The organism is Sanguibacter antarcticus (assembly GCF_002564005.1).
Taxonomy (GTDB): Bacteria; Actinomycetota; Actinomycetes; order Actinomycetales; family Cellulomonadaceae; genus Sanguibacter; species Sanguibacter antarcticus.
Map to the genome: position 1 here is coordinate 345,298 of NZ_PDJG01000001.1, position 57,671 is coordinate 402,968.

Sequence of the window (57,671 nt, forward strand, 5' to 3'; positions counted from 1 at the left end):
GAGAAGAGGCGCTCGCGTCGGCGGAGCTCGGCGCGGAGGCCGTCGAGGGCTCGCTCGACGATCCCGGGATCGAGGTCGGTGACCTGACCGACCACGTGGGGAAGGTCGACGCAGGCTCCGAAGCTCGCACCGCCCTTGTAGTCGACGAGGGCGATGGCCAGGTCGTCGGGCCCGCTGCGGAGCGCGAGGGCCAGCAAGAAGGTCCGGAGGAGCTCCGACTTCCCGGCCCCGGTGGTCCCCGCGACCAGGGCGTGCGGGCCGTCGGCCAGGAGGTCGAGAACCGCAGGGCGGCCGTCCGAGGCGATCCCGATTGTCGCGCGCACCTGGTGCCGTTCGCTGCCCGTCCATCGCTGCACGACGGCCTCGACGAGCGGGCTGCTCTCAGACGCGCCCAGAAGGTCCGAGAGGTCGAGGCCTGCACCGCCGGACGCTCGACCGTCGACGTCACCGAGGACGAGACCGAGGACAGAGGCGAGGCTGTCGACGAACGGCGCGGAGGCAGGCAGCGTCGAGCCGGTCAGCGAACGCGTCGTGCCGCCTCGCGCGCCCTGGTCGTCCGTGTGTATCCACCGGTCGGTGCTCGCGAGAGCGCAGACCCGACGGGCGTACTCGTCCAACCAGCGAGGCCCGACACCCTCGAAGGGGGTGTGCTCGGTCCCGTGCCCCGGCGCGGTCCACGTGACCGACAGCGGTGTCACCGTCGCGACAGCCGAGCACCAGGACGGCACGGTCTCGTTGCCCTCACCGACGACGACGAGCACGGCGCGCTCGCCGTGAGCGGCGTGCCAGGCACCGAGCAGGGCGTTGAGCTCGGGCGTCCGGTCGGCGTCGACGACGAGGAGAGTCCCGGGCCCGGTGGGCAGCGGCTGGTCGCAGGACGCGGGCCCCGAGGTGCTGCCGGGGATCCACCGCGCCCACGCCCAGGCGACCGTCCGCCCTGGGGAGGTCAGCACGACGATGCGTCTCGCGCGGCCGGTCGCGTGGAGCGCCACGAGCGTCCGGGCGACGTGGGCGACGACCGCAGCGCGAGGCCCGACGACGGCGAGGCAGCCGGCGTCGAGGTCGCCCGGCAGCACCGGCCGGTCGCTGGTCTCGTCGGGCTGGTTGTCGCCGAGCCACGGGGAGCGGGGCCGGGAGCTGTCCCGCGCGAGGAGGTCCTGGCGTGGGACGGCGGCGCTGGCGAGGGCTGCCGTGAGCAGGTCCACCGGTCGCAGGCCCGCACGAGGGCACGGCCGTGCACCGGGGTCGTCGTCGCGGGCCGGCGGTGAGCTCGGCGCCGGCTGCCCAGATCCTGTCGGTCGTGCTCGGCGCCGCCGCGCGAGGAGGGGGCCGAGCACCATGAGCGGACCGATGACGGCCATGACCGCGAAGACGGGGTTCTGCAGCGCGACGGCGAGAGCGACGGACGCGACAGCCGGGAGGAGTGCGGTCGAGAGCATCGCTGCCGTCGACCGGATCGCGGGGTCGTGGACCGGTGCGCGGCCGGCCGCGTCGTCGCGGAGGTTGCGGACCAGGGCACCGAAGGTGGCGTCCGCGAGCCGTGGCCGCACGCGGAGCTGTGTCCGGCTCGTCGTACCGGCGCTGTCGGTCACCTCGAGCGTGACGCCTGGCTTCCACGTCGCCCAGCGATGGAGCCGTGCACGACGCAGGCGCCGGGTGCGTCCGTTGCGCTGCACGAGCCGTGCCTGGGCGGAACGCTCGGGGCGGACACTGACACGGAGCCGGCTGCGGCGGACGGTCCGGGCCTGGACGCGCACGCCAGGGAGTCCCCCCGCGATCGGCTCCCAGACGGCACCGGCAGCCACGGGGTGCACGAACCCGGTCCGCGGGCCGGCGAGGTGCGCCAGATGGAGCGGAGACTCGAGCGCGCTCGAGACGAGGTCGGGTGCGGCCGGGGTGGTCCGGAGCAGTGCACCGGCGACGAGCGGTGGCTGGCCGACGACATGGTGGTCGTCGAGCGCGTGGTCTCCGACGTAGAGCTGCGCTCTGGCGAGCTCGTGGCGGCCGGTCACCCTGGCCACGGAGCTCCGGAGCGAGCCGAGCGGGAGGCCGCGTCGCAGGTGGACGTCCTGGCCAGGACGGATGGTCACGGGGACACCGGGCGAGTCGTCGGAAGGAACAAGAGGAGCGGGCACGTGCCGAGCGTGCACCGAGCCAGGCCCGGACGGTACGCGGGTCAGCGGTCGTGCGGGACGGGCACGCTCGTCCACAGGACGACGTCCAGCTCTTCTCGGTGCTCACTCCACGGCGAGCGCTTCGACCGGCGAGGTGCGCGCGGCGCTGCGGGCCGGGAGGACCGAGGCGAGCAGGCCTGCCGCGAGCGCGACCGCGACGATGCTCGTGAGCTGCAGCCACGGGACGGACAGGTGGATGTCCGCGAACGATCCGAGCACCACCGCCGCACCCATCCACCCGTACCCCAGGCCGAGGACGACGCCTGCGACGGCGCCCACCCCGGCGATGAGCATCCCCTCGATCGCCAGGGTGCTGCGCAGCTGGCGCCTGCTCAGACCGATGGCTCGTAGCGTGGCCGACTCTCGACGGCGTTCGAGGACCGACAGCGACAGCGTGTTCGCGACCCCGACGAAGGCGATGAGCACGGCGATCCCCAGGAGCCCGACCGTGACCGCGAGGATCGCGTCGATGAGCTGCTGGATGGTGGCTCGCTCGAGGGCGGCACCGGAGATCGTCACTGCGTCTTCGGACAGGGTCTCGCGGACGGTGTCGATCGTCGTGGCGGCTTCGTCGATGTCCGAGAGCCGCACCCAGGCTTGGGTGATCCCGGCTGCGGCGTCGACCTGGGCGAGGGCAGCTGGTGTGACGATGAGCTCGAGCAGAGGCAGCTCGGTGATCGTCGTGCTGAGAACGACCGTCCCGCTCGGTCCGGTGAGCTCGAGCACCGCGTCCGCAGGCATGTCGTAGGCGTCAGCAAGGTCTTGCGAGAGCAGGACGACGTCGTCGGTCAGACCGTCGAACCATCCGGGCGAGCGCACAGCGGCTCGTGCGTCGTCGGGATCGACCCCACGCAGGGTCCCGGTGCCGAGGACGGTCTGCCCGTCCCAGCTGATCGTGACCTCGGTGCTCACGAGGGGGGTCACGTGCGCGACGCCGTCTACCGCCGCGAGCTGGTCGAGCAGCTCGGTGCTGAGCGGGGTGGGCGTCCGCCCGCCCGGAGCGTCAGAGGCGACAGAGAGGTCCACGGGAAAGGTGTCGTCGAGCGTCCCGTCGAGCGAGGACCGGGTGGTCGCTGCGGCGACGGACATCATGGCGACGAGCGTGACACCGATGAGGAGCGCTGTGCTCGTCGCCGTCGTGCGCCGTGGGTTGCGTGCGGTGTTCGCGGCCGCGAGCTGGGCGCTCGCACCGCGCCGGGAGAGCGGGCGCCCGACGACCCGGACCACGGCTGGTACCCAGTACACGGCGCACAGCAGGATCGCCACGAAGGAGAGGCATCCGCCGAGCACACTGGCGAAGAGCGCGACCTCGGCGGCGTGGTCGGTGAGGAGGACCGCTCCGACGCAGGCCGTGAGACCGCCGACGAGCGCGACGAGGCAGACCACGAGACGGGCCTGTCCTGCGGCTCCGTCGGTGCTCGGAGACTCTGCGGGCCGCAGGGCCGCGAGGGGCGCCACCCGTGTCGCGGCACGTGCCGGCACGAGGCTCGCGAGGATCGTCACGACCGTGCCGACGACGAGCGGCACGAGGACGGAGGCCGCCGTGATCGTGATCGTCGGCGGGACGGGGACCGCGAGCTCGGCGCCGCGGAGCATCATGACCGCGACCTGGACGAGGACGGACCCGAGCGCGACGCCGACCACCGAGGCCACGACGCCGAGGGTCGCGGCCTCGAGCACCACGGACCGGTGCACCTGGGCTTTCGTCGCACCGACGCAGCGCAGGAGCGCGAGCGTGCGGGTGCGCTGGGCGACGAGCACCTGGAACGTGTTGGCGATGACGAGCGCCGCGACGAGCAGCGCGATCGCGGCGAAGGCCAAGATGGTCCCCGTGAAGATGTCTGCGCCGGCGGTGAGCGAGGAGACGGTGCGGGCAGCGGCCTCGTCCTTCGTCAGGACGTCGTAACCCGTGGGGGCGGCCGCTGCGAGCGTCGCACCGACCTCTGGGAGGTCGGCCCCGGCATCGAGGGCCACCACGGCTCCGGTGAAGAAAGGCAGAGCCTCGTCGGGCAACCCGTCGAGGAGGCTCTCCTCCGTCATCACCGCGGCACCACCCTCCATGGCGAACGCGCCGTCCGGGTCGTCGAGGAGCCCGACCACGACCATGGTGATCATCGACTCGAGATCCAGACCAGCCCCGGGTGGCCCCGCGATGAAGGTGGCGCGCGCCCGGCCGACCTCGTCCCCCACACCGACGTGGAGACGCTCGGCGGTGGCCTCCGGCAGCGCGACCTCACCGAGAGCGGCCGGCATTCTGCCGCTCGTGGCGACGAGAGGCTGGAGCGCCGGGTCGCTGCCCGTCGGGATCACAGGAAGGCTCGCCCGACGGTCCCGGTGCGCGAACGTCGTGAACGTCCGTCCCACGCCGTCGAGGGCCGCGATGCCGTCGAGGCTGCGGAGTGCGTCGATGTCGTCCGACGAGAGACCACCCAGGCCAGACCTCGGCTCGCCGTCGTCCACGAGCACGAGGTCGGCGTCACCGTAGCCGGCCGCGACCGAGTCGAAACCCGCCCGCTTGAGGACGTCGCCAGCAAGGAGGGTCGCTGCCACGAACGCGGTCCCGATGACGATCGCGATCCCAGCGGCAGCCAGCCGCCCGACGCTCTGTCGCATCTGCGCGAAGGTGAGCGCGAGCATCAGCCCACCACCGGCGTGGTGCGCGCGTCGGCCGTCGACTCGAACGCCCGGAGCGCGTCGAGCCCAGCGAGCACCGACTCCGGGGTCGGGCTGTCGATCTCGCCCGCGATCCGACCGTCAGCGATGAGGATGACCCTGTCCGCGTAGGCCGCGGCCGCGGGATCGTGCGTCACCATGATCACCGTGCGACCTAGCTCACGGACCGAGCGGCGCAAGAAGCTCAGCACCTCGGCGCCTGACCGGGAGTCGAGGTTGCCCGTCGGCTCGTCGGCGAAGACGACGTCCGGACGCGCGATGAGCGCCCGTGCGATAGCGACGCGCTGCTGCTGCCCTCCAGAGAGCTCCGCCGGCCGGTGCGAGAGCCGGTCACCGAGGCTGAGCGTGCTCACCAGGGTCTCGAGCCACGCCGTGACGTCAGCGTCTACCGCGACGCCCGCGAGGGTGAGCGGCAGGAGGATGTTCTGCTCCGCCGTGAACATCGGCAGAAGATTGAACGACTGGAAGACGAAACCGACACGGTCCCGGCGCAACGCCGTGAGCTGGTCGTCCGTCAACGCGGTCACGTCGGTGTCACCGATGAAGGCCCGGCCCGACGACGCGGTGTCCAGGCCCGCCAGCAGGTGCATGAGCGTCGACTTACCCGAGCCGGACGGTCCCATGATCGCCGTGAAGTGCCCCGCCGCGAAGTCCACGTCGACCGCGTCGAGAGCCGTGACCGTCCCCTCGCCCTTCCCGTAGCGCCTCGTCAGCGCACGAGCCCGTACGGCAGGCACCCCACCTGAGGGAGCCGGTGACAAGGACTGGTACACGGTCGTATCCATGGGAAGGCTCCAAGATCTCGGCGCAGGTCAGGCGCGGTGCCGGGCGTCTCCGGCACGCTTCCCACGCTAGCGACGACCGTCCGGCCGCCGCGTCACGCCACAGGAGGGCGGCGCCAGCGCCACGTCATCCCGCAGGGGGAGCCCTGTGCCCCGGCATCACTCCCCAGGACGGACCAGGCCCGTCTCGTACGCCGTCACCACGGCCTGCACGCGGTCGCGCGCCCCGAGCTTCGACAGGATCCGCCCCACGTGCGTCTTGACCGTCGCCTCCGCGACGAACAGGTCGCTCGCGACCTCGTGGTTCGACCGCCCACGGGCCATGAGGACGAGCACCTCGCGCTCGCGGTCCGTGAGGCTGTCGAGCGCGCAAGCCTGACCGGAGTCGACGAGCTGCTCGTGCGGCAGCGGGGTCACGAGCCGGTCGAGGAGCCGACGGGTCGTCGACGGGGCGATGACGGCATCCCCGGAGTGCACGGTTCGGATGGCCGCGAGCATCTCCTCGGGCGGTGCGTCCTTGAGCAGGAACCCGCTCGCTCCTGCGCGGATGGCGGTGAGGGCGTACTCGTCGAGGTCGAACGTCGTGAGGACGATGATGCGCGGTATCGCCTCGGTCCTGGTCGCGGACCAGATCTCGGTGAGCTGCGCCGTCGCCGCGAGCCCGTCGAGGTTCGGCATGCGGACGTCCATGAGCACGACGTCGACCGGGTGGTCCGTGAGCAGACGCACGGCCTGCGCCCCGTCGCCTGCCTCGACGACGACGTGGAGGTCGGCCTGAGAGTCGATGACCATGCGGAAGCCTGCGCGCAGCAGCTGTTGGTCGTCGACGATCGCGACGCGGATCGGCGCCGCGACCTGCTCGGCCGGCCACCGAGCGGCTGCCGTCGGCGTGGTGGACGGCTCAGCAGGCATCGTCGTGCTCCTTGGGCTTGGGCTTGGGCTTGGGCTTGGGCTTGGGCTGTCGCGGACCGTGGGGCGGGGCGTCATGGTCGCGGGGCGGGCAGCGGCAGCTCAAGGATCACACGGAAGCCGCCGCCGGGACGCGGCCCGGCGGCGAAGGTGCCGCCGAACATCGCGGCACGCTCGCGCATGCCGACCAGCCCGTGCCCGGGGGTGTCGGTCGCTGCGGACGCGCCGCGTCCGTCGTCGTCGACCTCGAGACGGACGCTCGTGCGGCCCCACGTGAGGAGCACGGTGACCGCAGGGTCTGGTCCCGCGTGCTTGAGGACGTTCGTCAGCGCTTCTTGGCACACGCGGTAGAGGGTGAGCCCGGTGCCGGGCGGGAGGGTGCGGGGCGTTCCCATCCGGACGAGAGAGGCCCGCGACCCGGACGTGCGCACCTGGGCGACGAGCGTCTCGATGTCCTCGGCAGCGGGCTGGGGCAGCAGCCCGGCGGCCCCGGTTCGCGTCGTGGACCCCTGACCCTCGCCGGTGTCCGTGTGCAGGACGCCGAGGAGCCGGCGCATGTCCGCGAGAGCGGCCCGCCCGGTCTCGGCGATCGTCCCGAGGGTCCGGGCTGCTGTCTCGAGGTCTGCTGCGGCGGCGTAGCGGCCGCCGTCGGCCTGCGCGATGATCACCGAGAGGGAGTGAGCGACGATGTCGTGCATCTCGCGGGCGATGCGGGCCCGCTCGGCAGCGGTGGCGAGCAGCGCGTGCTGGTCGCGTTCGATCTCGAGGCGCAGCGCGCGGTCGCGCAAGGCGTGGATCGTGTCCCGGCGGGCTCGCAGGACGAGCTCGAACGCCCAGGTCGCGAGGAAGATCGCGCCGACGAAGACGAGCGTGAAGAATGCCGCCCCGAGAGGGGGCCGCCCACCAGGTGGCCCGACGAAGACGCCGAGTCCGGCGCAGCCGACGAGTCCGGCGACGATGGCGGTCCGGTGCGCCCAGCGCGGGCCGTAGACCGTGATGGAGAAGAGCGCGACGAGAACAGAGAGGTCGACCGGAACGAGGAGGGGCACGCCGAGGAGCTGGTGCAGGAGGACGGCGCCGTACACGAGCACGACCGACAGCACCGGCCTGGTCCGACGGACGGCGAGGGGGCCGACGACGAGGAGCGAGAGCACGATCAGAGCCCCGGTGCCGCCCACCGTTCCCGTCCAGACGGGGCCGTCGCCCGCGACCACGAGCGACGCTGGGACGCCCACGAGGGCGAGGGCCGAGGCGGCGACGATGTCGACCGTGCTGCGGTGGTCGTCCGACCATCTCGCGAGCGCGTCGTCCCTGTTCATCGCTCGAGCCTAGGCACGCTGCGGCGCTCTGGCGTCCACCGGCAGGCGGACCCGGCGGACTGCGCGTCCTCCCGCAGGTGGGCGTGTCGGGCCGGTGTCGGCCAGCGCGGCGGTACATGTGACCAACACGGTCGTGGCCTGGTAAGCGGTGAGGTCGTTCCATGACCTAGCATGGGCGAATGACTCACGTACTTCTGGCAGAGGACGACCCGGCTATTGCCGAACCTTTGGCACGTGCCCTCTCACGGGAGGGATACAACGTTGTCGTGCAAGGAACAGGTCAAGGCGCGATCGACAACGCGTCTGGTGCTGACCTCATCGTCCTGGACCTCGGTCTTCCGGACATGGACGGACTTGAGGTCGCTCGCGCGATCCGCGGGCTCGGCCTCACCACCCCCGTCCTCGTGCTCACTGCGCGCGCAGACGAGGTCGACCTCGTCGTCGGCCTCGACGCCGGAGCAGACGACTACGTGACGAAGCCCTTCCGGCTCGCTGAGCTCCTCGCACGTGTCCGGGCTCTGCTCCGGCGCACCCACGGAGATCCCGGCGACGTCGAAGAGCTCCAGGCGCAGGACGTCAAGGTCGACGTCGCCGCTCACCGTGCGTTCCAGGGTGACCGCGAGCTCCACCTGACGACGAAGGAGTTCGAGCTCTTGCGCGTGCTCGTCCAGGGTGCGGGCACCGTCGTCGTGCGCGACATGCTCATGCGAGAGGTCTGGGGGTCCGAGCCGATCGGCTCGACCAAGACTCTCGACATGCACGTCTCGTGGTTGCGCCGCAAGCTGGGCGACGACGCGAACTCTCCCCGCTACATCACGACGGTGCGGGGCCTCGGCTTCCGTTTCGAGTCCGGCGAGAACTGACGCGACGCAGTCGCTGCCCGTCCTGGGCGCTTCTGACGCGCCGGAAAGGGTGAGCGATGCGACGCAGAGTCCTTCTTGCGACCGTCTCGGCGGTCGCCGTCGCGGTGATCCTCCTCGGTCTGCCGCTGGGCATCCTCGGTGGCACGCTCGTGCACGACAACGAGGTACGCGACCTCCAGACGCGCACCTCTGAGCTGGGCCGTTTCGTCGAGGGCCGGATCGACCGTGACGAAGCGATCGACGAAGAGCTCCTCGAACGCTTCGTCGGCGGCGACGACGGGCGGCTCGTCGCGTACGTCCTCGTCATCGCGCCGGACGGTCAGCAGACGACCGCGGGAGAGCAGATCGAGGGCCGCGTCGTGGAGCGGCCCATCCGCACCCAGTCGAACGCGATCGTCCTCATCTCCGTCTCGTACTGGGACCTCTACCTGCGCAGCGCGCAGATCATCGTGCTCGTCATCGCGGCGGCCGTGCTCGCGTTCGGTGCCGGCATCGTCATGGCCGTGTGGCAGGCGAACCGCCTGGCTGCACCGCTCGTGTACCTCGCCGCGTCGGCAGAGCAGCTCGGGTCCGGACAGGTCCGGCCCCGGGTCGAGCCGTCTGGTGTCGAGGAGATCGACCTCGTCGCAGCCGAGCTGGCACGCTCGTCCGACCGGATGGCAGGGCGGCTCGCAGCAGAGCGGCAGTTCGCCTCCGACGCGTCGCACCAGCTGCGCACACCTCTCACCGCGCTGTCCATGCGCCTCGAAGAGATCGGTCTCGCTGCCGGGGACAACGACGAGGTGAAGGAGGAGGCGCGGATCTCTCTCGAGCAGGTCGAGCGGCTCGTCCGGGTCGTCGACGACCTCTTGCACCGGTCACGGAGCTCCGGCGGGACCACCGAGGCCGTGCACCTGCTCGAGGTCGTCCAGCAGCAAGAAGAAGAGTGGGGCCCGACGTTCGAGCAGAACGGTCGCGCGCTCGTCCTCGACGTCGCGGCCGGGGTGCACGTGCTCGCGACGCCCGGTGCGCTCGCGCAGGTGCTGGCGACCCTCATCGAGAACTCGCTCAAGCACGGTGCGGGCACCACGACGGTGCGGGCCAAGAAGTCGGGCCCGAGCGGTGCGATGGTCATCCAGGTGAGCGACGAAGGGCCCGGCGTCCCCGACGACCTGGCGCCACGCATCTTCGAGCGCGAGGTGACGTCCGGCAAGGGCACCGGCCTGGGTCTGGCGCTCGCTCGGGACCTCGCGGCTGCAGACGGGGGACGGCTCGAGCTGTCGCAGCGACGTCCGCCGGTCTTCTCCCTCTACCTCTCCGGCGTGCCCACGACGATGGATCCAGAACTCGTGCTGCCCCGTGGTGTCGCGATCTCGAGCAAGGGACGCAAGCGGCGTTCCTGGTAGGTGGTCTCGGCGCTGTCCTGACGCTCAGCGGGCCATGCCACTCCAGGCCGCGAGGCCATGTTAGGTCATGTCATGCCACGTCAGGCGCTCGGTGCCTTGTCAGCGGTGAACACCCAGGAGCGGTACGCCACATAGCGGAACGCGGTACCGAGCACGAGGCCGACGCCGTTCGCCGAGATGTTGTCCGCGAGCGGGGATCGCAGGTCGAGCACGTAGTGCGAGAACCCCAAGCACGCGACGGCGATGGCCATCCCGCCGATGTTCACGACAGCGAAGCCCATGAGCTCGCGCACGCGCGTGGGCGTGCGCCGGTCGGAGAACGTCCAGTACCGGTTCCCCACCCAGCTGACGAGCGTGGCGATGGCGACGGACAGGATCTTCGCGGTGATGGGCTTGTCTTCGAGCAGGTCACCGGGACCGAAGCGCAGGAGATTGAACATCCCGGTGTCCACGACGAAGGCCAGGCCACCGACGCTGCCGAACCGGAGAACCTCGAGGATCTGGGTGTGTCGGCGACCGCGGGGCGGACGTTGCGCAGGGGGCCCGGAGAGGGTGTCGACGTTCGATGTCGGGGCTCCGGTTGCCATATGGGCAGATTAGCGTGACGATCTTGACGTTGCGATGCTTGTCCACGTCCGCGCACGGACGGCGGGGCCGGTCCGCACAGGTGTCGACTAAGGTTGCTCCTCGTGGCAGCACCAGTGATTGCAGTGATAGGCGGCGGGCAGCTGGCCCGGATGATGGCTCCTGCGGCGGGAGCGCTGGGCGTGCACCTGAGGGTGCTCGTCGAGTCTGCGGACTCGTCTGCAGCCCAGCTCGTGGTGGACGCCCCGGTGGGTGCGGCGTCCGACGAGCAGGCGGTCCGTGATCTCGTCCGCGGGGTCGACGTCCTGACCTTCGAGCATGAGCACGTCTCCGACGACCTCCTGCATGATCTCGTGCGCAGCGGTGTGCCCGTCCACCCCGGTCCTCATGCGCTCCTGCAGGCGCAGGACAAGATCGTCATGCGCCGCAGGCTCACTGAGCTCGGCGCTCCGTGTCCTCGCTGGGCCGAGCTCTCGCGGGACCCAGCGACCGCGCGCACCGAGCTGGCGGGCTTCCTCGCGGCCGCTCGTGACGGTTCCGCCGTGGTGAAGACGTCCCGCGGTGGGTACGACGGCAAGGGAGTGCGCGTCGTGCGCTCGCCCGAGGAGGTCGACGACTGGTTCGCCGGCGTTGCGGCCGGTGGGCCGACGCTCCTCGTCGAGGAGAAGGTGCCGTTCGCCCGAGAGCTCGCGGTCCTCGTGGCACGGAGCCCGAGCGGCGAGGTACGGACCTGGCCCGTCGTGGAGTCCGTCCAGCGCGACGGCGTGTGTGCTGAGGTCGTCGCCCCGGCCCCGGGGCTCACAGCGGCGGAGGCGGAGCGTGCCCGCGAGGTCGCGACGCGGATCGCGGAGAGGCTCGACATCACCGGCGTGCTGGCGGTCGAGATGTTCGAGGTTCGTGGCGCAGAGGGCAGCGAGCCGGAGATCCTCGTCAACGAGCTCGCGATGCGTCCGCACAACTCCGGGCACTGGACCATCGACGGGTCGGTCACGAGCCAGTTCGAGCAGCACCTGCGCGCGGTGCTCGATCTCCCGCTCGGAGACACGGCGCCGACTGCTCCGTGGACGGTGATGGTCAACGTCCTCGGCAGCGGGCTCGACGAGCTCACGGACGCGTTGCCAGGTGTCCTGGGCCAGTTTCCCGACGCGCGGGTCAACCTCTACGGCAAGGCCGTGCGCCCCGGGCGCAAGCTCGCGCACGTCAACGTCTCCGGGACCGACCTGGACGACGTCCGGAGCCGGGCACGAGCAGCAGCTGCGCTCCTGCGCGGCGAATGACAGCAGCGCCGTCCGGCGCTCGACGACCACAGCGAAGGACAACGACATGAGTGCACCAGCGGTCGGCATCGTCATGGGCTCCGACTCGGACTGGCCGGTGATGCAGGCGGCCGCGGACGCTCTCACCGAGCTGGGCGTCGAGATCGAGGTCGACGTGGTCTCGGCGCACCGGATGCCGACCGAGATGATCGACTACGGCCGGTCGGCTGCTGAGCGGGGGCTGCGGGTCATCATCGCTGGAGCGGGAGGGGCGGCGCACCTGCCGGGGATGCTCGCGGCAGTCACTCCGTTGCCCGTCATCGGGGTGCCTGTCCCGCTGGCGTATCTCGACGGGATGGACTCTCTCTTGTCGATCGTGCAGATGCCGGCAGGCGTTCCGGTGGCGACGGTCTCGATCGGTGGTGCCCGCAACGCGGGCCTCCTTGCTGCTCGCATCCTCGGCAGCGGGACAGACGACGAGTCCGCTGCGCTGCGTGCGCGCATGGTCGCGTTCCAGGAGTCGCTCGCCGATCAGGCGCGCGCGAAGGGTGCTGCGCTGCGGAGCTCGCGCGAGCGTCGGACGGGCTTCACCGTCTGAGACGTTGGTATCCCGGCGCTCAGCCGGGCAGCCCGCCGACCGTGCCTGCGGACAGGTCGCCGTTGGCGATGTCCGTCCAGAACTGTGGTGCGAGGTCGGGGTCGAGCCGGACGGTGGACCCGATGGTGCCGGGACGGTAGTCCAGGTCGCTGATCGGTGGTGTCCCGGTGATGCCGTCGGTGCCGTTCGCCGCACGGAAGGCCAGGGCGAGCCGGGCGAGCTCGAGGATGTTGGTGTCGTTGTCGACAGTGACGACCCCGAGGGCGGACCCGATGAGGTCGGTCTGCTTCCCTGGTTGGAAGAGCAGGGACTTGTCCTGGAGCGTGGAGCTCACCGCGCCGATGACCTGACGCTGGCGTTCGCCTCGCCCGATGTCACCTTCTGGGTCGGAGTAGCGCATGCGGGAGAACTCGAGCGCTGTCTCGCCGTCCGACAGGTGGCAGCCGGGTGTCCAGTTGAGCCCGCTGTTCACGTCGTGGACCTCATAGTCGAGGCACAGCTCGACTCCACCGACTGCGTCGACGATCTGTTCGACACCGCTGAACCCGACCTCGACGTAGTGGTCGACGGTGAGGCCGCTCAGACCTTCGACGGTCTTGACGAGGAGCGGTGCTCCGCCCCAGGCGAACGATGAGTTCAGCTTGTTTGCGCCGTTGCCGGGAATCTCTGCGTAGGTGTCGCGCGGGATGCTGATGAGTGCCGTCGGCCCAGAGTCGGGCACGTGAAGCAGCATGATCGTGTCCGTCCGCGCGCCTTCCGTGCCGTCTTCTCCGATCGCACCGTCGGCACGCGAGTCGGAGCCTGCGAGCAGGTAGGTGGTGCCGTCGGTCGCGGACGCTCCCGAGAGGGCATCGGTGTGCGCGATCTTCCCGTTGGCCCACAGGAGCAGGCCCACGGGCCAGGCGATGACGAGGACGAGCAGCAGGACGAGCCCGATGCTGATGATCCGTCGCCACTCTGGCTTGATGCCGCCCTGACCGGGATCGGTCGAGGTGCTCGGCGGGGACCCGGGCGGACGTCCGCCCGGCGAGCCTGCTGCACTGTGCGACCCGGCTACGCCGGTGGGACGTGCTGCGCCTGCAGGACGGCCTGTGACGGGTCCGCGCGCCGGGTTGGGCCGTGCGCTGGTCGGGGGCAGCGACGTCGTGCGTGATCCGCCCGCTTGTGCGGGAGCGCCTGGTTCCGAGCGGGTGTACCCGGCTGGCTGGCCCGCGGAGGGCGCGAAGGAGGCGGGGCGTGGCGCACCTTGCGCAGGGGTCGGTGATGCCGCGCGGCCCGAGTAGCCCGGGGGGATGGGGTGGCGCGGTGGCGTCGGCGGCTGTGCGACCCGTCCGGGGGTGTCCGCGGCTGCGCGGCGGACAGGGTTCTGGGGGGACGGGATGCGGCCGGCGGGGCGTGGGGCTGTCTGCGATGCGTTGCTGACCGGCTCGTGTGCGGACGGGCTCGCAGAGTCGTCGGGGATCGGGCGGTTGCTCCCGGTGTCGACGACCTCGATGCCGGGCTCGTTGCCGGCAGGGCGGCCGGGGCGGCCCGACTGCGGAGTGAAGCTGGGGGGTGGGGTGGCGTGATTGGAACGCGAGGGGTCGGTAGGTGTCATCAGGTCCTCGCTCAGCCGCAGACGGCGGTGGTGTCTGCCGAGGTGAAGGCTTCTTGGCCCGGGTCCTTCGTCTCGACGGGGGTGGTTTCTTCCGGCGTAGCGGGGTCGATGGAGGTGTCAGGCGTCTCTGTGGCCGTCGCTGCGGGGTCAGCGACCTCGGGTTCTTCGACGGTGACGATGGGCTGGTCGGCGACCATGTTGGCCCAGACGGTGTCCGCCTCAGAGGTCCACACGACGCGGTTCGCGTCGGAGGGCGCAGTGGCGATGGGGATGGTCATGAAGGTGATCTTGTCGCTCGTGATGGTGCGCAGGGAGTAGGCGAGGCCGCTCATGTTGGGGAGTGAGGCGAGCTCTGGGCTGGCGGTGAGCGAGGAGGTGGCGGCGTTGAGGAACTTGAGCAGGTCAGGTGTGTTCGTGAGGATGTTCTTGTCGAGGACCGTGCGCAGGGTCGCGGCGAGGAGCTCTTGCTGGCGTCCGATCCGGTTGAGGTCGGAGCCGTCCATGTTCGCACCGGTGCCCTTGCGGGCGCGTGCCAGACCGAGGGCCTGCGCGCCGTCGAGGGTCTGTTCCCCGGCGGTGAGGTAGAGGCTCGCCTCAGGGGCCGCGATGTCTTCGGGGATGCACATCGACACCCCGCCGATCGCGTCGATCATGCCCTGGAACCCGGCGAAGTCGACGAGCGCGAAGCCGTCGAGCGTCAAGCCGGTGAGGGACTGGACGGTCTTCATGGAGCATCCGACGGCGGAGTCGACGTCGCCTCCGTAGTCGTAGCCGAAGGAGAAGGCTGCGTTGAACATCGTGTCGCCCGACTCGTTCGTGGTCGTGCCGTCGCTCATGGTGCACGACGGGATGTCGACGAGGGAGTCGCGGGGGATGGAGACCATCTCCATGCGGGAGCGGTCTGCGGAGATGTGCAGCACGATCGTCGTGTCTGAGCGCATCCCTTCCTCTTCGCCACCGATCTCGGCATTTTCGCCGGAGCGGTCGTCGGAGCCGAGGAGAAGGATGCTGATCGGCAGGCCCGCGTTGGGGTCGGTGATACCCGTGGGAACCTCGGAGGCGTTCCCGAGGAGGGCACTGACGTCGACCGAGTCGATGTTGTTCTGGAACGTGTAGTAGACCGCTCCTGCTGCGGAGGCCGCGAAGGCGAAGACGCCGACGACAGCGAGGGTTGTCACGCGCAGGAAGCGATGAGAACGCTCGGACCGCCCGTGGGCAGGACCGCGGAGGGCTGCTTCGGCGTTCTGCTCACGGAGCGCGGCCCTCGAGGGCGCAGGGGGAGTCGTCACAGTCGGCAATCCTAATCCTGAGGCACGCAGGAGCAGCGGGCGCTCCGCGACAGGGTCGTGGAGGGATTGTGGAGGAGGCCGCTCACGCTTTCGACGATTGTCCCAGGCTCGGCGCTGGTGGAGGTCATCAGGCTGTCGCTCAGCCGCAGACGGCGGTGGTGTCTGCCGAGGTGAAGGCTTCTTGGCCCGGGTCCTTCGTCTCGACGGGGGTGGTTTCTTCCGGCGTAGCGGGGTCGACGGAGGTGTCAGGCGTCTCTGTGGCCGTCGCTGCGGGGTCAGCGACCTCGGGTTCTTCAACGGTGACGATGGGCTGGTCGGCGACCATGTTGGCCCAGACGGTGTCTGCCTCCGAGGTCCACACGACGCGGTACTCGTTGGACGGGGCAGTGGTGATAGGGATGGTCATGAAGGTGATCTTGTCGCTCGTGATGGTCCGCAGGGAGTAGGCGAGGCCGCTCATGTTGGGGAGTGAGGCGAGCTCGGGGCTGGCGGTGAGCGAGGATGTCGCGGCGTTGAGGAACTTGAGCAGGTCAGGTGTGTTCGTGAGGATGTTCTTGTCGAGGACCGTGCGCAGGGTCGCGGCGAGGAGCTCTTGCTGGCGTCCGATGCGGTTGAGGTCGGAGCCGTCCATGTTCGCACCGGTGCCCTTGCGGGCGCGTGCCAGACCGAGCGCCTGCACGCCGTCGAGAGTCTGCTGCCCGGCAGTGAGGTAGAGGCCTGCGTCGGGGGCCGCGATGTCTTCGGGGATGCAGATCGAGACTCCGCCGATGGCGTCGATCATGTCTTGGAAACCAGCGAAGTCGACGAGCGCGAAGCCGTCGATCGTGAGCCCGGTGAGAGACTGAAGAGTCTTCACCGTGCATCCGACGGCTGAGTCGATGTCGCCGCCGTAGTTCCACCCACGGGAGAACACCTCGTTGAACATCGTCTCGGAGGTCGCGTCCGTGGTCGTGCCGTCCGTCATGGTGCACGACGGCACCTCGACGAGGGAGTCGCGGGGGATGGAGACCATCTCCATGCGCGAACGGTCGGCTGAGATGTGCAGCACGATCGTCGTGTCTGAGCGCATCCCTTCGTCTTCGCCACCGATCTCGGCGTTGACGCCCGAGCGGTCGTCGGACCCGAGGAGAACGAGGCTGATCGGCAGGCCCGCGTTGGGGTCGGTGATCCCGGTGGGTTCTTCCGGTGCGGCGGGGTCGTTGCCGAGCAGTGCGCTGACATCCACCGACTCGATGTTGTTCTGGAGCGTGTAGTAGACGGACCCGGCCGCAGTCGCCGCGAACGCGAAGACGCCGACGACAGCGAGGCTCGTCACCCGCATGATGCGGTGTGAACGTGCGGTGCGCCCGTGGGCCGGTACGCGGAGCTCGGCTTCGGCGTTCTGCTCGCGGAGCGCGGCCCTCGAGGGCGTAGTGGGAGTCGTCACAGTCGGCGATTCTAGGCCTGATGCACAAAGGCGTAGCGGGCGCTCCGCGACAGGGTCGTGGAGGGATTGTGGAGGACGCGGCCTGCCTTCTCGACGACTGCGATGGGCTCTGGGCGAGTGGGTGGCATCTGGTCGCTGATCAGCCACACACCGAGGTGATGTCTGCCGAGGTGAACGCTTCTTGGCCGGGGTCCTTCGTCTCGACGGTGGTGGGCTCCGTGGGCGTGGTGGGCTCGGCGGGAGTCTCCGTGTCCGTGGTGGCGGGGTCGGTGACCTCGGCCTCGGGTTCTTCGACCGTGACGATGGGTTGGTCGGCGACCATGTTGGCCCAGACGGTGTCCGCGGCGGAGGTCCACACGACATGGTTCTTGTTCGTGGGGTCATCGGCGATGGGGATCGTCATGAAGGTGATCTTGTCGCTCGTGATGGTCCGCAGGGAGTAGGCGAGGCCGCTCATGTTGGGGATCGAGGCGAGGTCGGGGCTCGCGGTGAGCGAAGAGGTGGCTGCGTTGAGGAACTGGAGCAGGTCGGGCGCATTCGTGAGGACGTTCTTGTCGAGGATCGTGCGCATCGTTGCGGCGAGGAGCTCTTGCTGGCGTCCGATGCGGTTGAGGTCGGAGCCGTCCATGTTCGCACCGGTGCCCTTGCGGGCGCGTGCCAGACCGAGCGCCTGCACGCCGTCGAGAGTCTGCTGCCCGGCAGTGAGGTAGAGGCCTGCGTCGGGGGACGCGATGTCTTCGGGGATGCAGATCGACACCCCGCCGATCGCGTCGATCATGCCCTGGAACCCGGCGAAGTCGACGAGCGCGAAGCCGTCGAGCGTAAGTCCGGTGAGGGATTGAACGGTCTTCATCGTGCACCCGATGGCTGAGTCGATGTCCCCGCCGTAGACGAACCCGTAGGCGAAGGCCGCATTGAACAGGCCGTCAGGCGCCGCGTTCGTGGTGGTGCCGTCGGTCATGGTGCACGACGGGATGTCGACGCGGGAGTCGCGGGGGATCGAGACCATCTCCATGCGCGAACGGTCCGCCGAGATGTGCAGCACGATCGTCGTGTCCGAGCGTGCCCCGTCGACTTCGCCACCGATCTCGGCGTTGACGCCGGAGCGGTCGTCAGAGCCGAGGAGAAGGAGGGTGATCGGCAGGCCCGCGTTGGGGTCGGTGATCCCGGTGGGTACTTCCGGCGCGGCGGGGTCGTTGCCGAGCAGGGCGCTGACGTCCACCGACTCGATGTTGCTCTGGAGCGTGTAGTAGACCGCGCCGGCCGCTGAGGCTGCGAACGCGAACACCCCGACGACAGCGAGGCTCGTTGCACGGAGGATGCGATGAGAGCGCTCAGAGCGTGCGTGGGCAGGCCGCCGCCGTGCTGCCTCGGCATCCTGCTCGCGGAGCGCGGCTCTCGAGGGCGCGTTGGAAGGGGTCACAGTCGGCAATCCTAGGGCGGGACCAGGACGGTGCGGAGGACGCTCGACGACGCCATAGTGGAGAGAATGTGGAGATCAGAACGCACCTCTATCGGCGTTTTCACCCGATATTTCACCCGCTCGGGAGCTGGTGAAGGTTCTGCTAGTCCCGTCTTGGGGCCTCGGTCGCGTCGCTCTGGTCAGCACGATCGTCAGGATGTGCTAGTCCCGGGAGGGTCTGTGGGACGACGCCGAGGCGCGTGTCGCGTGCCTGAGCGAGCGTCAGCTCCCGCGTGAGCCGCGTGATCTGACGCGCCATACGGTTCATCCGCCGGTGGCTCGTCGAGATATAGCTGAGGAACGCGATGACGAGCCCGTAGAGCAGCAGGTCCGTACCACGCCCGACGCCCACGACGTTGGCGATCCGCGACAACCACTGGGGAAAGACGATGGAGGTCACCGCGGCGAGGATGAACATGCCGAGGAAGAGCCGACGGATGGCCTGGTGCCGGGCGCCCGCGGTGGACCGGGTGAGGAGCGCCGAGACGACGGCGACCCCCACGAGCAGGATGATCTGGATGAGCAGGGTGTTCCCGGTCATGACGACGACTCCTTCACGATGGCGCTGCTCACTTGAACATCAGGTCGACGAGGATGTTCACGGAGTTCCACACGGACTGCCCCTTGCCGCGCGAGTAGTCGGTGTACAGGACGTGCACCGGGTGCTCGCGCCACGGCAGCCCGGTGCGGCCGAGCTGGAGGACGATCTCGCTCGCGTGCGCCATCCGGTCCTGCGTGAGGTCGACCTGCCGTGCGGCGTCGACACGGATGGCTCGTAGCCCGTTGTGGGCGTCGGTCAGGCGCATCCCGGTGCTCTGCTTGGTGAACCACACGGCGAACATCAGGACGACGCGCTTGACGAGGCCCGGGCGCGTGCGTCCGTCGAGGAACCGTGATCCGAAGACCACTGCGGCCTCGCCGCGCACGATGATGTCGGCCATGTCGCGGGCGTCGTGCACCTGGTGCTGGCCGTCGGCGTCGAACGTCACGAGGCACCGGGCGCCGGGCTGCTCGCAGACGAACGCGATACCGGTCTGCAGGGCGGCACCCTGGCCGAGGTTGGCCGCGTGGGTGAGGACGACCGCGCCCGCAGCCCGGGCGACGTCGCCCGAGCCGTCTGTGCTCCCGTCGTCGACGCACACGATGTGCGGGAAGGTCAGCAGCGCGTCAGCGATCACTCCGCCCACGACCGTGGCCTCGTTGTAGAGCGGGACCACGAGCCAGTCCTCGGTCGGGGTCGGCACCACGCCGGCAGCGGCCGACGGCAAGGGGAGTGGCATGGCGACATTCTTGCACCCGGGTTCCGTTAGGCTCGCTGTGCGCATCGGACGAACAGGCTGGGGAACCTCATGACGGTCAAGGTCGCGGCGTCGGCTGATGTCGACACCGATGTCGAGCTGGGCGACGGTACCCAGGTGTGGCACCTCGCGCAGGTCCGCGAGGGGGCCGTGCTCGGCGAGCGGTGCGTCGTCGGACGTGGCGCCTACATCGGGTCCGGGGTGCAGGTCGGAGCAGACTGCAAGATCCAGAACTACGCGCTCGTCTATGAGCCTGCGTCGCTCGCAGACGGCGTCTTCGTCGGGCCTGCAGCAGTCCTGACGAACGACCAGTACCCGCGTGCGATCAACCCGGACGGCTCGATCAAGAGCGCGTCGGACTGGCACGCCGTCGGCGTCGACGTCGGTCGCGGTGCCTCGATCGGCGCGCGTGCGGTGTGCGTCGCTCCCGTCCGTGTCGGAGCCTGGGCGACGGTCGCGGCAGGTGCCGTGGTCACCCGGGACGTGCCCGACTTCGCGATCGTCGCGGGAGTTCCTGCGCGCCAGGTCGGATGGGTCGGTCACGCCGGACGCCCCCTCGTCGAGGGCGAGGACGGGCGATGGTCCTGCCCGACGACCGGCGCGGTGTACGAGACTGTGGACTCCCAGCTGAGAGAGGTCGTGTGAACGTGAGTCTCCCACTCATCCCCGCCGCCAAGCCCATCATCGGTGACGACGAGCGTGCAGCCGTCGACCGGGTGCTGCGCAGCGGAATGATCGCCCAAGGGCCCGAGGTCAAGGCGTTCGAGGTCGAGTTCGCCGACCAGCTCGTCGGTGGGCGCCAGTGCGTCGCCGTGAACTCTGGGACCTCGGGACTGCACCTCGGCCTCCTCGCCGCCGGGATCGGCCCGGGCGACGAGGTCGTCGTCCCGTCGTTCACCTTCGCTGCGACCGGGAACTCGGTGGTGCTCGCGGGCGCCACGCCAGTCTTCGCCGACATCGAGCCTGACTCCTTCTGTCTCGACCCCGAGTCGGTCCGGGCAACGATCACGCCCCGGACTCGCGCCATCATGCCCGTCCACCTGTACGGCCACCCGGCGGCGATGCACGCGCTGCGGGCGATCGCCGACGAGCACGGCCTCCTCCTCTTCGAGGACGCCGCGCAGGCGCACGGCGCGCAGCTCGACGGCGCGCCGGTCGGGTCGTTCGGCGACTTCGCGATGTTCAGCCTGTACCCGACGAAGAACATGACGTCGGGTGAGGGCGGGATGGTCGCGTGCGGGAGCGACGAGATCGCGCGCAACGTCCGGCTCCTGCGCAACCAGGGCATGGAGGTCCAGTACTCCAACGAGCTCATCGGCTTCAACGCCCGTATGACGGACGTCCACGCCGCGATCGGACGCGTCCAGCTGACCAAGGTCGGCGGCTGGACGCAGCAGCGCCGCGAGAACGCTGCGTTCCTCGATGCAGCCCTTGCCGAGATCCCCGGTGTGACGACCCCACCGGTCCTCGACGGCGCGACGCACGTCTACCACCAGTACACGGTCCGGGTCGCCGGGGACCGCGACGCGATCGTCCGAGCACTCCGCGACGAGCACGGCGTCGGGAGCGGGGTCTACTACCCGATCCCCAACCACCGGCTGCCGTCCCTCGCACCGTACGCGCCCGGCCTCGAGCTGCCGCGTACCGAAGAAGCGGCGCAGCAGGTCATCTCGCTGCCCGTCCACCCCTCGCTCGCACAGGGCGACCTCGAACGGATCGTGCACGCCGTCGAGTCCACCATGAAGGCAGGCGCATGACGACGAACCGTACCCTCCGAGCAGGACTCATCGGCCTCGGCGCGATGGGCCGCCACCACGCACGTGTCCTGCGGGAGATCGACGGCGTCGATCTCGTCGCTGTCGCCGACCCGGCGGGCGACCCGCACGGTGCCGCGGGGTCGCTGCCCGTTCTCCAGGACGTCCAGGCGCTCATCGCGGCAGGGATCGACACGGCGGTCGTCGCGGTCCCGACCGTCTACCATGAGGCCATCGCGCTGGCTCTCGCGGAGGCCGGCGTGCACACGCTCATCGAGAAGCCGATCGCTGACACCGCCGAGGCGGGCGAGCGGATCGTCGCGGCGTTCGCCGCTCAGGGGCTCGTCGGTGCTGTCGGGCACATCGAACGGTTCAACCCCGCCCTCCAGGAGCTCCGCAAGCGCCTCGCGGCCGGCGAGCTGGGCGCGATCTACCAGATCGTCACGCGCCGCCAGGGCCCGTTCCCTGCGCGCATCGCCGACGTGGGTGTCGGCAAGGACCTCGCGACGCACGACATCGACCTCACGGCGTGGGTCGCGCAGAGCCCGTACGCGGCGATCTCGGCGCAGATCGCGTACCGCAGCGGGCGGGAGCACGAGGACATGGTGCTCGCGACGGGACGCCTCGCCAACGGCGTCATCGTCAACCACACCGTCAACTGGCTCTCGCCGATGAAGGAACGGGTCACGGTCGTCACCGGCGAGCGCGGCACGTACGTCGTCGACACCGCGAGCGCCGATCTCACGTTCCACGCGAACGGGACGATCGCGACGGAGTGGGACTCGATCGCGGCGTTCCGGGGCGTCGCGGAAGGCGACGTCATCCGGTACGCGTTCGCGAAGCGGGAACCGTTGCGGGTCGAGCACGAGGCGTTCCGCGACGCCGTCCTGGGGATCCGTCACGACGTCGTGACGCTCGAGGAGGGGCTGCAGACGCTGCGCGTGGCCGAGGCGATGGTGGATTCGGCGCGCACGGGGAAGCTCATCGACCTGAGCGCCTGATCCTGGTCGCGCAGACGAGCACACCGACGGTCGTCGCAGGTACATTCGCCTCATGCCACCGGTCGAACGTCCTGCGGTCCGTGTGCTCCTCGTGAGCCGGATCTTTGCTCCCGAGCCCGCAGCGGCGTCGTTCCGTCTCCGTGCGCTGACGGATGCGCTCGACGACGCCGGTGCGCGGGTGACGGTGCTGACGACGACGACGTCGCGGGCGATGGCGGGGACACCGGACGGCACCCGGGACGGTGTCCGGGTCCGGCGCTGGCCGGTGCTGCGTGACTCGGCGGGCTACGTGCGCGGGTACGTGCAGTACATGTCGTTCGACGTCCCGGTGTTCTTCCGGGTGCTCTTCGCTCGCGGGGTCGACGTCGTGGTCAACGAGCCGCCGCCGACGACCGGGTTCATGGTCCGGCTCGCCTGCGCGCTCCGTCGGACGCCGTACGTCTACTACGTGTGCGACATCCTCGGCGATGCGGTGGGCGCGACGAGCGCGCCGGGCCTCGTCGTGCGGGCGGTGCGGGCGATCGAGGGCTGGGCGTGGCGCGGTGCCCGGGCACTGCTGTCGGTGTCCGGCGGGGTCACCCGCCGGCTGGCCGAGCTCGGTGTCCGGGGCAGTGTCCACGAGGTCGGCAACGGCATCGACACGGAGGCGTTCAGCGCGTCGGGCGACGCGGTCGTCCTGCCGTCCGGCGACGGAGCGGGCGCCGACGACGGAGCAGGAGCCCCCTTCTTCGTCTACGCCGGCACGGCGTCCGAGGTGCACGGTGCCGGGATCTTCGCCCGCGCGATGCTGCTCGTCCACGCCCAGGACCCTCGGGCCCGGCTCGTGTTCATCGGTCAGGGGGCGGAGAAGGCCGCGATCGCCGACGAGTGCACGAGCCTGCCGCCGGGCACTGTCACGTTCCTGCCTCAGGCGCCGCCGCACGAGGTAGCACGATGGCTCCGCGGTGCGGTGGCGAGCCTCGCGAGCGTGCGCCCGGGCGGCGGGTACGACTTCTCGTTCCCGACCAAGGTCTACGCCTCGGTCGCGTGCGGCACCCCGGCCGTCTACGCGGGGATCGGCCCGGCACGGACGCTCGTGTCCGACGAGCACCTCGGGTGGGCCGTCGACTACGAGGACGGTGCTGTCGCCGACGCGATGCTCGCCGCGCTCGAAGCCCATGACCGCGGACCGGATGGGGCGGCCGGACCGGACGGGGCGGTCGCGGACGGTGAGCCAAGGGAGCGTCGTCAGGAGCGGCTGGCGTCCTGGGCGGCCCAGAACGCGTCGCTCGCCGGGGTCGCGCGCGCGGCCGCGCTCGTCGTGATCGAGGCAGCCGACCGGTAGGCTCGCGGCATGTCTGCTCTGTGGCGCACCGTGCGGGAGATCCTTCCCGTCCTCCCCGAAGGCAGCAGCCGGTTCCTCGTGATGTTCGCTCTGCTCTCGGGTGCGTCCTCCATCCTCGACGTGGTGGCGCTCGGCCTGCTCGCGCTCTGTCTCGCCCCGATGATCGCCGGGACCTCGGTGACGCTCCCGGTGCTCGGGACGCTCTCCGAGCCCGCCGACTTCCGCAACATCCTCATCGCTGTCGGTGTCCTCATCGTCGCCAAGTCTGTCTTCCAGATCAGCCTCCAGTGGTTCGCGACGCGACGCTTCGCGAAGTTCGAGCTCGCGATCAGCCGGGAGCTTCTCCGCGGGTTCTTCGCCTCTCCGTGGACCGACCGGCTCCAGCGCAACTCCACCGAGCTCGTGCGCTCGACCGACGTCGGTGTCGCGACGACCGTCTCCGGGGTGCTCATCCCGTTCGCGATGCTCGCCGGCGAGCTCTGCACCTTCATCGCCGTCCTCACCGTCCTTGTCGTGGCCGCACCCGTGATGGCGCTCGCGACGGTCCTGTACTTCGGGCTCATCGGTGCGGTCCTGCTGCGGTGGGTGCTGCGCAAGTCCGTCCAGGCAGGACGCGTCAACCGGTCGCACTCCACGCGCTCGGCGCGCCTGCTCAGCGAGATGATGCAGTCGCTCAAGGAGATCACCCTGCGCGGCAAGGCCGACTCCGTCGCGGAGCTCGTGCTCGGTGTGCGCCAGCAGAGCTCGCAGGCCCGGGCCAACATGTCCTTCCTCGCGGTGGTGCCCCGGTACGTGCTGGAGGCGGCGCTCATCGGCGGCTTCGGTATCGCTGCGGCCATCGGCTACCTCACTGGTGGTTCGACCGGCGCGCTGAGTGCTGTGGCGCTCTTCGGTGTTGCTGGCTTCCGCATCATCCCGTCGCTCACGCGCTTCCAGGGCATCATGTCCCAGACTGCCGCGGCCCTGCCGTTCGCCCAGACCGCGATCGAGGACATCCGTCGTGGACAGGGTTACCTCGCGGCTCGTGTCGACGGTCCGGTGCAGCTGCCCGTCCCAGACGATGCGACGTTCCTCGATCTCGACAAGGTCACCTTCACGTACCCGACCGGCGTCACCCCGGCGGTCCGGGACGTCACCCTGCGGATCCCGTTCGGCCAGTCGGTCGCCCTCGTGGGGGCGTCCGGCTCCGGCAAGTCCACGCTCGTCGACATCGTCCTCGGGCTGCTCGAGCCCTCCTCCGGAGAGATGCGCGTCGGCGGGACGCCCCTCGTGCTCGCTCTCGACTCGTGGCGCTCGCGCGTGGGTTATGTGCCCCAAGACGTCTCGTTGTTCGACGCGACCGTCGCCCAGAACGTCGCGCTCGAGTGGGACGACACCCTCGTGGACAAGGACCGCGTGCGCGAGGCGCTGCGCCGCGCCCAGGCGCTGGACGTCATCGAGGCTCGCGCCAACGGCATCGACTCCTCCGTCGGCGAGCGCGGGCTCGGGCTCTCCGGTGGCCAACGACAGCGGCTCGGCATCGCCCGCGCGCTCTACTCTGACCCGCTCGTCCTCATCATGGACGAGGCGACGAGCGCGCTCGACACGAGCACCGAGGCGGCCGTGACGAGCGCGATCAGCGACCTGCGCGGCGAGCTGACGCTCGTCGTCGTCGCTCACCGGCTCTCCACCATCCGGCACAGCGACATCGTGTGCTTCATGCGCGACGGCGAGCTCGTCGCGCACGGAACCTTCGACGAGGTCGTGGCCGCGGTGCCCGACTTCGCCCACCAGGCCGCTCTCGCCGGCCTGACCGCCCATGACGTACCACGCACCACCGCAGGGGACCTCGCATGACGACGCTCGACAGCTACGACGATCGCGATCGGGCGCGGGGCAGGCCCAGCCACGACCGGCGGCAGAAGCCGGTGCTCCGTGCACGCAAGCCGCGGGTCGCCGTGCTCGTGTACAACGACTGCCACGCGGACACCCGTGTCCTGAAGACCGCCGCTACGCTCGTCGAGGCGGGTGCCGACGTCCGGATCTTCGCGATCGCGCGGCCCGGCGCCGGGTACCCCGTGGGGGTGTGGCGGCTCGCGAGCGGCGTCGTGCTCGAACGGCTGCCGACCTTCCACCTCGGCACCCATCTCGAGCCGCTCGCACGGGTCTACCGGCGTCTCGCGGGTGCACCCGCTCCGGTCGTGCCGCGCGCGACCGAGGACGTCGGGCGCGGTCGCGGCGCCTCAGGCGGTGGCACGCCTGCGAGGACCGGTGCTGCGGTGCTCACCGTGGCCGCGGTCCCGAGCGTCCCGAAAAGGTCGCTGCCGGATCGCGTCCTGCGATCCCGAGCCGGCCGGCTGGCCTTGCGGCCGCTGAGCGCCGTCGTCCTGTGGTCCTACTGGCGCAGTGCAGCCGATGCTGTGACGCAGTGGCGCCCTGACGTCGTCCACGCGAACGACGCCAACACCCTCCAGCCGGCGATGGTCGCGGCGAGCAGGGTCCAGGTGCCGTTCGTCTACGACTCCCACGAGCTGTGGACGCAGCGCAACGTCGCAGGCCGGAGACTGGTCGCGACGCAGGTCGAGCGATGGATCGAGCGCCAGGGCGTCCGCCGTGCCGCAGCGGTCATCACGGTCTCGCCGAGCATCGCCACGTACCTGCAGTCGACGTACGGGCTCGAGCAGGCGCCCGTCCTCGTCCGCAACGTGCCGCCCGCGGCCCAGCGGACGACAGACCGTACGGAGGGGCGCCTGCGACGTCTCGCAGGGCTCGCCGACGAGGCACGTGTCATCGCCTACGGCGGCCGGATCACCATGAACCGTGGCCTCGAAGAGACGATCGACGCTCTCGGAGAGCTCCCCGCCGACGTCCACCTCGTGGTGCTCGGGTACGGCGTGGCAGGGTACGTCGACGGTCTGCGGACGCGTGCCCGGGAGGCCGGGGTCGCGGAGCGGGTGCACTTCGTCGGCAAGGTTCCCTCGAACGAGGTGTCGCTCGCTCTCGCGGACGCCGACGCCTCGATCGTCTTCGTCCGGCCGACGTGCCTGAGCTACCGGTGGTCGCTCCCGAACAAGCTCTTCGAGTCCATCCACGGCGGCCTGCCCATCGTTGCAGCAGACCTGCCGGACACCCGTCAGATCGTCGAGGAGCACGGTGTCGGCGAGGTCTTCGAGTCGTCGCACCCTCTCGTCATGGCCCAGACGATCCTTCGCGTCATCGACGATCCGGAGCGCTACCGGGCCGCGTCGCGCCACGCCGCGACCCAGCTCACCTGGGAGGGGGAGAGCGTCCACCTCCTCGAGGTCTACCGTCGAGCGCTCGGCGACCCGTGGAACGATGCGCTGGCCGACCTCGAACCGGTCGACGAACCGCAGGCCACCCGCCACGCGGACAAGATCGCCAGCTGATGGGAGAGCGCCCGAGCGTCGTCGTCCTGTCGTTCTCGCCGATCGCGCGTGACCCGCGCGTCCTGCGCCAGGTCCAGCTGCTCTCGACGGTCGCTGACGTCACCACGTGCGGCTACGGGCCGTCGCCGGAGGGCGTGGTCCGTCACGTCCAGGTCCCTGACACGTTGGCACCGTGGCGCACCGGCAGGGCCGGGCGGGTCCTCGGCCCGGCGCTCTTGGCGCTGCGACGTCACCGCCGGCTCTACTTCGGTTCTCCCCGGATCGCCTTCGTCCTCGATGCGCTCCCGCCCGGGTCGATGGACGTCGTCGTCGCGAACGACGCCCTCGCGGCGCCGCTCGCCCTCGCCCTCGAGCCTCGCGCGGGAGTGCACAGCGACCTCCACGAGTACGCTCCCCGCCAGGGCGAGGACCGCCTCCTGTGGAGGCTTCTCGTCGCTCCGCTCATGACGTGGGCGTGCCGGTCGGTACGACACGTCGCCTCGGTGACGACCGTGGCGCAGGGGATCGCCGAGGAGTACGAGCGCGAGCTCGGCTTCACGCCCCGCGTGGTGCCCAACGCCGCGGCATACCGGCCCGACCTCGTCCCGACAGCGGTGGGCAGCCCCGTCCGGCTCGTCCACATCGGCATCGCCGGGCGCGCCCGACGCCTCGAGACGATGATCGATGCAGCGGGCCTCGTCGAGTCGAGGAGCCCGGGGACGCTGACGCTCGACCTCGTGCTCGCGCCCGGCGACCCCACCTACATCACCGAGCTCGCTGAGCGCGCGCAGGCCGTCGGCGGCTCGGTCCGTGTGCTCCCGCCCGTGCCGTTCGACGAGATCGTCCCCGTCCTCACGCGCTACGACGTCGGCGTCTTCGTGTGCCCGCCGACGACCTTCAACCTCCTGCACGCCTTGCCGAACAAGCTCTTCGAGTTCGTCCAGGCTCGGCTCGCGGTCGTCGTAGGGCCCTCGCCGGAGATGGCCCGTATCGTCACCGAGCACGCGCTCGGTCTCGTGGCCGACGGGTTCACCGTCGAGGACACGGAACGCGCGCTCGCTGCGCTCCGACCCGAGACGGTCACCGCGTTCAAGGCCGCGAGCCACGTCGCAGCCGAGGTGCTGAGCGCCGAGCGGCTCTCAGCGCCGTGGCTCGATGCGGTGGAGAATCTTGTGGGACGACCATCGGGGGAGAACGCATGAGCACCACGAGCACGCCCACCTCACCAGGGGAGACCGGAGCGGTCCGTCGTCCTCGGATCCTGTGCGTCTCGCTCTCGCCGATCCATTCCGACGCCCGGGTGCTGCGACAGGTGAGCGTCCTGGCTGGTCGCGGTCACGTGACGACCGTCGGCTTCGGGCCGACCCCTCACGGCTCGGACGAGCACCTGCGCATCCCCGACGGCGCGGCCACGCTCCCGCAGACCCCGCGGGGTGTGGCCCTCCTCGCGCTGCGCCGTCACGAGGCGGCGGAGCTCTCGGCTCCTGCGGTCCGGTACGCCCTCGAGGTCCTCGCCGGGCAGCGCTTCGACCTGGTCGTCGCGAACGACGCCCGTGTCCTCGGGCTCGCGCACGCGGTCGCGGCACGCTCGGACGCGCCGGTGTGGGCGGACATGCACGAGTGGGCACCCGAGGAGCGCACGCACGTGCGGTCGTGGCGGCTGCTCGTGGCTCCGTTCATGACGCACCTGTGCCGTACGTACCTGCCGAGGAGCGCGGCCGTGACCACGGTGTGCAACTCGATCGCAGAGCTCTACGGTCAGCACTTCGGCGTCACCGCCGAGGTGATGCGGAACTCGTCTCCGTACCTCGACCTGCGCCCGAGCCCTGTCGCGGCAGACGCCGTGAGGCTCGTGCACAGCGGTGCCGCGATCCATGGCCGCAGCCTCGAGACGATGATCGACGCGACGCGCGAGCTCGGCTCGAGGTACACCCTCGATCTCTACCTCCTCCCCGGAGGCGACGGCGGCAGGTATCTCCGGGAGCTCAAGGACCGGGCGGCGGACTGCAGCCGCGTGCGCTTCCGCGATCCCGTCGCTCCGGGCGACCTGCCTGCGACGCTCAACGCGTACGACGTGGGTGTCTTCTGGATCCCACCGACGCACACCAACGCCCGGTACACCCTGCCGAACAAGTTTTTCGACTACGTCCAGGCGCGTCTCGCGATCGCTGTCGGGCCCAGCATCGAGATGGCCCGCCTCGTCGAGCGCTACCGGCTCGGCGTGGTGAGCGACGGGTTCGACGTCGCTGCGTGCGTCGCGTCGTTGAGCACCCTCGACGCGGCCGCGATCCGAGGCGCTAAGGCAGCCGCCGACGTCGCGAGCAGCGAGCTGTCCTTCGAGACGGACGCGCTCGTGGGTGACCGGATCGTCGCGCGCCTGCTCGCTGCCTCGTCGCCGGCTCCAGGCATCGGGTGACACTGCCCTAGAGTGGGTGCAGCTTCGCATCCCCCCAGACCTGATGAACAGAGGTTGTCGTGCGCATCGCCGTAGTCGCTCTCGGGAAGATCGGCCTCCCCCTCGCCGTCCAGTTCGCTGACCAGGGCCACGACGTGGTCGGCGTCGACGTCAACGCATCGGTCGTCGACCTCGTCAACGCCGGGACGGAGCCCTTCCCCGGAGAGGCCCATCTCGCGGAGAAGCTCGCAGCGCTCGTCCCTGCGGGGAGGCTGCGTGCCACCACGGACTACGCGGACGCGATCCCGGGCGCCGACGCTGTCGTGCTCGTCGTGCCCCTGTTCGTCGACGAGGAGACGGCAGCACCCGACTTCGGGTGGATGGACGCCGCGACGACCTCGCTCGCTGCGCACCTCACCCCGGGGACGCTCGTCTCCTACGAGACGACACTTCCTGTCGGGGTCACCCGAAGCCGGTGGAAGCCGATGCTCGAGCAGGGGTCAGGGCTCGTCGAGGGCACGGACTTCCACCTCGTCTTCTCCCCCGAGCGGGTCCTCACCGGTCGCGTCTTCGCGGACCTGCGCAAGTACCCGAAGCTCATCGGTGCGCTCAGCGACGCGGGCGCGCGCCGCGCTCGCGACTTCTACGAGGCCGTCCTGGAGTTCGACGAGCGACCCGACCTGCCTCGTCCGAACGGTGTCTGGGACCTCGGCTCCGCGGAGGCCGCCGAGATGGCGAAGCTCGCGGAGACCACGTACCGCGACGTGAACATCGGCCTCGCCAACCAGTTCGGGGCGTTCGCCGAGAAGGTCGGCATCGACGTCTACGCGGTCATCGACGCCTGCAACTCTCAGCCGTACAGCCACATCCACCGGCCGGGGATCGCCGTCGGCGGCCACTGCATCCCTGTCTACCCGCGCCTCTACCTCTCGGTGGACCCGGACGCGTCGATCGTCCGGGAGGCCCGCGCCGTCAACGCGGCCGTGCCTGAGCGCGTCGTGGCGCAGGCCGAGTCGCTCCTCGGGTCGCTCGACGGGCTGCGCGTCGTCGTGCTCGGTGCTGCCTACCGTGGGGGAGTGAAGGAGACAGCGTTCTCCGGTGTCTTCACGACGGTCGAGGCGTTGCGTGCGCGCGGCGCGCGCGTCGTCGTGCACGACCCCATGTACACGGACGCCGAGCTCGAGGGTCTCGGGTTCGCTGCCTACCACTATGGCGAGAGCGCCGACGTCGCCATCGTCCAGGCCGACCACGGCGAGTACCGGACGATCACCCAGACCGAGGTGCCGGGGCTGCGCCTGCTCGTCGACGGACGCCGGGTCACCGACCCAGCTGTGTGGGCAGGGGTCCCGCGCGTGGTCGTCGGGGACGGGACCCCAGCACGCTGAAGGCCGTTCCCGGCCCCCGTTCGACCGCCTTCCGGGCCGACATCGAGGGCCTGCGCGCGGTCGCGATCGTCACCGTGCTCGCCTTCCACTCCGGGCTCACGTACGCCAGCGGTGGTTTCGTCGGAGTCGACGTCTTCTTCGTGCTGTCGGGGTACCTCATCACGTCGTTGCTGCTCCGCGAGATCGATCTCACGGGACGGCTCTCGTTGCGCCGGTTCTACCTCAGGCGAGCGCGACGGCTCCTTCCCGCGACGGCGGTCGTCCTCGTCTTCTCTGCGGTCGTCGTCGTGCTCTGGACGCCGACGACGCAGGGGAGGGTCTTCGGCCTCGACATCCTTGCGGCGACCTTCTACGTCATCAACTGGCGGCTCGCCGACCGGTCTGTCGACTACCTCGCTGAGGGCGTCGGCGCGAGCCCGGTCCAGCACTTCTGGTCGCTCGCGGTCGAGGAGCAGTTCTACATCGTCTGGCCTCTCCTCGTCGTCCTCTCTCTCGTCCTGCTCCGGGCTCGCGGAGGTGCAGGAGCGCTGGGGCGGTCCAGGGTGTCTCCGACGGCTGTCCGCACGACGCTCGCCGTGGTGGTGGTCGGCGTCGGTGGAGCGTCGTTGGTCTGGTGCGTGGCGACCTCGGGGCAAACGGACCCGTCGACCTACTTCACGACGACGACCCGGCTCTGGGAGCTGGCGGTCGGCGCGACGGTCGCGGTGCTCGCGTCGCGTCTCCCGGCTCTGTCTGCCCGGGCCGCGTCTGTGCTCGGGTGGTCTGGCCTGCTCGCGATCTGCGCGGCCGCGCTGCTCTTCTCGACGAGCACACCGTGGCCTGGTCCGGCGACCCTCGTGCCCACGCTGGGGACCGCGGCGGTCGTCGTCTCAGGCCTCGGGGGACGTGAGCACAGCGTGTCGCGGCTGCTTTCCGCACGCGTGCTCGTGTGGCTCGGTGGCCTCTCGTACTCGATCTACCTCTGGCACTGGCCTGTGCTCGTCGCCGCTGAAGGGATGCTCGGCAGGACTCTCCACCCGGTCGAGGGGATCGTCGCTGTCCTCGTCTCGATCGTCCCGGCCTGGGCGACGCACCGGTTCGTCGAGAACCCGATCCGCTTTTCGAGCAGGTTCTCGGGTGACCGGGCGGCTCGTCGCGTCGTCGCCGTGTGCGTCGCGGCCGGCGTCCTAGCCGGCGTGGCCGCGTCGAGCCCGTGGGCACGCACGACCGACGCGCTCGACGGGATCACCCCGCTGCCGGCCGACGCGACCGCAGACGTGCCCGAGTCGTATGCGCAGGGCTGTCAGGTGGACGCCGCCTCCGTTGAGGTCGTCACCTGCGACTACGGCGATGTGACGTCGGACGTGGTCGTGGTGCTCGCTGGCGACTCCAAGGCGCTCCAGTGGCAGCCGGCGCTCGCCGAGCTCGCGGTCGAATGGTCGTGGCACCTCGTCACGATGACGAAGAGCGGGTGTGCGCTCTCGGGCGGGATCCAGCCGTTCAACGACGAGGAGCCGTACCTGGCCTGCGTCCGGTGGAACGATGCTGCGCTCGAGCAGGTGGCGGCGCTCTCACCTGATGTGGTGATCACCTCGCAGTACGCGAACACCGCCTATGCACTGGAGACCAGCCCGCTCGGTTCGGCGACGGGCGCCCAGATGCAGGACGACCTCACGCGCCTCTGGGGTGGGCTCACCGCGCAGGGGATCCAGGTGGTCGCGCTCCTCGACACTCCGACGCCGCCGTTCGAGGTGTACGAGTGCGTCGCTGAGCACCCTGATGCGCTCTCTCGGTGCTCGTTCGACCCTGTCTTGCCAGAGCGCGAGAATGCGTCGGTGCTCCAGCGCGCTGCTGCAGCTGCGGTTCCCGGGGTTGAGGTGGCTGACCTGACGCCCTGGATCTGCCCGGAGGGGTGGTGCCCTGCGGTGCTGGGGGACGTCCTCACCTACCGTCAGGGGTCGCACCTGACCAAGACGTTCGTCGAGACCCTCGTCCCTCCGCTGCGCGACGTGCTCGTCCCGGTGGTCGCCGCGACAGGGGCCGTCGGCGCTGACGGCTGAGGCGCTCGGAGCGGGGTGGGCCGGGCGATGCCTGGGCCACCCCGCGGTTGGTGCGGTGGGTGCTGCTCAGTGACCCGCGGCGGCGTACTTCGCCTCGGTGGCGGCCTTGGCCGAGCGCCACCAGGCTTCGTTCGCCTTGTACCACTCGACGGTGGCGGCGAGGCCTTCCGCGAAGTTGGTGTACTTCGGCTCCCAGCCGAGCTCGGTACGGAGCTTGGTGGAGTCGATGGCGTAGCGCATGTCGTGGCCTGGACGGTCCTTGACATGGTCGAAGTCGTCCTTGTCGAGGCCGAAGGCGACGAGGAGGGACTGGACGACCTCGAGGTTGTTCTTCTCGCCGTCAGCGCCGATGAGGTACGTCTCGCCCATCACGCCCTTGTCGATGATGGTCCAGACAGCCGAGTTGTGGTCCTCGACGTGGATCCAGTCGCGGACGTTCTCACCCTTGCCGTAGAGGCGTGGCTTGATGCCGTCGATGAGGTTGGTGATCTGGCGAGGGATGAACTTCTCGATGTGCTGGTACGGCCCGTAGTTGTTCGAGCAGTTGGAGATGGTGGCCTGGATGCCGAAGGACCGTGCCCATGCGCGGACGAGCAGGTCGCTGCCGGCCTTCGTGGAGGAGTACGGGCTCGACGGGGCGTAGGGCGTCTCTGCCGTGAACTTTGCCGGGTCGTCGAGCTCGAGGTCGCCGTAGACCTCGTCGGTCGAGATGTGGTGGAAGCGCACCTCGTGCTTGCGGACGGCTTCGAGGAGCGTGTACGTCCCGATGAGGTTCGTCTGGACGAACGGCCACGGGTTCGACAGCGAGTTGTCGTTGTGCGACTCGGCGGCGAAGTGCACGACGAGGTCAGACTCTCCTACGAGGCGGTCGACGAGCTCTGCATCGGTGATGTCGCCCTCGACGAGAGTGATCTTGTCCGCCACGGACGCGAGCGACGTCCGGTCGCCGGCGTACGTCAGGGCGTCGATGACGGTGACCTGGACGTCCGGGCGGTCGCGGACGGTCTGGTGGACGAAGTTCGAGCCGATGAAGCCGGCTCCGCCGGTGACGAGCAGACGCATGGGTTTCCTCCAAGATAGGTGTTTCGGCTGCAAGCGTACCGAAGCGGGATCGCGATCGATCGAGAACTCCACGCGGCGAAGATGCTGGGCTCGGGTAGTGTGTCGCTGTCTAGGCAACAGGTATATGCCCACCGACGGCTCACCACTCTCCGAGCGGCAGGATGCACGTGACACGGTACGAAGCACAAATTGACACCGCCAACCCGAACCTGAGCCACACACAGGTCATCGAGCTCGTCGGACAGGACAAGAAAGTCCTCGATGTCGGGTGCGCTACCGGGTACCTGGCCCGGCAGCTCATCGAGCGTGGCTGCACTGTCTCCGGAGTCGAGGTCGACCCCGAAGCGGCACGCGAGGCCGAGCCCGTGCTGTCGCGGCTCGTCGTCGGCGACCTGAACCAGGTGCGTCTCTCGGACGAGTTCACGAAGGGGGAGTTCGACGTCGTCGTCTTCGCCGACGTCTTGGAGCACGTCCTAGATCCCGCTGCGGTTCTCAGCGATTCGCTCGAGGTGCTCGCTGCCGACGGGACGATCGTCGTGTCCATCCCCAATGTTGCCCATGGGTCCCTCCGCCTTGCTCTTCTCCAGGGCCGATGGGACTACACCGACGTCGGCCTCCTCGACCGGACCCATCTGAAGTTCTTCACGTTCGACAGCTTGGTCCAGCTCTTGGCGGACGCCGGACTGGTCATCGAGGTCGCGCGGTCGACGACCACTGACCCGCTCAACGCCATGGTCGATGTGGATGCCGCCGCCCTGCCCGCGACGATCGTCGAGTGGGTCAGGCACCAGCCTCACGCGCTCGACTTCCAGTTCGTCCTTCGCGCTCGCAGGCCTCGGGACGGCGAGGAACCAGGCATGGTGACAACGCTGGAGCCGGCTGCACCTGATGACGAGGTGCGGCTCCGCGACGTCCACACCGAGCGGATGGAAGAAGACCGTGAGGTGCGTTACCGCCTCCTCACGATCCGTGACCACATCATCGGCCTCGAGGCCGCCGTCGTCCGAGCAAATGCTGTGGTTGCGCACGCTCAGCGTGCCACCCGCCAGGCGGAGCTCGAGGCCGAGAAAGCGCGGACGCACTTCGCAGAAGCGATGGAAGACCGCAAACGGATGCAGGAGTCCGCCACGTGGAGAGTCGGGAGCCTCGTTCTACGCCCGGTCTCGACGATCCGTCCCCCGAGGTCACGCTGACGATGACCGAGGCACCGTTCTTCTCTGTCGTCACCCCTGTCTACAACCCACCGGTCGACGTTCTCATCGAGATGATCCAGTCTGTCCGCGAGCAGAGCTTCCAAGACTGGGAGCTCATCCTCGTCGACGACGTCTCTCCCGATCCACAGGTGCGCGAGGTGCTTCGTCGGGCGGCTGCTGAGGACTCTCGGCTCGTTGTCATCGAGCGCGAGGTGAACGGCCACATCGTCAAGGCCTCGAATGATGGGATCGAGCGGGCTCGTGGGCAGTTTGTGGTGCTCGTCGACCACGACGATCTGCTCGAACCGCATGCATTCCGGGTGATGGTGGAAGCCATCCAGGCCCACCCAGAGGTGGACTATCTCTACTCGGACGAAGACAAGCTCGACGACAAGGGCAACTTCTACGACGCGTTCCGCAAACCAGACTGGTCTCCGGAACGGTTGCGGGGGCAGATGTACACCAGCCACCTCTCCGTCCTGAGGACCTCGGTCGTCAAGGCTGTCGGTGCATTCCATGAGGGCTTTGACGGGTCGCAGGATCATGACCTCGTCCTCCGTGTGACCGAACAGGCTCGTGAGGTCGTTCATGTCCCCGAGGTGCTGTACCACTGGCGGGTCGTCCCCGGGTCTGCGGCCGGTGATCCTGACGCCAAGCCGTATGCGTGGATCGCTGGGCGCAAAGCGGTTCAGGCGCACATCGATCGCGTGGGCATCCGCGGCGAAGTGAGCTTTGGCCGCGGCACAGGTACCTATCGCATCGACCGGCACCTGGATGAGGACGTCTTGCTGAGCGTGGTCATTCCTACCAGGGGTGGAGAAGGACTCGTGTGGGGCGAGCGCCGGTGCTTCGTGGTCGATGCCGTGCGATCTGTCGTAGAGCGAGGAGGCCACGACAACGTCGAGGTGGTCGTCGTCTACGACACCAGTACTCCAGCCCACGTTCTCGAAGAGCTTCGTGGACTCGGGGTCCGACGGCTCACCCTGGTCGAGTACGCGAAGCCGTTCAATTTCAGCGAGAAGTGCAATATCGGCGTCGCAGCGTCCTTCGGTTCAGTGGTCCTGTTGCTCAACGACGACATCGAGATCAGCTCTCCGGGGTTTCTCCCACAGCTCGCCGCCCCACTCTTCGAGAGCGGTGTCGGGGCGACCGGTGCTCGACTGCTCTTCCCGGACAACACGATCCAGCACGCCGGGCTCGTCTTCTATGGCAACGACTACGCTCACGCCTTCCACCGGGTTCCAGGAGACGACTACGGGCCTTTTACGGCGCTCACCGTCAACCGTGAGGTCTCAGCGTTGACGGGGGCTTGCCTGGCCATGCTCCGGACAACGTACGACCATGTCGGCGGCATGGCCGAGTCGTTGCCCGTGAACTACAACGACGTGGACCTCTCGTTCAAGATTCGACGAGAGGGGCTTCGCCTGGTGTGGCTCAACGAGCCAACCGCCTATCACTTCGAGTCTCAGACGCGAGTAGCCGTGGTGCATCCGTGGGAGCACGAGATCATGAAGCGACGCTGGTTCGGTCCTGACGACGATGCTTACCTGCCTGAAGTCCGATGACCTCTGCTACACCCGGTGAGAACGGTCTCGTCGCGTCTCCTGAAGTCCCATCTGGAACCACGGGTCCGGTTCGGCCTGAGCGTGTGAGGCGCCGGCCGTCGCTGGCGAGCATCGTCTCGTGGACGGCACTCGTGCTCTTCACGCTGCTCAGTGTCGGGCCGCCGCTCGTCGGCAACGGTGTCTTCATCGGCACCGACCTGATGGCTTCGCTCCCACCGTGGAAGAGCGATACGCAATCGGTCGAGGTTCGAGAGAACCTCTGGATAAGTGACACGATCGACTCGGGCATGCCGCAGTCTGAGCTGCTCGTCTCCTCTGCCAAGGAGGGATTCTTCGCACAGTGGAACCCCTATCAGGCTGGCGGGGTCGAGATAGGCGGCTTGCCGAATTCGGGAATGTTCTCGCCGCTCTCCATCCCTCGATGGGTGCTCCCACTGAGCTACGCCAATGCCGTCATCAAGGTTCTCGAGATCGTCACGATCACAATCGGCATGGCCCTCCTGCTCCGTCGGTTCAGGATTCCGTCCGCAGCATGGCCCATCGCGTCCGTCATCTATGCGTCGAGCGGATTTCTCGTCGCATGGACCAACTGGCAGCACACACGCGTCGCTGCGCTCATCCCCTTGCTCTTCTGGGCAGTCGATCGAGCCGTTGTCGGGCGGCGGCCACGGAGTGCCATTCCGGTGGGGCTGGTCGTCGGTGCGATGCTCCTCGGAGGGTTTCCTGCTGTGACTGCCTACGCCTTGTATGGGGCGGGCGCATTCGCCGTGGTCAGGACGCTGGTCGGCCACCGGCCGTGGAAGGATCGGATCTGCTCGCTCGTGATCGCGATCACGGGAGTAGTCTTAGGGTTCCTCCTCGCTGCTTGGCAGATGGTCCCCTTCCTCTACAACGCGACCACCGTGATCGACTTTGATTCACGCGCGCAGAATTCTGATAGCCATCTGTCTCTGGCGGACCTGGCGACGTCGCTTGTCCCCAGTATTCTCGGCGGGTCAGGCAACCGCGACCAATGGAGTCCGGACCTTAACCCAGTTGAGAACTTCTCATACCTTGGTGTAGGTGCGCTAGTGCTCGTAGGGGCCGCGATTCTCTCGCGACCGCGCGACAAGCCGGAGAAGATTCTCTTCTGGTTCTTCGGGGGCGCAGCCTTGCTCAGTCTCTTGCTGGTGTACGTGGGTGGACCCTTGCTTGGCCTCGTCCAGCACCTCCCGATCTTCTCGAACAACCTCATCGGTCGTTTGCGAGTCATGACTGGCTTCTTCGTCGCGGTCCTCGCTGCCTATGGTTACGGTCGGATCGTATCGGGATCGGCAAGCGTGCCGGCTTTCTGGGCTGGACCGCTCGCTGCTCGCGGCACGGCCGCGATTCGATGGATGACAGTCCTCGTCCTCGCGATAGCCGCTAGCGTCGTGGTGCGCCGAACACTCTTTCTGGTCCCAGCTGAAGCGATCGACGACGTCCGACGATCGACGGTGCAGATCGGTGCACTTGGAGTCCTGTTGGCGCTTGCTGTGCTGGCCGCACTCTTCGTGCGTTCGGCACGGGTCGTCGTAGGTGTGCTCGCGCCGATCGTCGTCGTCATACCGGCTCTGGCGGTAACCACGACGTGGTGGGCACGTTCGGCCTCGGACACGTTCTACCCGGTGACGGGTGCCCACACGTTCCTTGAGGAGAATCTCGACGGCAACAGGTACACACCCGTCGGTCAGACGGCGCTGCCGGGAACCAATACCTTCTACAAGCTACGGACTCTAGGTGGCCATGCGTTCCACTCTCCGGAGTGGAAGGAACTCATCATCGCCGCCGATCCGAGCGCTTTCCTCAGCACCACCTACTCCTCTATCTCACAGGAAAATCTCGCGTCGACGGTTGAGTCGCCGATCTTGGACCGGCTCGCGGTCGACTACGTGGTCGCGGACCCGAACTCTGAGATCCTTGGGGCCGTGGACGCTGGCGCTGCCCCGGAGAGTCAGGCAACGCTAGACCGCGATGCTCCGCTACAAGGATCTGTCGAATCCGGTCCGTTGCGGGGAGTGCTGCTCAAGTCCATCACCCAGGACCGCGAGGATCTCGACGGATCGACGCTGCAGGTCAGAGTGGTAGCCGAGGCGGACGGTGCTGTTCTCGCCGAGAACGAGACGTGGGCCGTGCACCTGAGTCCGAACCAGTGGGTCGCCTTGGCGGGAGACCAGATCCCAGCCTCCATGCGTTGGCGGATCGAGGTGACGGTCGATGATCTGGACGCGACCGGGACCGTCGGTGTCGACGCTGGCGGTGCGCTAGCGATCGATGTGGTCCGCCCCGTGGACGACGCGGTACGTGTCGTCCACACCGGCGACGCCACGATCTACGAGCGCACAGGTGCGCTCGACAGGGTGCGCTGGGCTTCGGAAGCGACGGTGATCGAGGACGAGGACGCACGTCTTCGCGCTATGGCCTCGGGTACGTACGAAGCTTCCGTCGTCATCCTGGAGGATGAGGCAGATGCGTCGACCGGCACGGGGGGCGAAGCCGTAGTCACGGAGATTGAGAATGATACGAACCACGTCGAAGCGATGGTCGATGCGAAGGGCCCTGGGTGGGTCGTTGTCGCAGATTCGCTCCAGCGCGGTGGCTGGACGGCTACCGTCGACGGGAAAGATACTGACCTGCTACCCGCCGATCACGCGGCTGTCGCGATCCCTGTCGACGAGGGCGTGCACACGGTGCTTCTGTCCTACGAAACACCAGGACTACGGACGGGCGTGATAGTCACTGGGACGACGATCATGACCCTCGTGATATGTGGTCTGATTGCCGGGGTGGAGAGGAGGCGGCGTCGCTCAGTCTGAGGCGACACCGCAGGTCACCTGAGCGACCGTCTAGCCAAGACTGACCGCCATCGTGGTTGCTACGAGGCCGATAGTGGTCATGACCCATACAGGTCGAACCCATTGGCGTTCTTCGAGAACGAGGCTTCCACAGACGATGAGCAACGCCACGAGACTGAGGCTGTACCGAGACGTGATGCTGGGAAAGTAGTAGGTCCCGTCGGTGATCAGGTAGACCTGCAGCTGCACCGCCAGCGGTAGGCCGAGCATGCCGATGACCGTTGCGGCCGGGACGAACCAGCGTTCGTCAGAGGTCGTAAATATGACTAGGCATATGAACACGGAAGCGAGCAGCAGAGGGCTCAGCAGCTCAACCCACGGGATATTCGCCGAGACAAGAATATTGCCGGGTGCGTGCCCATAGGTCAGTCCTCGTATCCCGTCGAATGCAGTCTCGAGCCATTCGCCGACAGGCGTTCCGCGAATCTCGAGAGTGCTCTCGCCACTCACTGGACTCACCCAACCGTCGACCTTGGTCGCAGAGCGATACATCGACCACGAGGCATGGACGGCGACTGTCGTTGCCAAGATCGCCAACGACACCGGAAGCGTTTGCCGTAGCCCCGGCCAGCGGTTCGAGCCGCGGTTGAGCAGGGACGCAAGGATGATCGCTACAGCTACCCCCAGGAGAGGTATGGCGTTGAGGATCTTGGTGCTCACAAGGAACGTCGTCAGCAGCACAGGTAGCACCACGCCGAAGCGGTGGTTGCGCAGAACCCTGGCGGCAAGAAACGCCGCTGCCGCACCAGCGAGCGTCGCTGTTGCATCGTTGTTGAGCGATGCTGACACCTGAAAGGTCATGTGGAGCGTCACGGGAACTATGGCGATCGGAGCAGCGATGGTCCACCGCACTCCCCAGGCGCGGAGTGCTGCGTAGAGAACGATCATGCCAGCGGCCAACCAGAGGAGCCCTGTGAATCGAGCCGCGGTGACGAAGTCGTCAACGGGTGAGACCGCGAGGATGAACCGTGCGAGGTACCCGCTGATGAGATAGAACGTCGGCGGATGCATGAGGTAGTTCTCGCCCCGAGCGGGATACTCGGAGCTCGGCGCGCCGGAGCCGCAGTCAGGGAGAGTGGCATTCGCCTGACCGTGGCACGACCACGCGTCGAGCATCGTCGGCGAGATCGGCGAGCCTGGAAAGGGCAGCTCACCCGAGCTGGCTTTCCACGCATAGTCCAGATGGACGGCCTCGTCGTATGGAGACAGCTGGGGCTCGCGCAGGATCTGGACGAGCCCGATGAGCAGGCTGATCAGGACATAGGCCGCGCAGGTCAACGTCGTCCGGAGTGCGCCATCAGCTCGAAGCCACGCCCAGGATTCGTGGGCGGTGGATACGAGTTCTTCTCTGGCGCTCAACCGTGACACGGGTCTCCATTCAACTGCATGAACTGAGGTGTCAGAGGACGGCGAACTGTGCATCCACATGAACGACGCCGAGCGACCGTCCATCACCGTCGATGCTGAACTGGCCTGCCTCAGGCACCCTGTGGATCTCTTGCCCGCTGGCTGTCGTGAGGCCGACCTGGACAGAATACTCACCCTCGCCGAGCTGGAGCGAGTCCAGGTGAACCTGGAACCGGCTCACTCCGTCGACCGTGATGCCCGTGGCACCGAGCAACATGGACGACGTCGAGTAGATGGAGGTGCCGAGGGGAGTCGCGATCCCGATCTCGACGATGACGTCCGAGAGGTGCGCGTCCGTCTCGATCTGCATGGTCACGTACAGCCCCTCGCTGCGCGCCAGGACGGGGCGGCCTGACTGACCGGAGTCGGACTGGAGCGCGATACCGGTGAACCGTGCGCGGCCGACCCGTGTCTCCGACGACTCGGCTTCGTGGGCTCGGTCGCGTTCTTCCTGGCGTGCTTCTTCGAAGTCGGCGCGCAGGGACCGGAGGGCGACGCGGGGCAGGTCGTCGGTGACGATCCTGCCCTTCTCGAGGACGATGGCCCGGTCGCAGAACTCCGCGACCTGGTCGAGCCCGTGGGTGACGAGGACGATCGTCCGTCCTTCGGACTGGAACTCGCGGATTCGCTCGAGGCACTTGCGCTGGAACGGCTCGTCGCCGACGGCGAGCACCTCGTCGACGAGAAGGATGTCCGGGTCGACATGGACGGCGACCGCGAAGGCGAGGCGGACGTACATGCCTGACGAGTAGAACTTGACCTGGGTGTCGATGAACTGCTCGATGCCCGAGAAGTTGACGATCGCGTCGAAGTGCTTGTCGGTCTGGGTCCGTGAGAGCCCGAGGATGGAGGCGTTGAGGTAGACGTTCTCCCGTCCCGTGAGGTCGGGGTGGAACCCGGCGCCGAGCTCGAGCAGCGCAGCGAGGCGTCCACGGATCTTCACGGAGCCGGTGTCCGGCTGGAGGATCCCCCCGATCATCTTGAGCAGGGTGCTCTTCCCCGAGCCGTTCGGGCCGATGAGGCCCACGGTCGTCCCTGACGCGATCTCCAGGCTGATGTCCTGGAGCGCCCAGAAGTCTTCGCGGTGCGCGCGCGAGCGACCGAAGTTCACGACGCGCTCTTTGAGCGACTTCTCCTTGCGGATGACGAAGTGCTTCGAGAGGTTCTCGACTTGTACGACGGTGGTCATCACAGCTCCTGAGCGAAGTTGGCCTGCAGGCGGGCGAAGACCCGTTGGCACAGCCAGAGCAGGAGGACGCCGACGATGATCGCGATCCCCATGCGGGTGTACATGTCGTCGGGGAACGGCTTGGCGTCACCCGAGACCCAGAAGGTCTTCTGGAACCCGAGGACCGCGAGGGTGATCGGGTTCGCGAGGTAGAGCTCGTGGAGCATGGTGCTCTTCACCTCGTCGGCGAACAGCTCCCAGGAGTAGACGACCGGCGAGACCCAGAAGAAGATCATGACGAAGATCTCGACGAGGTACTGGATGTCTCGCAGATAGACGTTCCACGCGCTGAGGAGGAGAGCGAGCGCCGTGCCGTAGAGCACGATGATCATCGTCGCGAGCACGAAGTATCCCCACCGGGTCCCGGTCGGGAAGTGCCCCAGGGCGACCGTGGCGAGGATGAGGATGACGAGCTGGATCCCGAAGTTGAAGAGAGCCGACCCGATCGCGCTGAGCGGGAAGATCTCGCGCGGGAGATAGACCTTCTTGACGAGCCCGGAGTTCGCGACGACGGAGCCGGTGCCCGCAGAGAGGGCCTCGGCAAAGAAGTTCCACGCAGTCAGGCCGGCGTAGATGAAGATCGCGAAGTCGGGGATGTTGCGCGCCGCACCCATGAACTTGCCGAGGGCGATGTAGTAGATGAGGAGCATCGCGAGAGGGCGCATGAGCGTCCAGACGAAGCCGAGCGCGCTGTCTTTGTAGCGGGCCTTGAGCTCGCGCCGGATGAGCATGTCGAGCAGCTCGCGCTGCCCGAGGATGTCGGTGATCGAGGACCAGGTCCCGGACGCGAACCCGAGGCGCGGACCTGCGGTCCGCAGGGGCTGGGCTTCGAGCGCTGCGGCGCGGTCCTGCTGCGTGCTTGTCATGGTGTCCTTCGCTATCGGCGTGGTCCCCGCACAGGCGGAGGCAGCGAGAGTCACAATACACAGAGTGGGGTGAGACTCTGTGCCACCCGGCTACGATAAAACGTCTGCCAGCCGAGCAGCTCCCGCGCTCGCTCCGACCTCGACATCCTGGAGGATGCGTGTCATCGAAAACACAGCCGCTCGCTGAGCCGAAGGGCGGCCTCCAGCCAGGGCTCGTCTCCGTGATCCTCGTGAATTACAAGGGCGCAGACGACACGATCACGTGCTTGAAGTACTTCGACGAGATCGACTGGCCGCGGGACCTGTTCGAGCTGATCGTCATCGACAACGACTCCCAGGACGGCAGCGTCGAGAAGATCCGCGCCGCCGTACCGGACGCGATCGTCGTGGACTCCGGAGCGAACACAGGCTTCGCCGGCGGGTGCAACCTCGGTGTCGCTCATTCCAAGGGCGAGTACGTCGCCTTCATCAACAACGACGCGCGCCCGGCGGCAGGCTGGATCCGCGCCGCCGTCGAGGCGTTCGAGTCGGACAAGACCATCGGTGCGGTCGCGAGCAAGGTGCTCGACTGGAACGGCGAGCTCATCGACTACGCCGACGGTTCGCTCACCTGGTACGGCATGGGCTACAAGCGCGAGGCAGAGCGGCCCGACGCCCCAGAGTTCGACATCCCGAAGGACGTCCTCTTCGGAACCGGCGCCGCCATGTTCGTCCGTGGTGCGCTCTACCGGTCCGTGGGGGGCTTCGACGAGCGGTTCTTCATGTTCTACGAAGACGTCGACCTCGGCTGGCGCCTGAACATCCTCGGGCACCGCATGCGGTACGTGCCGACCTCGCTGGCTTACCACAAGCACCACGTGACGATGAAGAAGTTTGGCAACTTCCGCGAGACGTACCTCCTCGAGCGCAACGCGCTCATGTCGATGTACAAGAACCTCGACGACGAGTCGCTCGCGAAGGCGCTCCCGGCGGCGATGGCGCTCTCCGTCCGTCGCTCGCTCGCCCGGACGGGAACCGACGCGACGACGCTCGACCTCGAGCGCTCGCCCGGCGGAGACGACGTCGGCACTCTCGAGATCGACAAGATGGCGCTCACCGGCCCGTACGCGATCGACTACTTCACCGACAACCTCGACACCCTGATCGAGTCGCGGGCCCAGATCCAGGCAGAGCGTCGCCGCTCCGACCGCGAGGTCTTCCCGCTGTTCCGGCACGCGATCGAGGCCGCCTACGCGATCGAGGGCTACAACAGCGCTCACGACGTGCTCATCAAGGCGTTCGGTATCGCCGAGCACTTCACGTCGCGAAGCAGGATCCTTGTCGTCACGGGGGAGCCGCTCCTCGAACGGATGGCCGGCCCGGCCATCCGCGCCTGGGAGATCGCGACGGCGCTCTCGGGCGAGCACGACGTCCGTCTGCTCTCCACCGCGGGCGTCCGCGTCACGAGCGACGACTTCGACGTGGTCTACCAGGTCGGGCCCAAGCTCCAGAAAGAGACCGACTGGGCCGACATCATCATCTTCCAGGGATTCCTCCTGGAGGGTGCGCCGTGGCTCAAGGACAGCACCAAGATCCTCGTCGCCGACGTCTACGACCCCATGCACCTCGAGCAGCTGGAGCAGGCGAAGGACCTCGGCGAGGCCGGGCGCGCCCGCTCGATCCGCGAGACGAGCCGGGTGCTCAACGAGCAGCTCAAGCGTGCTGACTTCGTCTTGTGCGCCTCGGACAAGCAGCGGGACTTCTGGCTCGGCCAGATGGCGGGTCAGGGACGCGTCAACGCGCTCGTCTACGACGAGGACGAGAGCCTCGACGCCCTCATCAGCGTGGTGCCGTTCGGTATCGCCGACGAGGACCCTGTCCAGGCGACGCACGCCATCAAGGGCGTGGTCCCGGGCATCGGCGTCGACGACAAGGTGATCATCTGGGGTGGCGGCGTCTACAACTGGTTCGACCCGTTGACGCTCATCCGCGCCGTGGACCGGATCCGTGTGCGCCACCCTGAGGTCAAGCTGTACTTCATGGGCCTCAAGCACCCGAACCCCGGGGTCCCCGACATGAAGATCGCCTGGGAGACGCAGCAGCTCGCGGCCTCGCTCGGTCTCACGGACAAGCACGTGTTCTTCAACACCGGCTGGGTCCCGTACGCCGAGCGTGCGAACTACCTCCTCGACGCGGACCTCGGGGTCTCGACCCACTTCCACCACGTCGAGACGGCCTTCAGCTTCCGGACGCGGATCCTCGACTACCTGTGGGCGAACCTGCCGACGGTCGCGACGAGCGGAGACACGTTCGGCACGCTCATCGCCACGTACAACCTCGGCCGGGTGGTCCCGCCCGAGGACGCCGACGCGCTCGAGGCAGCGCTCGAGGAGATGCTCTTCGACGAGGCCGCCATCGCCGACGTCCGTTCGGCAGTCAAGGTGTTCGCGGAGGACTACCGCTGGGCGAACGTGCTCTTGCCGCTCGTCGAGTTTTGCCGGTTCCCGCGCCGGGCACCAGACCTCGCTGCGGCGTTCGGGAAGGACGAGCGCGTCGCGCACCCGCACCCGAAGGAGCAGTGGAGCCTGTCGCGCGACGTCAAGCTCGTCAAGGGGTATCTCGCAGCAGGTGGTCCGGTCGAGCTCTCGCGCCGCGCGGGCGGACGGCTCAAGCGTCTGGTCCGGGGCACCCCGGGCTGACCCGGAGCGCGAGGTCTGACGCGGGGTTCACGGAGCAGTCGTGAGCCCCGCGCGGTAGACCGCACGGCGCTGCTGCCGGCTGGTCCCCGCCCACCCGTCACGTCGGTGGCGCAGCGTGGCCGGCAGAAGCCGGAGGAAGTCCCGGAGCGCGCGACGACGAGCGTCCAGCGAGGCCGTCGGCTCTGTGCGCGCGACCGTGTGACGCACCAGCGCGAGCGTCTGGCGTGCCCACGAGCGAGCAGTGACCCCTGCCGGTGCGTGCCGCGCGTACACCAGGAGGGAGTTCCGGGTGTTGTAGTAGCGAAACAGGGGGCTGGAGGCGTCGGAGCTCGCTGCGTGCTCGTGGTGGGCCACAGCCGTCGACACGTGATGGATCGACCATCCGCCGGCCTGCATCCGCCACGACAGGTCGGTGTCCTCGTAATACAGGAAGAGCGTCGGGTCGAACGATCCGACGTCGGTGAGCGTCGCGGCGCGCAGCAGTGCGGCTCCGCCGCAGAACCCGAAGACCTCGACCGCCGCGACCGTCTCCTCGGCCGGTCGCTCCCAGTCGCGGTCGGTCGCTCCACCGGTGCGGGTCAGGACGTTCCCCGTGGAGTTGACGAGCGTCCTGCCGCTCGCATCGGGCTCGGTCAGCAGGATGCGTGCCGTCGCAGCTCCCACCCGCGCGTGCTCGGGCGCCTCGAGGTGCTCGACGAGGAGGCGGACAGCGTCTGGTGCAAAGGTCGCGTCGTTGTTGAGCAGCGCTGCATAGGGTGCGTCGAGATCGGCGAGGCCGGCGGACACCCCGCCGGCGAAGCCGAGGTTCGTCGGCATCGACCTCACCGCGACGGTCGGGTAGCTCTCTGCAAGGAGCGCGAGCGAGCCGTCGGTCGAGGCGTTGTCGACGACGAGCACGTGGAGCTCACCTGGCCCGAGGTCTTGTGCGAGGAGCGAGTCCAGGCAGGGGCGCAGCAGGTGGGCGCCGTTCCAGTTGACGACGACGGCGCGGACCAGCGGGCCGGTCATCGCTGTGCTCCACGCTGGTGGGCTGAGCTGATCGCTGCGCGATAGGCCTCGACGTGCGCCTCAGCGCTCCGACGCCACGTCGATGCTGAGGCGACCGCTCGGCCGGCGGCGCTCAGCGCGTCGTGCTGCTCTCCGGCGGCGCGGACGAGCGCTGCCGCGATCTGCGCGGGGTCGTGGGGATCGACGAGGAGAGCCGCGCCGTCGCTGATCTCTTCCATCGACGTTCCCTGCGAGGTGACGACCGGTGTCCCGTGCACCATGGCCTCGAGCACGGGCATGCCGAACCCTTCCCAGAGCGAGGGGAAGCAGAAGACCCGGGCGGCGGCGTAGGCATGCTGGAGGTCGTCTGTGCTCAGCCGGCCGAGGACGTGGAGCCGGTCTGGGGGGAGTGCGTCGACGGCGCGTCGCACATCCTCGGAGGTCTCGCCCCACCCTTGTGGCCCGACGAGCACGAGGTCGAGGTCTGAACCGTCGGCGAGGAGGAGCCGGAAGGCGTCGAGCAGCGCAGGCAGGTTCTTCCGCGGCTCCAGGGTGCCGCACCACAGGACGAAGTCTCGTTCGAGCCCGTGCGATCGGGCGAACGCTGCCGAGCCCGCTGCATCGAGGGCGTGCTGCTCGGTGCCGTGCGGGATCACGTGGATCCGTCCCGGATCGATCCCGGCGTCCGTGCAGTCTGACCGCGTGGTCTCGGACGGCACGACGACGACGTCGGCGTCGTGCCGCACGATGTTCAGGGAGCGGCGGAAGAACTGGACCCCCCGCGGTGTGAAGTGCTCAGGGTTCCTGAGGAAGGCGACGTCGTGGACGGTCACGACGAGCGGGGCGTTGCGCGGGGGGACCGCCCACGTGGTCGCGTGGACGACGTCGTACCGGCGCCCGGACCGGCGCATCGCGGCCGTGCGCGGCGCCTGCGGTCGACGCAGACGGCTCCACGACTCGTAGAGGAGCGCGCGGGGGAGCCGGGACGACGCGAGGTCGACCGGCAGCGGGCCGGCGCTGCCGGACGATGCGTGCCGCGCTGTCACCCCGGTCACCTGCACCCCAGAGGCTGCTGCGAGCTCGGCGGCGAGCGCCCGGATGTAGGTCCCGGAACCTCCCGGGACCGGCTGCCAGAGCTGTTCGGTCGTCAGTGCAACATGGAGCTCTTCATCCGAGGGGATCACCTGGACAGCCTAGCGAGCAGCGGCGTCGTCGCCTGATCGGCGGTCCCGCTAGCATGGTGCAGTATCCCCGCCGACATGAGAGTGCCATGAAACTGTTTGTGCAAGTTCCCTGCCTCAACGAGGAAGACACGCTGCTGTCGGTCCTCGAGACGATCCCGACGGAGATCGACGGCATCGACGAGATCGAGATCCTCATCATCGACGATGGATCGAGCGACCGGACGGTCGAGGTCGCGCGGGAGTTCGGCGTGGTGCACTTCGTCCGGCACACCCGGAACATGGGGCTGGCACGCTCCTTCAGGGACGGTGTCGACTACGCCCTGCGGAACGGGGCCGACATCGTCGTGAACACGGACGGCGACAACCAGTACCCCCAGCAGAGCATCGGCGCGCTCGTGCAGCCGCTGCTCGCCGGCGAGGCGGACATCGCCATCGGTGACAGGCAGACCGCGACGATCGCGCACTTCTCGCCGTTCAAGCGGGTCATGCAGCGCGTGGGGAGCGCCGTGGTCAACAAGGCGGCAGAGACGGCGCTGCCTGACGCAGCGAGCGGGTTCCGCGCCTACTCGCGCGCATCGCTCGTCCGCCTGAACGTGGTGACGCAGTTCAGCTACTGCATGGAGACGATCATCCAGGCAGGGAACAAGCGCCTGCGGATCGCGAGCGTCCCGATCACGACGAACGCCAAGACCCGCGAGTCCCGGCTCTTCAAGAACATCGGGCAGCACATGGTGAAGTCGGCCTCGGCGATCAGCCGCAGCTACATCATGTTCAAGCCCTACATGGTGTTCCTCACGCTCGGCGTCGTGTTCGGCCTCTTCGCGCTCGTGCCGTTCGTCCGGTTCCTCGTCTTCTGGTTCCAGGGTGACACCGAGGGGCACATACAGTCGCTCGTCTTCGGGACCGGCATGCTCGTCGGTTCGCTCCTCTCGTTCGCCCTGCTCGTCATCGCGGACCTCCAGCGGACGAACCGTGTTCTCCTGGAAGACACGCTCGAGCGCGTGAAGGAGATCCAGTACGGTCGCGACGACGTCGCGCCGCGCGAGCCGGTGGGTGCAGCGTCCCTGCCCGCCGAGCAGCTCGAACCAAAAGACATCAGCCGTTCGACGGCACCCAGAATCGCCCAACCTCTCGGATGAAGGACCTCGCGTGATCAAGAAGCTCAAGAACATCGCCAAGAACCTCTTGGCGATCCCAGCCGTGCGCACGACGTACGAGGGGGCGAACCGCGCAGTGCTCGCTGTCGGCGGCAGCACGCGTGCCGGCGCGACCGGGTACTCGGTGCTCGGGTTCGGGACGTTCAACCGCGAGCAGTACGCGGTGCTCTCGGGTCGGCGCTCGTACTACCGCAACCTCTCCCAGGAGCGGGTGACGCACGTCGAGCTCCGTCGCAACGTCCACCGGCTGGAGAAGGGGATCCTCATGCAGCCGCGGAGGAGCTCGTTCGCCGGTGACTACATCCTCGAGACCGTCCACTTCTACAGCGTGGCTGTGAGGTCGGGGTCCGGACCAACGATCGACGCTGCCGAGCTCCAGTGGGCGCAAGACGTGCTCCGTGAGTACTTCGCCATCGTCGACGACTCGAGCCCCGCGGTCCGCAAGGCCCGCGAGCAGTTCGAGGCGCTCGACCACCTGTCGGAGCCGGGGAACGCCAAGCCCTACGCCCACAGCTCGATCAAGCGCAGCGACATCGACTTCGACCAGATGCTCCTGCTGGCGCAGCAGCGGCGCTCCGTCCGCTGGTTCTCCCCGCGTCGGGTGGAGCGGGAGAAGATCGACCGGGCGCTCGAGATCGGACGCCAGTCGCCGACGGCCTGCAACCGGTTGCCGTACGAGTTCCGGATCTTCGACGATCCCGCGATGGTGCAGAAGGTCGCAGGCATCCCGTTCGGTGCTGCTGGCTACAGCCACCAGATCCCGACGATCGTCGTCGTCGTCGGACGGCTCGATTCGTACTTCTCCCCGCGTGACCGTCACGCCATCTACGTGGACGCTTCCCTCGCGAGCATGGGGTTCATCTACGGGCTCGAGGCTCAGGGCCTCAGCTCGAGCATCATCAACTGGCCCGACTTCGAGCCGCTCGAGCAGAAGATGTCCAAGACCCTCCACCTCGCTCCTCACGAGCGGGTCGTCATGCTCATGGCCGTCGGCTACGCCGACCCGGACAGCCTCGTCGCGTACTCCCAGAAGAAGGACCTCGACGTCCTCCGCAGGTACAACGTCCTTGAGCCGTAAGCGCATCCTGCGGCTCGGCGCGACGCTCCTCGTCGTCGGGCTCGTCGCCTACCTCTTCGGGCGTGGCCTCGCGGACAACTGGGACGCCGCACGCGAGATCGACCTGTCCGTCAACGGGCTGAGCCTTCTCGCCGTGGTTCTCCTCGCCGCGTCGGTCGTCTCGTCCGGCCTGCTCTGGGGGTCGATGACCTCTGAGCTCGGCAACGTCCACATCGGACGAGCCGAGGCCGTGCGGGTGCACTGCGCGTCCTGGCTGCTCAAGTACGTCCCGGGCCAGGTCGGTTCTGTGGCCAACAAGATCCTGTGGGGCTCTGGTCGCGGAGTGTCCAAGACGCTCGTCGTCATCACGTTCGTCTACGAGAACGTCTTCCTGCTGCTCGCGTCGACGATCCCGACCGTGGTGGTGCTCGTCCTCGACACGGGCGTCATCGGGGGAGACAGCCTCACCGCGGTGCTTCCCGCGCTGCTCGCTCTCGTGCCGTTGCTCCTCGTGATGGACCGCCGCATCTTCCGCTGGGCGATCAACCTCGTCGGGCGACGCGCCCTGAAGAAGGACGTCCCGCCCGAGTACTTCCTGGGACCTCGGGCTGCTGCGAAGTTCCAGCTCCAGTTCGTCGTTCCTCGGATCCTCAACGCCGCCGGCTTCATCGCGGTGGCTGAGTCGTTCCTCACGATCGAGACGAGCGAGTGGCTCGCGCTGGGCTGCATCTACGTCCTCGCGGGCGCCGTCGGCATCCTTGCGGTGCTGGTCCCGAGCGGGATCGGCGTCCGCGAGTCGGTGATCGTCCTGCTCGCCTCGAGATATATGCCTGTCGAGCAGGCGATCGTTCTGTCGCTCGTCGCACGTCTGTACTCCACCGTCGCGGACGCTGCGGTAGCTGCGATCTACGGCACCTTGAAGTTCCGCGAATCGAAGAAGGGGCGTTCGGAATGAAGTACGCAATCATCGGGTCAGCACTCGCCGGCAACAAGGGGGCTGCGGCGATGCTGGAGAGCGCTGTGCAGCAGCTTTCTGAGAGAGACGCTGACGCGCGCGTGACGCTCTTGAGCATGTACCCGCGGTCTGACGCGGCTCAGAACGAGTACTCGAACCTCACGGTGCTCGATGCGTCTCCGCTGCGTCTCGGTGTGCTCATCAACTCGGCGGCGCTGGCCTACCGCCTGCTCCCGCCGGCCCGCGCTGCGATCGCGGCCCGCGTCCCTGAGGTCGCGGCGCTCGCCTCCGCGGACGTCTTGCTCGACCAGGGCGGGATCACGTTCGTGGACGGTCGCGGCAAGTTCCTCATCTACAACGTCGCGTCTGTCCTTCCTGCGTTGTTCGTGGGGACCCCGGTGGTCAAGTGCGCTCAGGCTCTCGGGCCGTTCAAGACGTTCCTGAACAGCACGGCGGCCAAGGCGATCTTGCCGCGCATGGCGGCCATCGTCTCGCGCGGTGCGGTCAGCCAGGAGCACCTCGAGGGCCTGGGGCTGAAGAACACGACGGCGGGCGCGGACCTCGCGTTCACGCTCGACGTCACCGAGCGGGACATCGCTGCGGCGCGTTCCGCGGTCGACGTCACCTTCTTCGACGGCAACGACGTCATCGGCATCTCACCGAGCGCGGTCTTGCGCAAGTCGGCCGAAGCGAAGGGTGGCAACTACGTCGCGGAGGTCCAGCGCATGGTGGACTACTTCACCGGGGTGCTGGGCAAGAAGGTCTTCCTCGTCGCGCACAGCGCGCGTGCAAACACGGACAAGGCGCACAACAACGACCTGCCGTTGTGCCGGGAGATCTATGCCGGCGTCGAGCGCAAGGACATGGTCCTGTTCCCGGACGCAGAGCTGAGCTCGCAGTCGCTGCGCTACCTCATCGGGCGGTGCGACCTGTTCGTGGCCTCGCGCTTCCACGCGATGGTCTCGTCGCTCGCGATGCAGGTGCCGACGCTCGTCATCGGGTGGAGCCACAAGTACCGCGAGGTGCTCGACATGTTCGGGCTCGCCCAGTGGGCGATGGGGCACGACGTCTATACGGATGACGCGTTCCAGGCGAAGTTCGCCGAGCTCGCTGCGACCAAGACCGACGTGCGAGCAACCCTCGCCGAAGCGTTCCCGCGGGTCCGCGCCACGGCCCTCGAGCAGGTTGACGTGATCCTCCGCGTGGCCTCCGGGGCACGCAAGGCCTGACGCAGCTCGCGTCCTTCGTGACGAGCGACGACTGAGGCGGTGCCCCGCAGGTGGGGGCACCGCCTCAGTCGTGTGCTCTACGCCAGGACTGCTGGTCCGGTCAGGAGACCGTGACTGTCTCGCATCCAAGAGTTGGATTGCCTGTGCCTCGCGGTGAGCCGATGACGTAGAGGCACACCTGGGCAGTCCCCTTCGATGCAGCGAACGTCTTGGAGAAGCCGTGGTTCGCCCCGACGCCGTAGGCCTTGTCGACGTCGGTACGGCTCGCGTCGGCCTTGACCGATCCGACGAGCGAGCTGCCGACGTAGACGTGCACGTCGACGGCGCTCGTGGTGTCGAGGTCGAACGCCCAGCCACGCACGCTCACGGTTCCGGACCCGGTCGTGATCGAGTCGACGACGCCCGTAGCGGCCGTGTTCGGCACCTCGACGTCGTTGCAGCCCAGCTCAACGACGTCCCGCGTGTCAGGGTCGCGGGCCAGGACGCACGCCTGGTGGTCTCCCTGGCTGACGGGTGCCGTGAGCGTGAACCCGGTGGTCCCGGCGCCAGCAACCTCAGTGGTCGTCTGGACTGCCGACTGGGTGACCCCGTCGACCTGCAGCCAGACGTCGACCTTCGCCGTCGTGTCGAAGTCCGACGCCCACCCGACGACCTTGAGCGACGAACCCTGCGCGGCCGTGCCGCCACCGCCGACCATGGCAGGGACGCCCTCGGCGGAGGACACCGCACCCGTCGGCAGAGAGTTCGCGACGGTCACCGTCCGGCAGCCCAGGTACGGGTTTGCGCCACGCGACGTATCGATCGCGTAGAAGCAGACCGAGTGGTCACCGCGTGTGACGGGGATCGTGGCGTCGAAGCCGTGGCTGCTCCCGACGCCATAGGCACGCGCGACGTCGGACCGCGGGCTGTTCGCCGTGATGATGCTCGTGCGCTTCCCGTCGACGTAGACGTGCACGGAGACGGCGTCAGACGAGTCGGGGTCGAACACCCACCCGCGGACCTTCACGGATCCCGGCGCCGGAGAGGTCACAGCGTCGATGTTCCCCTTCGGCGGCAGGTTCGTGACAGTCACCGTCTTGCACCCGATGAGCGGGTTGCCGCCGCTCGGGACGTTGATCGCGTATGCGCACACGGTGTGCTTGCCGTCGCTCGCGGGAACCGTTGCCGAGAACCCGTGGTTCGAGCTCACGCCGTACGCCCGGCCGACGTCTGAGCGTGACGACGACGCCTTGACCGACTTCACCGACTTCCCGTCGACGTACATGTGGACGTCGATCGCTTCCGAGGTGTCGGGGTCGAACGCCCATCCGCGGACCGCGATACCGCCCGGGGTCCCGGTCGCGGAGTCGAGCGTGCCCTTCGGGGTCAGGTTCGTCACCGACACGGTCGTGCACCCGAGACTCGAGTTCCCCGACGTCGAGTCGAGCGCGTACGCGCACACCGTGTGGGTGCCGGTCGACGTCGTGATCGTCGTATCAAATCCGTGGGCGTTCCCCAGGCCGTACACGGCACCGACGTCCGGCCGGCTCGTGGACGCCTTCGTCGCGCGGACCGCGACGCCGTCCACGTAGACGTGGACGTTGATGGAGGCCGTGGTGTCAGGGTCGAGCGCCCACCCCCGGACCGAGACGGTCCCGGTGCCCGCGTCTGACGTGACGGAGTCGATGACACCGACAGGAGTGCGGTTCACCGGCCCGCCGAACCATGCCGAGAAGTAGAGGTGGAAGTTGCGGTTCCCGTACGAGGAGCACGAGTCGCCGCTCCCGTAGCCGGCGGCGAGCGCTGCGGCGTTCGGACGGTACGGGGTGTAGTTGTAGAGGCTGGCGGTCGCCTGGTTCTCGATGTACACGCCCGACGTGCCGCACGCCGTGTTCGGGTGGTACTGCACGGTGTTGGTGCGGCTGGCCCGGTAGGAGTAGCTCGTCGGGTTGGCTGCGTACCGCTTGAGCTGCTTGGCTGCGGAGTACACCTGGTTGGCGAAGCCCGCATAGGTCGGGTCGCACCAGCCGCCGACGTTGTCGGGGCACCCGAAGCCGAGTGCGCGCGAGTACGTGTACGAGGTCTTGCCAGCCGTCGAGGTGATGAGGCCCTGCTCCTTCTGGAGCGTGACGAGCAGCACCTGAGGGTTGATACCGCAGGCGACCGACACCTTGTAGATGATCGAGGCAGCAGACTCGTTCGAGGCGCCGGCGTACGAGCGCGGGCACAGCGAGTCCGCGGTGCGGCTCGGCGTCGTCTCGCGGTAGCTCTTGATGCACGTGCTCCCGGACGCAGGGGAGCAGTACGCGCCCTTGGCATCGAGGAACGTCTGGACCGACGACGAGCTCATCGTGCCCGTGTCGTACATCACCGCGTCGCTGATGATGTAGCCAGGGTCGAAGTCCGTGACCGCAGCGCTGTGCGCAACAGGCGCGACGAGGAGCTGGAACCCGGCGAGGACGCCGGCACAGAGTGCCAGGGCGAGCGAGACGCCGATCGGGCGTCGGGCACTCAAGATCACGGAACTACCACCTCAACAGGGTCTGACTTGCCGGAAGACGCGGCCGAGCTATAGGTAACGACAGCCGTCCAGGTACCAGTCGACAGCTCGGCCCCGGGAATGAGGAATCCACCGCAGCTCATCGTGCTCACGTCGACGAGCGCATCGAGGGTCGCTGTCCGGACCGTGCTGCCGGACGTCAGGGTGAGGGTGCAGGTCCCAGCCGACTCGATGGTCGCGGCGTACGCACCGACCTCGACGCCGTTGGTCTCCGGCGCCCAGCTGGCATAGGTCGTCACTACGTTGACCGTGCCGCCCGGCGGCTTCGTGGGCTGTGCCGTGGGCTCGGTGTCAGGGCCGTTCGTGACAGCCGGCTCGCTCGGCTCGGGCGGCGCGGTCTCGGTCGGGCTCGTCGTCGCGGGGTCGGTGCCTGCGGGCGGCGACGGCTCGTCGGTCGCGGTCTCTGACGGGTCCGACGTCGACGGGTCGGCTGCAGCCGAGGTGGAGCTCGTCGAGAACGGCCACCAGCCGGCTGTGCGCGCGAGGACCGCCCCGGCTCCGAGCAGGACGACGACGACAAGGGTCACGATGATCGCTTTACGGTGGCGCATGGTCCTCGATCTGAGAGATTCGACGGGTACAGCGGCGACCGTACCAACGCTTCGTGGCAAGAACGTGGAGGCAAGAACCACCCGCGCGCCGCCGTCTTCCCGGCGGTTCTCGGGGCTAGCCTGAGCCGCATGGGGGGAAAATCTATGCGCGCAGTGACCGGTTCTGTGACATCTGTGGTGCTCGTCTGGGGGTTGCTCGCGACGGCGCCGAGCGTCGCGGCGGCGAGTCCGGCCGTCGTCTCGGACGTGGCCCAAGACACGTCGTCCGAGGTAGACGTCGTCGAGCTCGACCTCACGGGGATCGATCCGGGGGCCTCCGCGGAGATCACCGAGGCAGACGAGGTGCTGCCTGACACTGTCGCACCAGGTGTCGACCCGGACACGGTTCCGGGGCTCGAGGTCGAGGATCCGCTGGGCGCGTTGCCCGACACCGCCACGACCGACGTCCTCACCGAGCAGATGACGGTCGACCCGTTCAGCGTCATGGGGATCTCCTGGGACCTCGACCTGGGGCTCGAGGACGTCGTGGTCCAGTACCGGACGTTCCGTGAGGGGGCATGGACCGACTGGGGCTGGGTAGCACCGGCCGAGCCGTACATCGACGAGGCCGCCGGTGACGAGCCGTCCACGAGAGGCGCGACCGACGCGATCTTCGTCCCCGACTCGACCGGGGTCCAGCTCATCGTGTCCTCGACCGCCGGGACGGCCCAGAACGTCAAGGTCGTCCTCATCGACCCAGGTGCAGGGCCGAGCGGCGACGAGGCGAGCACCAGCTCGGGGACGCCGACGCCCGCTCCGGTTCCCACCGCGGCAGACGTCGCGACAGACGAGCCCGCGGAGTCCGCGGACGACGCCGCCACGGCGACCACGCCTCCGACCGACGAGGCCGCCACCGAGTCTCCTGAGCCGTTCGAGACTCCTGAGCCGGCCGAGACGCAGGAGCCGAGCGCTCCCGCGGAGGAGACCACCGCTCCGGGTGTTCCGGTGGAGGAACCGGCCACGGTCGTCTCGCCCACCAGCGTGAGCGTCGACGGCCCCGTCGTCGGCGAACAGTCGTCGTCAGCAATCACGGTGCCTGCCGCCTACATGCCGAACCTCGTGCTCCCGGCGGCGACGATGGCCCAGCCCGCGATCGTCACCCGAGCGCAGTGGGGCGCGCCTGCGCCCGTGTGCTCCGGCGGCTACGGGTCGTCGACGCTGGCCGCCGCGGTGCACCACACCGCATCGTCCAACTCCTACACAGCCGCTCAGGTGCCTGGCCTGCTGCGAGGCATCGCCGAGTACCACACGCGCCCAGAGGCGTCCGGTGGCCGTGGCTGGTGCGACGTGGGCTACAACTTCCTCGTCGACAAGTTCGGGACCATCTACGAGGGCCGCGCCGGCGGGATCGACCAGCCCGTGCTCGGCATCCACACCGGGGGATTCAACTCGCGTGTCATCGGCGTCTCGGCCATCGGCAACTATCAGGACGCCTCGGTCAGCGCGGCGATGGCCGAGGCGATCAGCCAGGTCATCGCGTGGAAGTTCGCCCAGCACCGCATCATGGCCAACACGTCCGTGACGCTCGTGTCAGGCGGTGGAGCGTCGAAGTACCCGGAAGGGACCTCGGTCACCTTCAGCACGATCTTCGGTCACCGCGACGCCCAGCTGACGTCGTGCCCCGGGCAGTACCTCTACGCCCTCCTCGGCGACATTCGCAACCGGGTCGCCCAGCTCTCGAACGCCGTGGTGGCCGAGTCCCCGCAGGGGGCGTGGGACCTCGCACAAGGCGGCGGCAGCAGCGTCCGGGTCGCCGGATGGGCGACCGACCCGAGCACCTCGGGTGCGGTCCTGGTCCAGGTGCTCATCGACGGCACCCTCACACGGAGCTTCGCCGCTGACAAGGTGCGCTCGGACGTCGGGGCGCACAGCTACGACACGAGCGTCACGATGTCCGCCGGGTCGCACACGGTCTGCGTGCGCTACATCAACCAGGGTGGTGGGTCGGACGTCCACATGGGCTGCCGGACCATCACGGCTCTGCCGTCCAACCCCGTCGGCGTCATCGACGGGACGAGCGTCACAGCCAGCTCGATCACCGTGCGCGGCTGGGCGCGCGACCCTGACTCGACGAGCCCGATCACGGTGCACGTGTACGTCGACGGCAAGGCGGTCGCTGCGGAACGGGCGGACGAGCCGCGTGCCGACGTCCAGGCCTCGGCCCCCGACGAGGCCGGGCCCAACCACGGCTTCCAGCGGACCGTCTCGGCGAACGGTGGCAA

The 57,671-nt window shown here is 68.6% G+C and carries 43 protein-coding genes (2 of these 43 only partly in view); 23 read left to right on the top strand and 20 right to left on the bottom strand.

Annotated elements, in window-relative coordinates; translation table 11 throughout:
• The 5 genes from ATL42_RS01595 to ATL42_RS01615 form a co-directional block, all read right to left on the bottom strand.
• Positions 1 to 2,135 carry the 5' portion of an FtsK/SpoIIIE domain-containing protein gene (locus ATL42_RS01595; RefSeq protein WP_143556673.1) on the bottom strand. Its footprint begins 2,098 nt before the window's first position, so only the first 2,135 of its 4,233 coding nucleotides appear in the window; it begins with the start codon at positions 2,133 to 2,135; its stop codon lies off the left edge, out of view.
• Between the two features lie 102 nt (positions 2,136 to 2,237).
• Positions 2,238 to 4,811 (bottom strand): FtsX-like permease family protein, encoded by a 2,574-nt coding sequence (locus ATL42_RS01600; RefSeq protein WP_098453851.1) that lies wholly within the window; start codon positions 4,809 to 4,811, stop codon positions 2,238 to 2,240.
• Complete coding sequence (locus tag ATL42_RS01605; protein ID WP_098453852.1) at positions 4,811 to 5,632, bottom strand: ABC transporter ATP-binding protein; 822 nt, start codon at positions 5,630 to 5,632, stop codon at positions 4,811 to 4,813. The genes ATL42_RS01600 and ATL42_RS01605 overlap by 1 nt, the downstream gene beginning before the upstream one ends.
• 156 nt (positions 5,633 to 5,788) lie before the next feature.
• Positions 5,789 to 6,541: a response regulator gene (locus tag ATL42_RS01610; protein ID WP_169925312.1), complete on the bottom strand. Its 753-nt coding sequence runs from the start codon at positions 6,539 to 6,541 to the stop codon at positions 5,789 to 5,791.
• Positions 6,542 to 6,612: 71 nt separating this feature from the next.
• The gene (locus ATL42_RS01615) at positions 6,613 to 7,857 is read right to left on the bottom strand and encodes a sensor histidine kinase (protein WP_098453853.1); all 1,245 of its coding nucleotides are present in this window, start codon (positions 7,855 to 7,857) and stop codon (positions 6,613 to 6,615) included.
• Between the two features lie 179 nt (positions 7,858 to 8,036).
• Between ATL42_RS01615 and ATL42_RS01620 the strand changes: the two genes are divergently transcribed.
• Together ATL42_RS01620 and ATL42_RS01625 are read left to right on the top strand one after the other, a co-directional pair.
• The gene (locus tag ATL42_RS01620) at positions 8,037 to 8,720 is read left to right on the top strand and encodes a response regulator transcription factor (protein ID WP_098453854.1); all 684 of its coding nucleotides are present in this window, start codon (positions 8,037 to 8,039) and stop codon (positions 8,718 to 8,720) included.
• Between the two features lie 56 nt (positions 8,721 to 8,776).
• On the top strand, positions 8,777 to 10,105 hold the full coding sequence (locus ATL42_RS01625; protein WP_098453855.1) for an ATP-binding protein: 1,329 nt from the start codon (positions 8,777 to 8,779) through the stop codon (positions 10,103 to 10,105).
• A gap of 80 nt (positions 10,106 to 10,185) precedes the next feature.
• On the opposite strand, the gene ATL42_RS01630 is transcribed toward ATL42_RS01625, so the two are convergent.
• A complete protein-coding gene (locus ATL42_RS01630; RefSeq protein WP_098453856.1) occupies positions 10,186 to 10,692 on the bottom strand; it encodes a GtrA family protein in 507 nt (168 codons plus the stop codon).
• Between the two features lie 102 nt (positions 10,693 to 10,794).
• Here ATL42_RS01630 and ATL42_RS01635 point away from each other — a divergent pair, with 102 nt between their 5' ends.
• Together ATL42_RS01635 and purE are read left to right on the top strand one after the other, a co-directional pair.
• On the top strand, positions 10,795 to 11,967 hold the full coding sequence (locus ATL42_RS01635) for a 5-(carboxyamino)imidazole ribonucleotide synthase (RefSeq protein WP_098456247.1): 1,173 nt from the start codon (positions 10,795 to 10,797) through the stop codon (positions 11,965 to 11,967).
• Between the two features lie 46 nt (positions 11,968 to 12,013).
• Positions 12,014 to 12,544, top strand: a complete 531-nt coding sequence (gene purE / locus ATL42_RS01640) for a 5-(carboxyamino)imidazole ribonucleotide mutase (protein WP_098453857.1) — start codon at positions 12,014 to 12,016, stop codon at positions 12,542 to 12,544.
• Between the two features lie 19 nt (positions 12,545 to 12,563).
• On the opposite strand, the gene ATL42_RS01645 is transcribed toward purE, so the two are convergent.
• The 6 genes from ATL42_RS01645 to ATL42_RS01670 all read right to left on the bottom strand — a co-directional run bounded on the left by ATL42_RS01645 (position 12,564) and on the right by ATL42_RS01670 (position 19,598).
• Entirely contained in the window at positions 12,564 to 14,141 is a 1,578-nt protein-coding gene (locus ATL42_RS01645) for an LCP family protein (RefSeq protein WP_098453858.1), read from the bottom strand.
• An 11-nt stretch (positions 14,142 to 14,152) separates the two neighbouring features.
• Entirely contained in the window at positions 14,153 to 15,430 is a 1,278-nt protein-coding gene (locus ATL42_RS01650; protein ID WP_098453859.1) for an LCP family protein, read from the bottom strand.
• A 139-nt stretch (positions 15,431 to 15,569) separates the two neighbouring features.
• Positions 15,570 to 16,856 carry an LCP family protein gene (locus tag ATL42_RS01655; protein ID WP_143556674.1) on the bottom strand — a complete coding sequence of 429 codons (1,287 nt, stop codon included), beginning with the start codon at positions 16,854 to 16,856 and terminating at the stop codon, positions 15,570 to 15,572.
• Between the two features lie 139 nt (positions 16,857 to 16,995).
• Positions 16,996 to 18,279, bottom strand: a complete 1,284-nt coding sequence (locus ATL42_RS01660; RefSeq protein ID WP_245861988.1) for an LCP family protein — start codon at positions 18,277 to 18,279, stop codon at positions 16,996 to 16,998.
• A gap of 142 nt (positions 18,280 to 18,421) precedes the next feature.
• Positions 18,422 to 18,859 carry a DUF2304 domain-containing protein gene (locus tag ATL42_RS01665; protein ID WP_245861991.1) on the bottom strand — a complete coding sequence of 146 codons (438 nt, stop codon included), beginning with the start codon at positions 18,857 to 18,859 and terminating at the stop codon, positions 18,422 to 18,424.
• 28 nt (positions 18,860 to 18,887) lie between these two features.
• Complete coding sequence (locus ATL42_RS01670) at positions 18,888 to 19,598, bottom strand: glycosyltransferase family 2 protein (RefSeq protein WP_098453861.1); 711 nt, start codon at positions 19,596 to 19,598, stop codon at positions 18,888 to 18,890.
• Positions 19,599 to 19,667: 69 nt separating this feature from the next.
• Between ATL42_RS01670 and ATL42_RS01675 the strand changes: the two genes are divergently transcribed.
• The 10 genes from ATL42_RS01675 to ATL42_RS01720 are packed head-to-tail and all read left to right on the top strand — an operon-like array spanning position 19,668 to position 32,879.
• On the top strand, positions 19,668 to 20,261 hold the full coding sequence (locus ATL42_RS01675) for an acyltransferase (protein WP_098453862.1): 594 nt from the start codon (positions 19,668 to 19,670) through the stop codon (positions 20,259 to 20,261).
• 2 nt (positions 20,262 to 20,263) lie between these two features.
• The gene (locus tag ATL42_RS01680; protein WP_245861994.1) at positions 20,264 to 21,373 is read left to right on the top strand and encodes a DegT/DnrJ/EryC1/StrS family aminotransferase; all 1,110 of its coding nucleotides are present in this window, start codon (positions 20,264 to 20,266) and stop codon (positions 21,371 to 21,373) included.
• Positions 21,370 to 22,371, top strand: a complete 1,002-nt coding sequence (locus tag ATL42_RS01685) for a Gfo/Idh/MocA family protein (RefSeq protein WP_098453863.1) — start codon at positions 21,370 to 21,372, stop codon at positions 22,369 to 22,371. Before ATL42_RS01680 ends, ATL42_RS01685 begins: the two co-directional genes overlap by 4 nt.
• 52 nt (positions 22,372 to 22,423) lie before the next feature.
• Positions 22,424 to 23,695: a glycosyltransferase family 4 protein gene (locus ATL42_RS01690; RefSeq protein ID WP_098453864.1), complete on the top strand. Its 1,272-nt coding sequence runs from the start codon at positions 22,424 to 22,426 to the stop codon at positions 23,693 to 23,695.
• A gap of 9 nt (positions 23,696 to 23,704) precedes the next feature.
• Positions 23,705 to 25,531: an ABC transporter ATP-binding protein gene (locus ATL42_RS01695; RefSeq protein ID WP_098453865.1), complete on the top strand. Its 1,827-nt coding sequence runs from the start codon at positions 23,705 to 23,707 to the stop codon at positions 25,529 to 25,531.
• Positions 25,528 to 27,081 carry a glycosyltransferase gene (locus tag ATL42_RS01700; RefSeq protein WP_098453866.1) on the top strand — a complete coding sequence of 518 codons (1,554 nt, stop codon included), beginning with the start codon at positions 25,528 to 25,530 and terminating at the stop codon, positions 27,079 to 27,081. The genes ATL42_RS01695 and ATL42_RS01700 overlap by 4 nt, the downstream gene beginning before the upstream one ends.
• On the top strand, positions 27,081 to 28,262 hold the full coding sequence (locus ATL42_RS01705; protein WP_098453867.1) for a glycosyltransferase family protein: 1,182 nt from the start codon (positions 27,081 to 27,083) through the stop codon (positions 28,260 to 28,262). Before ATL42_RS01700 ends, ATL42_RS01705 begins: the two co-directional genes overlap by 1 nt.
• Entirely contained in the window at positions 28,259 to 29,476 is a 1,218-nt protein-coding gene (locus ATL42_RS01710; RefSeq protein WP_098453868.1) for a glycosyltransferase, read from the top strand. Before ATL42_RS01705 ends, ATL42_RS01710 begins: the two co-directional genes overlap by 4 nt.
• 59 nt (positions 29,477 to 29,535) lie before the next feature.
• Positions 29,536 to 30,840 (top strand): nucleotide sugar dehydrogenase, encoded by a 1,305-nt coding sequence (locus ATL42_RS01715; RefSeq protein ID WP_098453869.1) that lies wholly within the window; start codon positions 29,536 to 29,538, stop codon positions 30,838 to 30,840.
• Complete coding sequence (locus tag ATL42_RS01720; RefSeq protein ID WP_098453870.1) at positions 30,789 to 32,879, top strand: acyltransferase family protein; 2,091 nt, start codon at positions 30,789 to 30,791, stop codon at positions 32,877 to 32,879. The genes ATL42_RS01715 and ATL42_RS01720 overlap by 52 nt, the downstream gene beginning before the upstream one ends.
• Positions 32,880 to 32,945: 66 nt before the next feature.
• Here ATL42_RS01720 and rfbB read toward each other — a convergent pair whose 3' ends face one another.
• Positions 32,946 to 33,941: a dTDP-glucose 4,6-dehydratase gene (rfbB, locus tag ATL42_RS01725; RefSeq protein WP_098453871.1), complete on the bottom strand. Its 996-nt coding sequence runs from the start codon at positions 33,939 to 33,941 to the stop codon at positions 32,946 to 32,948.
• Between the two features lie 167 nt (positions 33,942 to 34,108).
• On the opposite strand from rfbB, the gene ATL42_RS01730 reads away from it, so the two are divergent.
• The 3 genes from ATL42_RS01730 (at position 34,109) to ATL42_RS01740 (ending at position 39,533) form a co-directional block, all read left to right on the top strand.
• Positions 34,109 to 35,134 carry a class I SAM-dependent methyltransferase gene (locus ATL42_RS01730; protein WP_169925313.1) on the top strand — a complete coding sequence of 342 codons (1,026 nt, stop codon included), beginning with the start codon at positions 34,109 to 34,111 and terminating at the stop codon, positions 35,132 to 35,134.
• Positions 35,135 to 35,136: 2 nt separating this feature from the next.
• Complete coding sequence (locus ATL42_RS01735; RefSeq protein ID WP_098453873.1) at positions 35,137 to 36,699, top strand: glycosyltransferase family 2 protein; 1,563 nt, start codon at positions 35,137 to 35,139, stop codon at positions 36,697 to 36,699.
• 131 nt (positions 36,700 to 36,830) lie between these two features.
• Complete coding sequence (locus ATL42_RS01740; protein ID WP_169925314.1) at positions 36,831 to 39,533, top strand: YfhO family protein; 2,703 nt, start codon at positions 36,831 to 36,833, stop codon at positions 39,531 to 39,533.
• 30 nt (positions 39,534 to 39,563) lie between these two features.
• Here the strand turns inward: ATL42_RS01740 and ATL42_RS01745 are convergent, their stop codons facing one another.
• The 3 genes from ATL42_RS01745 to ATL42_RS01755 are packed head-to-tail and all read right to left on the bottom strand — an operon-like array spanning position 39,564 to position 43,073.
• Positions 39,564 to 41,024: a hypothetical protein gene (locus ATL42_RS01745; RefSeq protein WP_143556676.1), complete on the bottom strand. Its 1,461-nt coding sequence runs from the start codon at positions 41,022 to 41,024 to the stop codon at positions 39,564 to 39,566.
• Positions 40,972 to 42,168, bottom strand: a complete 1,197-nt coding sequence (locus ATL42_RS01750) for an ABC transporter ATP-binding protein (RefSeq protein ID WP_098453876.1) — start codon at positions 42,166 to 42,168, stop codon at positions 40,972 to 40,974. The genes ATL42_RS01745 and ATL42_RS01750 overlap by 53 nt, the downstream gene beginning before the upstream one ends.
• The gene (locus ATL42_RS01755) at positions 42,168 to 43,073 is read right to left on the bottom strand and encodes an ABC transporter permease (protein ID WP_098453877.1); all 906 of its coding nucleotides are present in this window, start codon (positions 43,071 to 43,073) and stop codon (positions 42,168 to 42,170) included. Before ATL42_RS01755 ends, ATL42_RS01750 begins: the two co-directional genes overlap by 1 nt.
• A 158-nt stretch (positions 43,074 to 43,231) precedes the next feature.
• Between ATL42_RS01755 and ATL42_RS01760 the strand changes: the two genes are divergently transcribed.
• Positions 43,232 to 45,751, top strand: coding sequence for a glycosyltransferase (locus tag ATL42_RS01760; RefSeq protein WP_098453878.1), 2,520 nt, complete (start codon positions 43,232 to 43,234; stop codon positions 45,749 to 45,751).
• 27 nt (positions 45,752 to 45,778) lie between these two features.
• On the opposite strand, the gene ATL42_RS01765 is transcribed toward ATL42_RS01760, so the two are convergent.
• Both ATL42_RS01765 and ATL42_RS01770 read right to left on the bottom strand, forming a co-directional pair.
• Entirely contained in the window at positions 45,779 to 46,759 is a 981-nt protein-coding gene (locus tag ATL42_RS01765; RefSeq protein WP_098453879.1) for a glycosyltransferase family 2 protein, read from the bottom strand.
• Positions 46,756 to 47,922: a glycosyltransferase family 4 protein gene (locus ATL42_RS01770; protein WP_211281764.1), complete on the bottom strand. Its 1,167-nt coding sequence runs from the start codon at positions 47,920 to 47,922 to the stop codon at positions 46,756 to 46,758. Before ATL42_RS01770 ends, ATL42_RS01765 begins: the two co-directional genes overlap by 4 nt.
• Before the next feature lie 86 nt (positions 47,923 to 48,008).
• Here ATL42_RS01770 and ATL42_RS01775 point away from each other — a divergent pair, with 86 nt between their 5' ends.
• From ATL42_RS01775 to ATL42_RS01790, 4 genes are read left to right on the top strand one after another with little or no spacing between them, the layout of a single operon-like run.
• On the top strand, positions 48,009 to 49,061 hold the full coding sequence (locus tag ATL42_RS01775) for a glycosyltransferase family 2 protein (RefSeq protein WP_098453880.1): 1,053 nt from the start codon (positions 48,009 to 48,011) through the stop codon (positions 49,059 to 49,061).
• Positions 49,062 to 49,071: 10 nt separating this feature from the next.
• Positions 49,072 to 50,157 carry a nitroreductase family protein gene (locus tag ATL42_RS01780; RefSeq protein WP_098453881.1) on the top strand — a complete coding sequence of 362 codons (1,086 nt, stop codon included), beginning with the start codon at positions 49,072 to 49,074 and terminating at the stop codon, positions 50,155 to 50,157.
• Complete coding sequence (locus ATL42_RS01785; protein ID WP_098453882.1) at positions 50,147 to 51,091, top strand: lysylphosphatidylglycerol synthase domain-containing protein; 945 nt, start codon at positions 50,147 to 50,149, stop codon at positions 51,089 to 51,091. Before ATL42_RS01780 ends, ATL42_RS01785 begins: the two co-directional genes overlap by 11 nt.
• On the top strand, positions 51,088 to 52,320 hold the full coding sequence (locus ATL42_RS01790; protein ID WP_098453883.1) for a polysaccharide pyruvyl transferase family protein: 1,233 nt from the start codon (positions 51,088 to 51,090) through the stop codon (positions 52,318 to 52,320). Before ATL42_RS01785 ends, ATL42_RS01790 begins: the two co-directional genes overlap by 4 nt.
• A 100-nt stretch (positions 52,321 to 52,420) precedes the next feature.
• Here ATL42_RS01790 and ATL42_RS01795 read toward each other — a convergent pair whose 3' ends face one another.
• Complete coding sequence (locus tag ATL42_RS01795) at positions 52,421 to 54,820, bottom strand: hypothetical protein (RefSeq protein ID WP_098453884.1); 2,400 nt, start codon at positions 54,818 to 54,820, stop codon at positions 52,421 to 52,423.
• Positions 54,817 to 55,410: a hypothetical protein gene (locus tag ATL42_RS01800; protein ID WP_098453885.1), complete on the bottom strand. Its 594-nt coding sequence runs from the start codon at positions 55,408 to 55,410 to the stop codon at positions 54,817 to 54,819. The genes ATL42_RS01795 and ATL42_RS01800 overlap by 4 nt, the downstream gene beginning before the upstream one ends.
• Before the next feature lie 129 nt (positions 55,411 to 55,539).
• On the opposite strand from ATL42_RS01800, the gene ATL42_RS01805 reads away from it, so the two are divergent.
• Positions 55,540 to 57,671, top strand: partial view of a peptidoglycan recognition protein family protein gene (locus ATL42_RS01805; RefSeq protein WP_098453886.1) — the 5' portion only. Its footprint extends 709 nt past the window's final position; the window shows 2,132 of its 2,841 coding nt (coding positions 1-2,132); the start codon lies at positions 55,540 to 55,542; its stop codon lies beyond the right edge, outside the window.

Excerpts from the sequence above, each read along its gene's own strand:
- ATL42_RS01600 (WP_098453851.1), bottom strand. The coding sequence starts at position 4,811 with ATGCTCGCGCTCACCTTCGCGCAGATGCGACAGAGCGTCGGGCGGCTG.
- ATL42_RS01605 (WP_098453852.1), bottom strand. The coding sequence starts at position 5,632 with ATGGATACGACCGTGTACCAGTCCTTGTCACCGGCTCCCTCAGGTGGG.
- ATL42_RS01610 (WP_169925312.1), bottom strand. The coding sequence starts at position 6,541 with ATGCCTGCTGAGCCGTCCACCACGCCGACGGCAGCCGCTCGGTGGCCG.
- ATL42_RS01615 (WP_098453853.1), bottom strand. The coding sequence starts at position 7,857 with ATGAACAGGGACGACGCGCTCGCGAGATGGTCGGACGACCACCGCAGC.
- ATL42_RS01620 (WP_098453854.1), top strand. The coding sequence starts at position 8,037 with ATGACTCACGTACTTCTGGCAGAGGACGACCCGGCTATTGCCGAACCT.
- ATL42_RS01625 (WP_098453855.1), top strand. The coding sequence starts at position 8,777 with ATGCGACGCAGAGTCCTTCTTGCGACCGTCTCGGCGGTCGCCGTCGCG.
- ATL42_RS01630 (WP_098453856.1), bottom strand. The coding sequence starts at position 10,692 with ATGGCAACCGGAGCCCCGACATCGAACGTCGACACCCTCTCCGGGCCC.
- purE (WP_098453857.1), top strand. The coding sequence starts at position 12,014 with ATGAGTGCACCAGCGGTCGGCATCGTCATGGGCTCCGACTCGGACTGG.
- ATL42_RS01645 (WP_098453858.1), bottom strand. The coding sequence starts at position 14,141 with ATGACACCTACCGACCCCTCGCGTTCCAATCACGCCACCCCACCCCCC.
- ATL42_RS01665 (WP_245861991.1), bottom strand. The coding sequence starts at position 18,859 with ATGACCGGGAACACCCTGCTCATCCAGATCATCCTGCTCGTGGGGGTC.
- ATL42_RS01670 (WP_098453861.1), bottom strand. The coding sequence starts at position 19,598 with ATGCCACTCCCCTTGCCGTCGGCCGCTGCCGGCGTGGTGCCGACCCCG.
- ATL42_RS01675 (WP_098453862.1), top strand. The coding sequence starts at position 19,668 with ATGACGGTCAAGGTCGCGGCGTCGGCTGATGTCGACACCGATGTCGAG.
- ATL42_RS01685 (WP_098453863.1), top strand. The coding sequence starts at position 21,370 with ATGACGACGAACCGTACCCTCCGAGCAGGACTCATCGGCCTCGGCGCG.
- ATL42_RS01690 (WP_098453864.1), top strand. The coding sequence starts at position 22,424 with ATGCCACCGGTCGAACGTCCTGCGGTCCGTGTGCTCCTCGTGAGCCGG.
- ATL42_RS01695 (WP_098453865.1), top strand. The coding sequence starts at position 23,705 with ATGTCTGCTCTGTGGCGCACCGTGCGGGAGATCCTTCCCGTCCTCCCC.
- ATL42_RS01700 (WP_098453866.1), top strand. The coding sequence starts at position 25,528 with ATGACGACGCTCGACAGCTACGACGATCGCGATCGGGCGCGGGGCAGG.
- ATL42_RS01705 (WP_098453867.1), top strand. The coding sequence starts at position 27,081 with ATGGGAGAGCGCCCGAGCGTCGTCGTCCTGTCGTTCTCGCCGATCGCG.
- ATL42_RS01710 (WP_098453868.1), top strand. The coding sequence starts at position 28,259 with ATGAGCACCACGAGCACGCCCACCTCACCAGGGGAGACCGGAGCGGTC.
- rfbB (WP_098453871.1), bottom strand. The coding sequence starts at position 33,941 with ATGCGTCTGCTCGTCACCGGCGGAGCCGGCTTCATCGGCTCGAACTTC.
- ATL42_RS01735 (WP_098453873.1), top strand. The coding sequence starts at position 35,137 with ATGACCGAGGCACCGTTCTTCTCTGTCGTCACCCCTGTCTACAACCCA.
- ATL42_RS01745 (WP_143556676.1), bottom strand. The coding sequence starts at position 41,024 with ATGGACGGTCGCTCGGCGTCGTTCATGTGGATGCACAGTTCGCCGTCC.
- ATL42_RS01750 (WP_098453876.1), bottom strand. The coding sequence starts at position 42,168 with ATGACCACCGTCGTACAAGTCGAGAACCTCTCGAAGCACTTCGTCATC.
- ATL42_RS01755 (WP_098453877.1), bottom strand. The coding sequence starts at position 43,073 with ATGACAAGCACGCAGCAGGACCGCGCCGCAGCGCTCGAAGCCCAGCCC.
- ATL42_RS01765 (WP_098453879.1), bottom strand. The coding sequence starts at position 46,759 with ATGACCGGCCCGCTGGTCCGCGCCGTCGTCGTCAACTGGAACGGCGCC.
- ATL42_RS01775 (WP_098453880.1), top strand. The coding sequence starts at position 48,009 with ATGAAACTGTTTGTGCAAGTTCCCTGCCTCAACGAGGAAGACACGCTG.
- ATL42_RS01790 (WP_098453883.1), top strand. The coding sequence starts at position 51,088 with ATGAAGTACGCAATCATCGGGTCAGCACTCGCCGGCAACAAGGGGGCT.
- ATL42_RS01800 (WP_098453885.1), bottom strand. The coding sequence starts at position 55,410 with ATGCGCCACCGTAAAGCGATCATCGTGACCCTTGTCGTCGTCGTCCTG.